The sequence below is a fragment of the uncultured Thiohalocapsa sp. genome, from assembly GCF_913062725.1.
Classification (GTDB): Bacteria; Pseudomonadota; Gammaproteobacteria; order Chromatiales; family Chromatiaceae; genus Thiohalocapsa.
The window spans coordinates 1-57,671 of the sequence record NZ_CAJXWY010000005.1 but is presented as its reverse complement, the minus strand read 5'-3'; the positions used below and the strand labels follow the sequence as shown (position 1 = coordinate 57,671).

48 protein-coding genes and 1 pseudogene (1 of these 49 running past the window's edge) are annotated in these 57,671 nt (G+C 68.1%); 25 read left to right on the top strand and 24 right to left on the bottom strand.

Annotation, left to right across the window (positions count from 1 at the left end; all coding sequences use genetic code 11):
- From QZ588_RS02305 to QZ588_RS02275, 7 genes are all read left to right on the top strand, one after another.
- Positions 1-1,098, top strand: partial view of a Na(+)-translocating NADH-quinone reductase subunit A gene (locus QZ588_RS02305; RefSeq protein ID WP_295539387.1) — the 3' portion only. The gene continues 345 nt to the left of window position 1, outside the view; 1,098 of the gene's 1,443 nt are visible here — the last part of the coding sequence; its start codon lies off the left edge, out of view; it ends in the stop codon at positions 1,096-1,098.
- Between the two features lie 34 nt (positions 1,099-1,132).
- A complete protein-coding gene (locus QZ588_RS02300; RefSeq protein WP_295539383.1) occupies positions 1,133-2,353 on the top strand; it encodes an NADH:ubiquinone reductase (Na(+)-transporting) subunit B in 1,221 nt (406 codons plus the stop codon).
- A complete protein-coding gene (locus QZ588_RS02295) occupies positions 2,350-3,156 on the top strand; it encodes a Na(+)-translocating NADH-quinone reductase subunit C (RefSeq protein WP_295539381.1) in 807 nt (268 codons plus the stop codon). The genes QZ588_RS02300 and QZ588_RS02295 overlap by 4 nt, the downstream gene beginning before the upstream one ends.
- A 46-nt stretch (positions 3,157-3,202) precedes the next feature.
- Entirely contained in the window at positions 3,203-3,865 is a 663-nt protein-coding gene (locus tag QZ588_RS02290) for an NADH:ubiquinone reductase (Na(+)-transporting) subunit D (RefSeq protein ID WP_295539379.1), read from the top strand.
- 70 nt (positions 3,866-3,935) lie between these two features.
- The gene (gene nqrE, locus QZ588_RS02285) at positions 3,936-4,544 is read left to right on the top strand and encodes an NADH:ubiquinone reductase (Na(+)-transporting) subunit E (RefSeq protein ID WP_295539376.1); all 609 of its coding nucleotides are present in this window, start codon (positions 3,936-3,938) and stop codon (positions 4,542-4,544) included.
- Between the two features lie 24 nt (positions 4,545-4,568).
- Positions 4,569-5,789 carry an NADH:ubiquinone reductase (Na(+)-transporting) subunit F gene (gene nqrF / locus QZ588_RS02280; protein ID WP_295539374.1) on the top strand — a complete coding sequence of 407 codons (1,221 nt, stop codon included), beginning with the start codon at positions 4,569-4,571 and terminating at the stop codon, positions 5,787-5,789.
- Positions 5,790-5,891: 102 nt separating this feature from the next.
- Positions 5,892-6,116: a hypothetical protein gene (locus QZ588_RS02275; RefSeq protein ID WP_295539370.1), complete on the top strand. Its 225-nt coding sequence runs from the start codon at positions 5,892-5,894 to the stop codon at positions 6,114-6,116.
- On the opposite strand, the gene putP is transcribed toward QZ588_RS02275, so the two are convergent.
- A complete protein-coding gene (gene putP / locus QZ588_RS02270) occupies positions 6,113-7,645 on the bottom strand; it encodes a sodium/proline symporter PutP (protein WP_295539368.1) in 1,533 nt (510 codons plus the stop codon). The two genes, QZ588_RS02275 and putP, sit on opposite strands and share 4 nt — an antisense overlap.
- A gap of 332 nt (positions 7,646-7,977) precedes the next feature.
- Between putP and QZ588_RS02265 the strand changes: the two genes are divergently transcribed.
- Positions 7,978-11,613 carry a sulfite exporter TauE/SafE family protein gene (locus tag QZ588_RS02265; RefSeq protein WP_295539365.1) on the top strand — a complete coding sequence of 1,212 codons (3,636 nt, stop codon included), beginning with the start codon at positions 7,978-7,980 and terminating at the stop codon, positions 11,611-11,613.
- A gap of 59 nt (positions 11,614-11,672) precedes the next feature.
- Here the strand turns inward: QZ588_RS02265 and thiD are convergent, their stop codons facing one another.
- Both thiD and thiM read right to left on the bottom strand, forming a co-directional pair.
- A complete protein-coding gene (gene thiD / locus QZ588_RS02260; RefSeq protein WP_295539363.1) occupies positions 11,673-13,160 on the bottom strand; it encodes a bifunctional hydroxymethylpyrimidine kinase/phosphomethylpyrimidine kinase in 1,488 nt (495 codons plus the stop codon).
- Positions 13,157-14,086: a hydroxyethylthiazole kinase gene (gene thiM, locus QZ588_RS02255; protein ID WP_295539360.1), complete on the bottom strand. Its 930-nt coding sequence runs from the start codon at positions 14,084-14,086 to the stop codon at positions 13,157-13,159. Before thiM ends, thiD begins: the two co-directional genes overlap by 4 nt.
- 388 nt (positions 14,087-14,474) lie before the next feature.
- Between thiM and rsxA the strand changes: the two genes are divergently transcribed.
- From rsxA to QZ588_RS02215, 8 genes are all read left to right on the top strand, one after another.
- Entirely contained in the window at positions 14,475-15,056 is a 582-nt protein-coding gene (rsxA, locus tag QZ588_RS02250) for an electron transport complex subunit RsxA (protein WP_295539357.1), read from the top strand.
- Positions 15,057-15,167: 111 nt separating this feature from the next.
- Positions 15,168-15,764 carry an electron transport complex subunit RsxB gene (gene rsxB, locus QZ588_RS02245; RefSeq protein ID WP_295539355.1) on the top strand — a complete coding sequence of 199 codons (597 nt, stop codon included), beginning with the start codon at positions 15,168-15,170 and terminating at the stop codon, positions 15,762-15,764.
- A gap of 176 nt (positions 15,765-15,940) precedes the next feature.
- A complete protein-coding gene (rsxC, locus tag QZ588_RS02240) occupies positions 15,941-17,722 on the top strand; it encodes an electron transport complex subunit RsxC (protein WP_295539353.1) in 1,782 nt (593 codons plus the stop codon).
- Complete coding sequence (gene rsxD, locus QZ588_RS02235) at positions 17,722-18,786, top strand: electron transport complex subunit RsxD (RefSeq protein ID WP_295539351.1); 1,065 nt, start codon at positions 17,722-17,724, stop codon at positions 18,784-18,786. The genes rsxC and rsxD overlap by 1 nt, the downstream gene beginning before the upstream one ends.
- A gap of 89 nt (positions 18,787-18,875) precedes the next feature.
- The gene (rsxG, locus tag QZ588_RS02230) at positions 18,876-19,607 is read left to right on the top strand and encodes an electron transport complex subunit RsxG (RefSeq protein ID WP_295539348.1); all 732 of its coding nucleotides are present in this window, start codon (positions 18,876-18,878) and stop codon (positions 19,605-19,607) included.
- Positions 19,607-20,317, top strand: a complete 711-nt coding sequence (locus QZ588_RS02225) for an electron transport complex subunit E (RefSeq protein ID WP_295539345.1) — start codon at positions 19,607-19,609, stop codon at positions 20,315-20,317. Before rsxG ends, QZ588_RS02225 begins: the two co-directional genes overlap by 1 nt.
- 246 nt (positions 20,318-20,563) lie before the next feature.
- Positions 20,564-21,454 carry a phosphoribulokinase gene (locus QZ588_RS02220; RefSeq protein ID WP_295539344.1) on the top strand — a complete coding sequence of 297 codons (891 nt, stop codon included), beginning with the start codon at positions 20,564-20,566 and terminating at the stop codon, positions 21,452-21,454.
- Between the two features lie 94 nt (positions 21,455-21,548).
- Entirely contained in the window at positions 21,549-22,016 is a 468-nt protein-coding gene (locus tag QZ588_RS02215; protein ID WP_295539341.1) for a YqhA family protein, read from the top strand.
- A 50-nt stretch (positions 22,017-22,066) separates the two neighbouring features.
- Here the strand turns inward: QZ588_RS02215 and QZ588_RS02210 are convergent, their stop codons facing one another.
- Positions 22,067-22,825: a hypothetical protein gene (locus tag QZ588_RS02210; protein WP_295539338.1), complete on the bottom strand. Its 759-nt coding sequence runs from the start codon at positions 22,823-22,825 to the stop codon at positions 22,067-22,069.
- Positions 22,826-23,301: 476 nt separating this feature from the next.
- Between QZ588_RS02210 and QZ588_RS02205 the strand changes: the two genes are divergently transcribed.
- Together QZ588_RS02205 and QZ588_RS02200 are read left to right on the top strand one after the other, a co-directional pair.
- Positions 23,302-24,030 (top strand): HupE/UreJ family protein, encoded by a 729-nt coding sequence (locus QZ588_RS02205; protein WP_295539335.1) that lies wholly within the window; start codon positions 23,302-23,304, stop codon positions 24,028-24,030.
- An 89-nt stretch (positions 24,031-24,119) separates the two neighbouring features.
- Positions 24,120-24,698, top strand: coding sequence for a HupE/UreJ family protein (locus tag QZ588_RS02200; RefSeq protein WP_295539334.1), 579 nt, complete (start codon positions 24,120-24,122; stop codon positions 24,696-24,698).
- Between the two features lie 92 nt (positions 24,699-24,790).
- Here the strand turns inward: QZ588_RS02200 and QZ588_RS02195 are convergent, their stop codons facing one another.
- From QZ588_RS02195 to QZ588_RS02130, 14 genes are all read right to left on the bottom strand, one after another.
- Entirely contained in the window at positions 24,791-26,221 is a 1,431-nt protein-coding gene (locus QZ588_RS02195; RefSeq protein WP_295539331.1) for a dynamin family protein, read from the bottom strand.
- Between the two features lie 126 nt (positions 26,222-26,347).
- Entirely contained in the window at positions 26,348-27,241 is an 894-nt protein-coding gene (locus QZ588_RS02190; RefSeq protein WP_295539328.1) for a transporter associated domain-containing protein, read from the bottom strand.
- Entirely contained in the window at positions 27,219-27,827 is a 609-nt protein-coding gene (gene ybeY, locus QZ588_RS02185) for an rRNA maturation RNase YbeY (protein ID WP_366929525.1), read from the bottom strand. The genes QZ588_RS02190 and ybeY overlap by 23 nt, the downstream gene beginning before the upstream one ends.
- Positions 27,824-28,879 carry a PhoH family protein gene (locus tag QZ588_RS02180; RefSeq protein ID WP_366929527.1) on the bottom strand — a complete coding sequence of 352 codons (1,056 nt, stop codon included), beginning with the start codon at positions 28,877-28,879 and terminating at the stop codon, positions 27,824-27,826. The genes ybeY and QZ588_RS02180 overlap by 4 nt, the downstream gene beginning before the upstream one ends.
- A gap of 8 nt (positions 28,880-28,887) precedes the next feature.
- Positions 28,888-30,279: a tRNA (N6-isopentenyl adenosine(37)-C2)-methylthiotransferase MiaB gene (gene miaB, locus QZ588_RS02175; RefSeq protein WP_295539471.1), complete on the bottom strand. Its 1,392-nt coding sequence runs from the start codon at positions 30,277-30,279 to the stop codon at positions 28,888-28,890.
- A 169-nt stretch (positions 30,280-30,448) separates the two neighbouring features.
- A complete protein-coding gene (locus QZ588_RS02170) occupies positions 30,449-31,495 on the bottom strand; it encodes an MlaD family protein (RefSeq protein WP_295539325.1) in 1,047 nt (348 codons plus the stop codon).
- A gap of 105 nt (positions 31,496-31,600) precedes the next feature.
- Positions 31,601-32,374: an ATP-binding cassette domain-containing protein gene (locus tag QZ588_RS02165; RefSeq protein ID WP_295539468.1), complete on the bottom strand. Its 774-nt coding sequence runs from the start codon at positions 32,372-32,374 to the stop codon at positions 31,601-31,603.
- A gap of 23 nt (positions 32,375-32,397) precedes the next feature.
- A complete protein-coding gene (locus tag QZ588_RS02160) occupies positions 32,398-33,540 on the bottom strand; it encodes an ABC transporter permease (protein ID WP_295539323.1) in 1,143 nt (380 codons plus the stop codon).
- Between the two features lie 72 nt (positions 33,541-33,612).
- Positions 33,613-33,996 carry a hypothetical protein gene (locus QZ588_RS02155; protein ID WP_295539320.1) on the bottom strand — a complete coding sequence of 128 codons (384 nt, stop codon included), beginning with the start codon at positions 33,994-33,996 and terminating at the stop codon, positions 33,613-33,615.
- The gene (locus tag QZ588_RS02150; protein ID WP_295539318.1) at positions 33,993-34,997 is read right to left on the bottom strand and encodes an alpha/beta hydrolase; all 1,005 of its coding nucleotides are present in this window, start codon (positions 34,995-34,997) and stop codon (positions 33,993-33,995) included. Before QZ588_RS02150 ends, QZ588_RS02155 begins: the two co-directional genes overlap by 4 nt.
- 115 nt (positions 34,998-35,112) lie before the next feature.
- On the bottom strand, positions 35,113-36,066 hold the full coding sequence (gene nhaR / locus QZ588_RS02145) for a transcriptional activator NhaR (protein WP_295539315.1): 954 nt from the start codon (positions 36,064-36,066) through the stop codon (positions 35,113-35,115).
- 149 nt (positions 36,067-36,215) lie between these two features.
- Complete coding sequence (gene purN / locus QZ588_RS02140) at positions 36,216-36,893, bottom strand: phosphoribosylglycinamide formyltransferase (protein WP_295539312.1); 678 nt, start codon at positions 36,891-36,893, stop codon at positions 36,216-36,218.
- Complete coding sequence (gene purM / locus QZ588_RS02135) at positions 36,883-37,938, bottom strand: phosphoribosylformylglycinamidine cyclo-ligase (protein WP_295539309.1); 1,056 nt, start codon at positions 37,936-37,938, stop codon at positions 36,883-36,885. The genes purN and purM overlap by 11 nt, the downstream gene beginning before the upstream one ends.
- A 134-nt stretch (positions 37,939-38,072) precedes the next feature.
- Positions 38,073-39,029, bottom strand: a complete 957-nt coding sequence (locus QZ588_RS02130; RefSeq protein WP_295539305.1) for a hypothetical protein — start codon at positions 39,027-39,029, stop codon at positions 38,073-38,075.
- A gap of 230 nt (positions 39,030-39,259) precedes the next feature.
- On the opposite strand from QZ588_RS02130, the gene purL reads away from it, so the two are divergent.
- Positions 39,260-43,222 (top strand): phosphoribosylformylglycinamidine synthase, encoded by a 3,963-nt coding sequence (gene purL / locus QZ588_RS02125; protein ID WP_295539302.1) that lies wholly within the window; start codon positions 39,260-39,262, stop codon positions 43,220-43,222.
- A 59-nt stretch (positions 43,223-43,281) separates the two neighbouring features.
- On the top strand, positions 43,282-43,788 hold the full coding sequence (locus QZ588_RS02120; RefSeq protein ID WP_295539300.1) for an HIT family protein: 507 nt from the start codon (positions 43,282-43,284) through the stop codon (positions 43,786-43,788).
- 178 nt (positions 43,789-43,966) lie between these two features.
- Here QZ588_RS02120 and nifM read toward each other — a convergent pair whose 3' ends face one another.
- From nifM to nifV, 4 genes are all read right to left on the bottom strand, one after another.
- Positions 43,967-44,887, bottom strand: a complete 921-nt coding sequence (nifM, locus tag QZ588_RS02115; protein WP_295539297.1) for a nitrogen fixation protein NifM — start codon at positions 44,885-44,887, stop codon at positions 43,967-43,969.
- Complete coding sequence (locus tag QZ588_RS02110; protein WP_295539294.1) at positions 44,884-45,366, bottom strand: nitrogen fixation protein NifZ; 483 nt, start codon at positions 45,364-45,366, stop codon at positions 44,884-44,886. Before QZ588_RS02110 ends, nifM begins: the two co-directional genes overlap by 4 nt.
- A complete protein-coding gene (locus QZ588_RS02105) occupies positions 45,356-45,751 on the bottom strand; it encodes a nitrogenase-stabilizing/protective protein NifW (RefSeq protein WP_295539291.1) in 396 nt (131 codons plus the stop codon). Before QZ588_RS02105 ends, QZ588_RS02110 begins: the two co-directional genes overlap by 11 nt.
- A gap of 162 nt (positions 45,752-45,913) precedes the next feature.
- The gene (nifV, locus tag QZ588_RS02100) at positions 45,914-47,140 is read right to left on the bottom strand and encodes a homocitrate synthase (protein WP_295539288.1); all 1,227 of its coding nucleotides are present in this window, start codon (positions 47,138-47,140) and stop codon (positions 45,914-45,916) included.
- A gap of 308 nt (positions 47,141-47,448) precedes the next feature.
- Between nifV and QZ588_RS02095 the strand changes: the two genes are divergently transcribed.
- A complete protein-coding gene (locus tag QZ588_RS02095) occupies positions 47,449-48,390 on the top strand; it encodes a zinc metalloprotease HtpX (protein WP_295539286.1) in 942 nt (313 codons plus the stop codon).
- A gap of 28 nt (positions 48,391-48,418) precedes the next feature.
- Here the strand turns inward: QZ588_RS02095 and QZ588_RS02090 are convergent, their stop codons facing one another.
- Positions 48,419-49,645 (bottom strand): YbfB/YjiJ family MFS transporter, encoded by a 1,227-nt coding sequence (locus tag QZ588_RS02090; protein WP_295539283.1) that lies wholly within the window; start codon positions 49,643-49,645, stop codon positions 48,419-48,421.
- 297 nt (positions 49,646-49,942) lie between these two features.
- Here QZ588_RS02090 and QZ588_RS02085 point away from each other — a divergent pair, with 297 nt between their 5' ends.
- Genes QZ588_RS02085 through brxC form a run of 4 tightly spaced genes read left to right on the top strand, consistent with a single transcriptional unit; the run spans position 49,943 to position 55,452 of the window.
- Complete coding sequence (locus QZ588_RS02085; RefSeq protein ID WP_295539280.1) at positions 49,943-50,464, top strand: BrxE family protein; 522 nt, start codon at positions 49,943-49,945, stop codon at positions 50,462-50,464.
- A complete protein-coding gene (locus QZ588_RS02080) occupies positions 50,461-51,246 on the top strand; it encodes a BrxA family protein (RefSeq protein ID WP_295539277.1) in 786 nt (261 codons plus the stop codon). The genes QZ588_RS02085 and QZ588_RS02080 overlap by 4 nt, the downstream gene beginning before the upstream one ends.
- Entirely contained in the window at positions 51,227-51,808 is a 582-nt protein-coding gene (locus QZ588_RS02075; protein ID WP_295539274.1) for a BREX protein BrxB domain-containing protein, read from the top strand. Before QZ588_RS02080 ends, QZ588_RS02075 begins: the two co-directional genes overlap by 20 nt.
- 8 nt (positions 51,809-51,816) lie before the next feature.
- Positions 51,817-55,452 (top strand): BREX system P-loop protein BrxC, encoded by a 3,636-nt coding sequence (gene brxC, locus QZ588_RS02070; protein WP_295539271.1) that lies wholly within the window; start codon positions 51,817-51,819, stop codon positions 55,450-55,452.
- A gap of 1,944 nt (positions 55,453-57,396) precedes the next feature.
- On the opposite strand, the pseudogene QZ588_RS02065 reads toward brxC, so the two are convergent.
- Positions 57,397-57,671, bottom strand: a pseudogene (locus tag QZ588_RS02065) (ISKra4 family transposase); the annotation flags it as partial.

Here is a 57,671-nt window from a genome sequence, read left to right as displayed (position 1 = left end):
GTCATCCGCCTGGATGACCCGCAGCACGACCCCGACGGCGCCGATCAGGAGACCTTCAACGCCTACGGCGCCGCCGAGCTGGACGGACTGAGCCGGGATCAGGTGGTCGAGAACCTCACCGCCTCCGGCGCCTGGCTGGCGCTGCGCACCCGGCCCTACAGCATGATCGCGGACCCGGGCCGAGCGCCTGATGCGCTGTTCGTCACCGCCATGGACAGCCAGCCCCTGGCGCCTGATCCCGTCCCGTTCCTGGGCGCCGCCGGCGAGGCCTTTGCGGACGGTCTCAGGGTGCTGGGCAAGCTCACCGACGGGCCGATGTACGTCTGCACGCGCCCGCACGCGGCGTTGGCGCTGCCCGCGGTGGACAATTTGCGTCTCGCCGAGTTCGCGGGCTCGCATCCGGCGGGCCTCCCCGGCACCCATATCCATTGTCTGCGCCCGGCGAGCCTGGCGCATCAGGTCTGGCACATCGGCTGGCAGGACGTGATCGCCGTCGGGCGGCTGTTCCGCACCGGGCGCATCGACCCCAGCCGCATCATCTCCCTGGCCGGGCCCATGGTGGCGCGCCCGCGGGTCCTGCGCACCCGCGTCGGCGCCAGCACCAACGCATTGATCCAGGGCGAGCTCAAGGGGCCGCAGGAGGCGCGCGTCATCTCCGGCTCCGCGCTGAGCGGACGCCACGCCGTGGGCACCAGCGCCTATCTCGGGCGCTTCCACAACCAGCTGACCGTGCTGCCGGAAGACCGCGAGCGCACCTTGTTCGGCTGGATTATGCCCGGGCGCGGGCGCTATTCGGCCATGAACCTGTTCTGGTCCCGCCGTGGCGGCGACACGCTGGCGCTGGGGACGTCGCTGCACGGCAGCCCCCGTGCCATGGTGCCCGTGGGTGCCTACGAGCGCGTGATGCCCCTGGATTTACTGCCGACGCAGCTGCTGCGGGCGCTGCTGGTGAACGATGTCGAGACGGCGGAGGCCCTGGGTGCGCTGGAATTGGACGAGGAGGACCTGGCGCTTTTGAGCTTCGTCGACTGCGGCAAGCACGACTATGGCCCGGCCCTGCGGCGGAATCTGGAGCAGATCCGGCACGAGCATGGTTAGCGGTGGTTTCGATGGCTGAGCAGTATCCGATCCCATGAGCCAGCAGCTTCGCAAGTTCCTCGACCGCCAGGAGCGGCATTTCCAGCCCGGCGGGCGCTACGAGCGCTTTGGTGCCGTGTTCGAGCTGGTGGACACATTTCTCTACACGCCCGCCACGGTCACCGCGCGGGCGCCGCATGTACGCGATGGCATCGACCTCAAGCGCGTCATGATCTTCGTCTGGATCGCGGTGCTCCCCGCCGCGCTCTTCGGCATGATCAATGTCGGCTACCAGGCCAATCAGGCCATGGCGGGCATGGGCGTCGAGCAGGTTCCGGGCTGGCGCGGCGCCGCGCTCTGGCTGCTCGGTGCCGGCGGCTACGATCCGGCGAGCCCGTGGGACAATTTCTGGCACGGCGCGGTGTACTTCGTGCCCATCTACGCCGTCACCATGGCCGCGGGCGGCTTCTGGGAGGTGCTCTTCGCCAGTGTGCGCAACCATGAGGTGAACGAGGGCTTTCTGGTCACGTCCATCCTGTTCGCCCTCACCCTGCCGCCGGATATCCCGCTGTGGCAGGTGGCGCTCGGCATGTCCTTCGGCGTGGTCATCGGCAAGGAGGTCTTCGGCGGCACCGGCAAGAATTTCCTCAATCCGGCGCTCACGGGCCGGGCCTTCCTGTTCTTCGCCTATCCGGCGGAGATCTCGGGGGATGGCGTGTGGACGGCGGTGGACGGCTTCAGCGGTGCCACGCCGCTGATGCTGGCGGCGGCGGGCGGCGTCGACGCCATCCAGGCCGCCGGCGTGACCTGGTGGAGCGCCTTCTTCGGCACCATCCAGGGCTCCATCGGCGCCACCTCCACGCTGTTCATTCTGCTGGGCGCCGTGTTCATGCTCCACACCGGCGTCGCCTCCTGGCGGATCATGGCGGGCGTGCTGCTCGGCGTCGTCGCCACGGCGCTGATGTTCAACGCCATCGGCAGCGACACCAACCCGGCCTTCGGCGTGCCCTGGCACTGGCACATCGTCCTCGGTGGGGTGGCGTTCGGCCTGGTGTTCATGGCCACCGACCCGGTGTCCGCGTCCATGACGGAGGCGGGCAAATGGGTCTACGGCTTCCTGATCGGTTTCATGACCGTGCTGATCCGGGTGCTGAATCCGGCCTATCCGGAGGGCGTGATGCTGGCCATCCTGTTCGGTAACCTGTTCGCACCGCTCATCGACTGGTTCGTGGTCCAGGCCAATGTGCGCCGGCGGCGGCGGAGGGACGCGGCATGAGCGACACCGTGCTGGCACCCGTGCGCGCCGTGCTCGCGCTGCCCAACGATGACCCCCGCAAGACCCTCGCCGTGGCGCTGGCGCTGTGTCTCGCCTGCTCGGTGGTGGTGTCGGCGACGGCCGTCGGCCTGCGCCCACTGCAGGCGCGCAACGCCGCGCTGGAACTGAAGCGCGAGGTGGTGAAGGTGGCGGGGCTGGACGACCCGGGGGTGCCGCTCTCCCAGGCCTTCGGGCACATCGAGACGCGGCTGCTGGACCTGGAGACGGGTACCCTCGTCGACGGCGATGCGGCGTCCACCTTCGCCTACCGCGACGCCGCCCGGGACCCGGGTCAGAGCAAGGCGCTGGAGGACGACCCGGCGGGTATTCGCCGGCGCCCCAACCGGATGCCGGTCTACCTGGTGCGCGACGGCGGGGCACTCGAGACCATCGTGCTGCCCGTCTATGGCCAGGGCCTGTGGTCGACCATGCACGGCCTGCTGGCGCTGGCGCCCGACGGGCGCACGGCCAAGGGGCTCACCTTCTACGAGCAGCGCGAGACCGCCGGTCTCGGCAGCGAGGTGGCGAGCCCCCGGTGGCTCAGGCAATGGGCCGGCAAGACCCTCATCGGCCCCGCGGGCGAGCCGGTCATCGAGGTGGTGAAGGGCAGCGTGCAACCGGGCGCCCCCGATGCCGGGCGCAAGGTCGACGGCCTCTCCGGCGCCACGCTCACCAGCAACGGCGTCGAGCGCCTGATGGAGTTCTGGCTCGGCGCGCAAGGCTATGGGCCTTTTTTGGCGCGGTTGGATGGGTTGAGTCGGTAGTTTGGTTATTGGTTATTGGTTATTGCTTATTGGTTACTACTCGATCATGAACGGCAGCGATCGCAAGCTCTTCCTCGAGCCCATCGTCGACAATAACCCGATTACGCTGCAGATCCTCGGCATCTGCTCGGCGCTGGCGGTCACCACCAAGCTGGCGCCGGCCGTGACCATGAGCATTGCGTTGACGGTGGTGCTCGTCGGCGCCAGTGTCATCATCAGTCTGATCCGGCGGCACATGCCGAGCAGCATTCGCATCATCATCCAGATGACCATTATCGCCTCGCTGGTCATCGTGGTGGACCAGGTTCTGCAGGCCTTCGCCTATGAGCTGTCGAAGCAGCTCTCCGTGTTCGTCGGACTCATCATCACCAATTGCATCGTGCTCGGGCGGGCCGAGGCCTTCGCCTCCAAGAACCCGCCCTGGCCCAGTTTTCTGGACGCTCTGGGGCATGGCCTCGGCTACAGCGCCATCCTCATCACGGTGGCGGCCATCCGCGAGCTGCTGGGCGCCGGCACCCTGCTCGGCCTGCAGGTGCTGCCGCTGTTGGAGGACGGCGGCTGGTACGAGCCCAATGGCCTCATGCTCCTGGCCCCGGGGGCCTTCTTCATCATCGGGCTCATGATCTGGGCCATCCGCACCTGGCGGCCGCAGCAAGTGGAGAAGCCCGATTACCGCATCCACATCGTGCATCGCACCGAGCCCGGCTGAGATGGTGCGAGCCGCCCATGTCAGTCACTCCCCGCTGAGCTTGGATTTGCGCGCTTGAGGACGCCGTTCCATGGAGCACTACCTCTCCCTCCTGTTCAAAGCGGTCTTCGTCGAGAACCTGGCGCTCGCATTCTTTCTGGGAATGTGCACCTTCCTGGCGGTGTCCAAGCGCATCAGCACCGCGCTGGGGCTCGGGCTTGCGGTGATCGTGGTGCAGACCATCACGGTGCCGGTGAACGCGGTCATCCATCAGTATCTGCTCGCCGATGGGGCGCTGGCCTGGCTGGGCCTGGCCGATCTGGATCTGTCCTTTCTGGGGCTGATCACCTACATCGGCGTCATCGCCGCCATGGTGCAGATTCTGGAGATGACCCTGGACCGATACTTCCCGGCGCTGTATCAGGCCCTCGGCATCTTTCTGCCGCTGATCACGGTCAATTGCGCCATCCTCGGCGGCTCGTTGTTCATGGTGGAGCGGGGCTACGACCTTCCCGAAAGCACGGTCTATGGCTTCGGCACCGGCTTGGGCTGGGCGCTCGCGCTGGTGCTGCTGGCCGGTATCAGGGAAAAGCTCAAATACAGTGACGTCCCGGACGGACTGCAGGGCCTCGGCATCACCTTTATCACCACCGGGCTGATGGCCATGGCGTTCATGTCCTTTTCGGGGATCAGCCTCTGACGCCACGACCCACGAGAGCCCGTTATGCTCACGCTTACCTTCGGCATCCTGATCTTCACCGCCGTCGTGCTCATGCTGGTGACCGTCATCCTGGGCGCCCGTAATCTGCTGGTGCCCTCCGGCGTGGTGCACATCGACATCAATGGTGAGCGGGACATCGCCAGCCGCGCCGGGCAGAAGCTGTTGTATGCCCTCGCCGACGCCGGGCTCTTCGTGCCCTCCGCCTGCGGCGGCGGTGGCACCTGCGGCCAGTGCCGCGTGAAGGTGCTGCGGGGTGGGGGCAAGCTGTTACCCACGGAGTCGAGCCTCATCAACCGTCGCGAGGCGGCGGAAGGCTACCGGCTCTCCTGCCAGGTGGGCCTCAAGGATGACCTCGACGTCGAGCTGCCGCGGGAATTATTCGGCATCAGGCAATGGCAGTGCCGGGTGCGCTCCAACCGCAGCGTGTCCACCTTCATCAAGGAGCTCGTGCTGGAACTGCCACAGGGCGAGGACGTCGCTTTCCGCGCCGGCGGCTACATCCAGATCGAATGCCCGCCGTTTCATGTCAGGTTCAGCGACTTCGAGATTCCCGAGCACCTGCGCGCGGACTGGGACAAGTACGATCTCTGGAAGCTCGAAGCGGGCACCAGGCACCGCGTGACCCGCGCCTATTCCATGGCCAACTACCCGGGCGAGGCGGGCATCATCATGCTGAACGTGCGCATCGCCACGCCGCCGCCCGACCACCCGGAGGCGCCACCGGGCATCATGTCCAGCTACATTTTCGGCCTCGGGGCCGGCGACACCGTGACCATCGCCGGCCCGTTCGGCGAGTTCTTCGCCAAGGAGACCGATGCCGAGATGATCTTCGTCGGTGGCGGGGCAGGCATGGCGCCCATGCGCAGCCATATCTTCGATCAGCTGAAGCGCCTCGACAGCAAGCGGCCCATCAGCTTTTGGTACGGCGCCCGCAGTAAGCGTGAGATCTTCTACCGGCAGGATTTCGACGCGCTGGCGCGGGAGCATGATCATTTCACCTGGCATATCGCACTCTCCCACCCGCTGCCCGAAGACGATTGGGACGGTGAGACCGGCTTCATCCACAAGGTGCTGTTCGAGCGCTACCTCAAGGACCATCCGACCCCTGAGGACTGTGAATATTATCTGTGCGGTCCGCCCATGATGACCGCCGCTGTCATCGGTCTGCTGCACAGCCTGGGCGTGGAAGACGACAACATCCTGCTGGACAACTTTGGCGGTTGACCGCAGCCTGATGGCACGGGGCGGACCACCGCGCTTGCCGACCCGACCAGCCTACCGATAGCACCGCCACCTGACATAGCAACATCCGACATAGCAATCTCCATGGCCGAGTTCCTCTTCAGCCTCGTCATCTTTCCGCTCGCCGTCGCCGGCCTGGCGCTCAAGGTGCTCGCGGGTCGTCCTGGTATCACCGGCAGCTGTGGCGGCCTGAATCAGATGCCGGGCGTCGAGTCCGACTGCGGCGGCGCCTGCCGCATCCCGGGTCGGACCTGCAGAATGTCCGACGGCGTCAGCGCCGCTGTGACAGCCGGCGCCGATGCCCCCTAGGAGACCGTCGACGCGCGCTCCCCGGTCGGTGTCGTCGTGAGCTCCGCCCGGAAGCGGTCGAAGCCGCTGCGCACCGCCGGTGTCGGGGCCGCCGTCAGCAGACTGGCGACGACGATGGCGCAGGTGGCGAAGATCACGCCGGGGACGATCTCGTAGAGCTCGAACAGCCCGCCGGAGAGCTGTTTCCACACCACGATGGTGACGCCGCCGACGATGACGCCGGCGAGCGTGCCGGCCCAGTTCATGCGCCGCCAATACAGGCTCAGCACCAGCACCGGGCCAAAAGCGGCGCCGAAGCCGGCCCAGGCATAGCTCACCAGGCCCAGCACCGTGCTGTCCGGGTCGAAGGCCAGCAGCAGCGCAATCACCGCCAGCAGCACCACGGCGAGGCGGCCGACGGCCACGATCTCCCACTGGCTCGCCCCGGGGCGCAGCAGCTTGCGGTAGAAGTCCTCCGCCAGCGCCGACGACGACACCAACAGCTGCGAGTCCGCCGTGGACATGATGGCGGCGAGGATGGCGGCCAGCAGCACGCCGGCGATCACCGGATGAAAGAGGGCGTTCACCAGCACCATGAAGATGGTCTCGGCATCGGCGAGCTCGCCGCCGGCGTTGGTCTGGATCCAGGCCGCCCCCGCCAGGCCCACCAGCACCGCGCCGCCCATGCTGAGCGCCGTCCAGCTGACGGCGATGCGCCGGGCCGCCGGCACATCGGCGCCGGAGCGGATGCCGGCGAAGCGCGCCAGGATGTGGGGCTGGCCGAAATAGCCGAGCCCCCAGGCCGCCAGCGAGACGATGGCAATGAGGCTCAGGGTTTCACCGGTATTGTCGCGCCATAGGGTCAGGAGCTCGGGATTGCGCTCGTGCAGTGTGCTCACCAGTGGGCCGAAGCCGCCGTCGGCGTTGATGGCGATCACCGGCACCAGCAGCAATGCGGCGGCCATCAGCAGGCCCTGCACCAGGTCGGTCCAGGAGACCGCCAAAAAGCCGCCGAACAGGGTGTAGGACACCACAAAGAGCGTGCCGATGATGACGGCGAGCGCGTAGTCGAGGCCGAACACCGTCTCGAACAGCTTGCCTGCGGCCACCAGTCCGGAGCTGGTGTAGAACAGGAAGAACAGCAGGACGAAGAAGGCGGCCACGGCCTGCAGGATGTGTCTGGGGTCGCCGAAACGGTTGGCGAAGAACTCCGGGATGGTCAGGGCGTCGTCGGCGGCGTAGGTGTAGGCCCGCAGCCGTCGGGCCACCAACAGCCAGTTGAGCCAGGTGCCCAGCAGCAGCCCGCCGGCGAGCCAGAGCGACTCCAGCCCGGAGGTGAAGGCGAGCCCGGGCAGACCGAGCAGCAGCCAGCCGCTCATGTCCGAGGCGCCCGCCGAGAGCGCCGCCGGCCAGGGCCCAAGCGTACGCCCGCCCAGGAAGTAACCGGACGAGCTCTTGGTACTGCGGTAGGCCCAGACGCCGATACCGAGCATCAGGGCAAGATAGAGCAGAAAAGTGGCGATAACGGCGTTATTGTCGAGTGCTGGCATGGGTGGGTCCTGCTGTGCGTGCTCTGTGCGCTGTGGTCAGCCGCGAGGGTGCTGCCCGCTCGCCGGCGGCGTGTGCATCGCAAGCGGCGGCGGCCGGGTGTGGCGCCAGGCACTTTTTCTGAACGGCACCGGTAACCTAGCATGCCCGCAGCCGCGCCGTATGACGACCCGTTGGTATCTCGCCACCGGCCCGGCACCCGGCGTCCCCGGCGCATGCTGTGATACCCGCCAGCTGGCCGCTGGCGTTACCATGCGGGCCATCGCTTGCTCGCCGCGCGAGCGGTCACCCCGCCCGGTTGATCCCGGCGCCCCCGGCGCACATTCATGCAGTTATGCCCACACCCACCGCCAAGACCTTCCGGCAGCAGATTCTAAAGCCCGCCGAAGGCGTCTTTCTGTTCCACGCCCGTGCCATCGAACGCCTCATCGAGGAGGAACTGGGCGCTGAGGCACGCGGTGTGGCAATCCCGGATCTGCCCTTTTACCTGATGCCACGGGAGGCCTTTCTCTACGGCCTCGAGAGTGAGAACACCGAGGCGCTGTCCGTCATCGAGGGCCTGCGCCTGCCGCGCTATGTGGTGCTGCTGCCAAGCCCGAGCTCGCAGGTCGCCGGGGAGGGCGCTTTCAAGCGGCTGCGCCACGACTACTGGGCGCGCAGCTTCGAGGCGGAGGTAGCCCGGTCTTGGCAGAACGCCCGGGACGACAATGACGATGCCGAGCGCTTCGGCGCCGCGGCGCTGCGCGGACTCATCGGCGCGCATGCCTTCGCCGAGGTTCGCGATGTCCTGGACCGCGACGGCCTGACGCTGCCCATTTGGAGCGACGATCTCATTACGCGCACCTTCGCCGCCATGGTGGTGCGGCTGCGTTACTTCGCCCCCGGTGCCCGGGGCTTCCATTTCCCCGCCATCGACGCCTGGCCCGAGGTGGACGCCTGGCTCGCCGCCAGCGGGCTCGATCTGCCGGCACCGAGCCGTGACGGGCGCACGCCACTGCTGTTGCTGAAAAGCCGCCCCGGCGGCAGTGAGCTGCCGGCGGCGGCGCCGCTGCTGCCCACCGGTCTACCCTTCGGAGCATCGGACCCGGATCTCGCCATCGCCGTTGCCGACGCCGCCGGGGTGTGGCCGGCGGCGGCGCCGGTGAGCACCGATGTCTCTGAGGGCGAGGCTGCGGCAGGCGCTGACCGCCGCGGCCAGGACGCCGAGCTGCCGCCCTCACTGGACGAACACTATCTCGACGCCCTGCATCGCGGCACCCGGGTCAGGCGGCGCAAGGGCTGGTTGGTACGGCTGCTGGACGACCTGGGCAACGGTCTGCGGCGGCTTGTGGCCCGGCTGTTGTTTCTGCCGGGGCTCGATGACATCGGCTTCGCGCCGGCGCCGGGCACCGCCATGCGCTGGCATAGTCTGGGGCTGGCGTTGTTCGAGCATGCACTGCGCTGTGCGCAGCGCGCAGAGTTCGAGGGGCGCTTCGCCGCGGAGCTGCGCTTCCTCGCGCAGGCGCGCCGGCTCGCTCAGCGCATGAGCCGGCCCGCACGCCGTGCGCCCGCAGTCGTGGATGTGGCCATCGCCGAGCGCGAGCAAAGCGCCGAGGAGCATCTGGCGGACCTGCTCGCGGCCAAATGGAAGCTCGCGCCGGCCACGGCGGCGGAACTGCGCCATCTCATCGAGCGGCTCGCCGCCGAGGACCGCCGCCGCTTCGGCTCGGCGCCGGCGCGCACGCTGCTCGCCTGCCTGGAGCAGGTGCTCTCGGAGAGCCGCAGTGACTACTACCGTCTGCGCGTCTCCCGCTGGTTGCTCAGCCTGGGCCGACGGCGGCTGGTGGAGCCCCTGCCTTTTCAGGCGCTGCTCAAGGGGATGCGCGCCATGGAGACGGCGCGTGCCCGGCTGGAGGAAATGCCGTGGCCCATTACGGACCTCGAGCGTTTCGGGCGGGTGTTGGACGCCCTGACGCATCAGGTCAACGCCCGCCTGGACGAGCAGATCATGCCGCGTGTGCAGCAGGCCATGTTCAAGGCCGACTTCGTGCCGCGGGATCATCGCGAAAACGTCGCGGCGCAGAAAATGCAGCTGGAACTGCTGGACGTGATCAAGCGCCGCCGGCACCTCAAGTTCACCGATGTACGCGACATCGTCGCCCGCAACATCCTGCGCCTGCCGGACCCGACGCTGTCGGAGTTCTTCCGCGGTGATCGCCTGGCGCGCTTCGATCGCACCGCGGCCGATGCCTTGCCCGGCGTCTATCGTCCTGGGGAGATCTACATCAAAGGCCTGCAGCAGCTCAGCGCGCCGCTGTTCGGCACCGGGCCCGGACGGACCATCTCGCGCTACCTGCTGGTGCCCTTCGGCGCTGCCTACCTGGCCCTGAAGAGCATCGACCTGCTGCTGGAACTGCTACCGGACCACGACAGGACCTTCCATCTCGCCACCTTCACCGATGTGATGCTGCTCGGCGGGCTCGTGAATCTCGTCATGCACACGGGTATCGGTCGCCATATCGCCGTGTCCCTGTGGCATGGTCTGGCGGCGACACTTCGTTTCGTGTTTTTCGATGGCCTGACCCGTCTCAAGCGCTGGCGGCCGCTGGCGGACTTCCTCAGCACCGGCCTCGTGCGCGGTGTCGGCCGAAACCTGGTGCAACCGCTGCTGATCGGCACCCTGCCGCTGGCCCCCATCATCGTGCTCGCGGTCTTCGTGGAAGAGGTTCCCATCGAGCCCGGACTCTGGCTCGCCGGACTCGCCTTCGCCCTCGGCACGCTGGCGCGCAACACGCCGGCGGGCCGGCGCTTTCTGGACAACCTGAGCACCCGCGTCGGGCTCTACCTGAGGCGGCTCAATCAGGCGCTCTTCATCGGCTTGATCCAGTCGCTGTTGTTTTTCTTCAAAGAGGTGACGCGGCGCTTTTCGCAGCTATTGCACCGCGTCGACGAGGCCCTGATCCACCACCTGGGCGAGCGCATGGAAAGCCGCCTGCTCAAGGCCCTGTTGGCGCCGCTCTGGCGCCTGGCCGAGGCCCTGATCCAGTTCTATGTGACGGTGCTGGTGGAGCCGCAGGTGAACCCGGTGAAGCACTTCCCCATCGTCAGCATCGGCCACAAGCTCCTGTTGCCCTTCCTGCCCGCCATCACCGCCGCATTCCTGGAGATGAGCGATGCCGTGCTGCCCAAGGTCATCGCCTACCCATTGGTGACCCTGACCATCGTGCTGCTGCCGGGTCTGTTCGGCTTTTTCGTGTGGGAGCTGAAGGAGAACTGGAAGCTCTACCAGGCCAACCACCGCGAGGGGCTCGCCGACGCCAGCCGCAGCCACGAGCAGATGCCCCTCGCCGTCGATGACAGCGAGCCGCTGCCGGTGGAGCCGGCCGCCGTCGGCGCCCACGGCGAGAGCGTGCGCGCGCTCATGTCGCGGGGCTTTCACTCCGGCGCCCTGCCCAAGGCCTTCGATCGGCTGCGTAAGGTGATTCGGGAGGAAATGCGCGACCAGCAGCCCTACCCGCAGCGCTTGCGCCGGGTTCAGCGTCAGCTCGAAGAAGTGCAGCACGCCTTTTGCGTGTTCTTCGAGCGCGAGTTCACCTTTGCCCTGCGCGAGCGCTGCCGCGACCCCAATTGCACCCTGCAGCGCGTGCAGACGGGCACACCACGCATTGCCACCAACCTGGTGGAGCTGGCCGTGGATATCTATCCGGGCGCCCGGCGCGACGGCGGTGGCCCGGACCTGTCCGAGCAGTTACCGCAGACGCAGCGGGGTCAGCCCCTCACCCTGGGCATCAGGCTCTTCTACCGCGCCCCGCGCATCCGTGTGGAGACGGAGATCCGCGGACATGCCGAGCGCATCGGTCCCTATTGCTGGTCACTGATCGCCGCCGATCTGCGCCTCTTCGCCGGCCGCGCCGGTGCGGATCTGAGCACCCTTGACCTTGGCCTGCCCGCGGCACCGGCCGAGCCCCGCCGACTGCGCGCCGTCGCCTGATCGCCGTCGCCTGATCAAAGGCGCCGCTGCTCCCGGCGGGGTTGCCGTAGTAAGCGGGCTCAGCGCCAGAGGGCGTGGAAGTGATGCGTGGGTCCGTGGCCGTGGCCGACGCTCAGGGTGTCGGCCGCGGCGATGGCGCCGGCGATGTAGCGCTTGGCCTGTGCGGTGGCGCGGCGCAGGTCGCCGGTGATCGCCAGCTGGGCGGCGAGGGCCGAGGACAGGGTGCAGCCGGTGCCGTGGGTGTTCTTGGTGGGCGTGCGCGGGGTCTCGAGCCAGTGCGCGCCGTCGGCGGTGGCGAGCAGGTCCGGGCTCTCCGCCGCCGGCAGATGGCCGCCCTTCAGCAGTACCGCACCGCCGCCGTCGGCCGGGCCGAGGGCGCGCAGGGCCGTTGCCATGCGGCGCATGGCGTCGCGGGTCTCGGGCTCCGGTTGGCCCAGCAGCGCGGCGGCCTCCGGCAGATTGGGGGTCAGCACCGTCGCCAGGGGCAGCAGCCGCGCCTTGAGCATCGCCACGGCGGCGTCGGCCAACAACCGATCACCGCCCTTGGCGACCATGACCGGGTCCAGCACCAGATGCGGCGGCCGATGGCGGGCGAGGGCGTCGGCGACGGCGGCGACGATTTCGGCACTGCCGAGCATGCCGATCTTCACCGCATCCACACGGATGTCGGCGAAGATCGCATCGATCTGGGCGGCGACGAAGTCCGGCTCCACGAGCCTGACACCTGTGACGCCCTGGGTGTTCTGGGCCGTCAGCGCGGTGACGGCGGCCATGGCATAGCAACCCTGGGCGGAGATGGCCTTCAGGTCGGCCTGAATGCCGGCGCCGCCGCTTGGATCGGAGCCGGCGATGCTCAGCACGTTTTTGATGCGGCTGGTGCTCATGCCGGGGCCCGATCCTGATCCCGATGGCGGCGGATGGCGGCGGATGGCGGCGGTGAGTGCCGCCGTGGCGGCCTCGGGGTCGGGCTGGCCGCAGACTGCGGACACCACCGCCAGGCCGTCGCAGCCCGCGTTCAGCACGCACGCCGCATGGTTGGGTTGCAGTCCGCCGATGGCGACGGCCGGCAGGTCGGTGGCGGCCCGCACCGCGGCGAGTCCGTCACAGCCGAGGGGCGCGGCATGGTCGGTCTTGGTGGCGGTGGCGAAGACGGGGCCGATGCCGACGTAGTCGATGGGCAGGTGGGCGAGGGCCCGCGCCTGCGCGATGGTCTGGATGGACAGGCCGACGATGGCCGTCGGCCCGAGCAGCGCCCGGACGGCATCGATGCTGGCGTCCGCCTGACCCACATGCACGCCGTCGGCGCCGATGGCGGCGGCCACGCGCAGGCGATCATTGACGATGAGCGGCACGCCGGTGCCGGCCAGGGCGGCCTTGAGGGCACGGCCCTGTTCGATGAGATCCTCGTCCGGGGCCTCCTTGTCCCGCAGCTGGACGACGCTGGCACCGCCGGCCACCGCGGCGCGTACGGTGTCCACCAGGCCGTACTGTACGCACAGTCCGGGGTCGGTCACCAGATACACCGACAGGTCCAGGGTGCGCCTCATCGGACAGGCCCCCGGAGGACGAGCTCCGCGCCGACGCCCGCCTGGGGCGTGTCGGATGGCGCCACGGGCAGGGGGGCGGGGGCGATGCGCGCGTCCGCGTTGACCGTGTCGGCGCTGAGGGCGGCGAGGGCGTCGATGAAGCAAAGCAGAAAGCTGCCCGGTCCATCGGCGCCGCGGGCGGCGTGCTCGCCCGCGAGTCCGTAGTAGGCGAGGGCGGCGACGGTGACCTCAAAGGGGTCCTCGCCGCCGGCGAGGAAGGCACCGCAAACGCCGGTGAGGGCGCAGCCGAGGGCGGTGACCTGGGGCATCAGCACATGGCCGTTGGCGACGTGCGCCGCACGCCGGCCGTCGGTGACGAAGTCGATCTCGCCGGTGACGGCGACGACACAGCCCTGGCGGCACGCCAAGGCCACCGCGGCCTGCTCCGCGACGACGACGGCATCCGTCGCATCGACGCCGCGCCCGCCGTCGTGCTCGCCGTGGCCGTCGGCCGCATCGGCTGTCAACGCGCTCAGGGCCATGATCTCCGATGCGTTGCCGCGTATCAGTGTCGGCGCCAGCGCGAGCAACTGTCTCGCCGCGCCGCGGCGCAGCGTGGTGGCGCCGACAGCCACCGGGTCCAGCACCCAGGGCGTGTGGTGGCTGCGAGCGGCCGTGGCCGCCGCCAGCATGCCCTCCAGCCAAAGCGGTGAGAGGGTGCCGATGTTGACCGTCAGGGCATCCGCCAGCGCCGCGAATTCGCCTGACTCTTCGGCAGCGTGCACCATCGCCGGTGATGCTCCCACCGCCAGCAGGATATTGGCCGCGGGATTCATGGCAACGTAATTCGTGATGTTTTGCACCAGCGGAACCGCGCTGCGCAGCCGGCGCAGCGCATCGCCGGGCGGCGCCAACGGGACGGTTGGGGGCTTGGCTTCTGTCTGCATGGGGTCGTCCGCTCAGGGGCTGGCACCTGCCGGTGCAGGGCAGCGCATCGTCTCGCTGCAAAGAGTGACGCCCGGCGACCGCCGGCGCAAGCGCCACGGCGTATGGTGCAGCCGCTGCTTTGTCCGAGTAAAATACTAAGGATAAGCGACCCTGAGTGATGACGGTCAACGCCTCATCCATGGGTCACTGCTAAAGTCATGCATGGTTGGCGTCAAGCACCGCCGCGGACAGTGCGGCATCTGCCACCACCGGGTTGTTGCACCGCACAAATGCCATTATGATGCAGAGATCGGGTATTAACCCTGATAAGATCAAGGATAAAGGCCGGGGTCCATCAACGCTCGCCCCGGGTCCGTCGCCCCTGTCGTACGAAGGTCACGATCACCCATGACCGAATACGCGCTGATCCTCGTCGGCACCGTGTTGGTGAACAACTTCGTGCTCGTGAAGTTTCTGGGCCTGTGCCCGTTCATGGGCGTCTCCAAGAAGCTGGAAACGGCCATCGGCATGGGGCTCGCCACCACCTTCGTGCTGACTTTGTCGGCGGTGACCTCCTGGCTCGTGAACGAATTCCTGCTGGTGCCCCTCGGCATCGAGTATCTGCGCATCATCGCGTTCATCCTGGTGATCGCGGTGGTGGTGCAGTTCACCGAGACCGTCATGCACAAGACCAGCCCGGTGCTGTATCAGGTGCTCGGCATTTTTCTGCCGCTCATCACCACCAACTGTGCCGTGCTCGGCGTGGCGCTGTTGAACCTGCAGGAGCAGCGGGGCTTTCTGGAGTCGGCGCTCTACGGCTTCGGGGCGGCGATCGGCTTCTCGCTCGTGCTGGTGCTGTTCGCGGCCATGCGCGAGCGCGTCGCCGTCGCCGATGTGCCGGAGGCCTTTCAGGGCAGCGCCATCGCGATGGTGACGGCCGGCCTCATGTCGTTGGCGTTCATGGGCTTCGCCGGACTGGTGTCGGTGTGAGCGTCGGCACTCGAGACAGGTAGCGCCCGCTGGCATCCAACGCAACGCACGCAACATTCGCGTCCGCCGCCCGGGCATCGGCGGCGCATTGCTAACATCGGAGATTCGGTCATGCTGACTGCCGTCGCCGCCATTGCGCTGCTCGCCGCGGCTTTCGGGCTGCTGCTGGGCTACTCGGCGATCCGTTTCCATATCGAGGGCGATCCCATCGCAGACCAAGTGGACGCGCTGCTGCCGCAAAGTCAGTGCGGCCAATGCGGCTACCCCGGCTGCCGGCCCTACGCCGAGGCCGTCGCCGCGGGCGAGGCTGAAATCAACCAATGCGCCCCCGGCGGTGAGAGCACCATGCTCGCCATCGCCGACCTGCTCGGCCGTGAGCCGGTGGAGGTGGGCGAAGCGGTGGAAAAGCCCAAGGCCGTCGCCGTCATCGACGAGCAGGAATGCATCGGTTGTACCAAATGCCTGCAAGTGTGTCCGGTGGACGCCATCGTCGGCGCCGCCAAGCAACTACACGGCGTGCTGGCCGCCGAGTGCACCGGTTGCGAACTGTGCTTGGAGCCCTGCCCGGTGGACTGTATCCACATGCAGCCCATCCCACAGACCATCGCCAACTGGAAGTGGCCGTATCCGATGGTGCCGCGCGTTGCCTCCCGCCGACCCGCCAGCGCGGCGAATGCCGACACCGTCGAGCGCCGCGAAGCGGCCTGAATGTGGCACGAACCGGACCCCAGGCGGGAGACCCGGGCATCGCCCCGATGCAGTCTGGATGCGCACGGCGCCGCAGACCGCACCGGCCGGCACCGCCGGGGATGCCGCCAGCCCGTGCCCTGCAGTGATTATCGCCGCACGCCGCACCATCACGCGCCGTGACGAGAGCCTGAGCCATGCTGTTTTCCGTACTCAACCCCCACCGCGAGCGCCTTTGGCATTTCCATGGTGGCATTCATCTGCCGGACGAGAAGGCCTTGTCCAACGCCGGCGCCAGCGTCGCCGCACCGCTGCCCACCCAGCTCGTGGTGGCGCTGCAGCAGCACATCGGCGCTCCCTCGGCGCCCTGCGTGAGCGTCGGCGACCGCGTCAAGAAGGGGCAGGTGCTGGCCAATCCCCGGGGCTATGTCAGCGCGCCGGTGCACGCGCCGAGCTCCGGCACCGTGGTGGCGCTGGAGCCGCGGCAAGTCCCCCATCCGTCCGGGCTCGCCGCCCCCTGTGTGGTCATCGCCACCGACGGCGCGGATGCCTGGGGCGAGCTGCCGGCGCCGCTGCCGGATTTCGAGCAGCACGATCCCGCCGAGCTGCGCGAGCGCATTCGCCAAAGCGGCATCGTCGGCATGGGTGGTGCCTCGTTTCCCTCCAGCGTCAAGCTCAATCCGGGCCCGGACCAGCCCATCCATACGCTGGTCATCAACGGCGCCGAGTGCGAGCCCTACATCACCTGCGATGACCTGCTGATGCGCGAGCGCGCGGCGGACATCGTCGATGGCATTCGGGTGATGCTGCACATCCTGGGCACTCAGCGCTGCCTGGTGGGTATCGAGGACAACAAGCCCGAGGCGCTCGCCGCCATGCGGCGAGCGGCCCAGCGGGCGAACGCGCAGGACGCGGTCGCCGGGCGTATCAAGGTCAGGGAGATCCCCACCCTCTATCCGAGCGGCGGCGAGAAGCAGCTCATCAAGATCCTCACCGGCAAAGAGGTGCCGAGCCACGGCATTCCGGCGCAGATCGGCATCGTCTGCCAGAACGTGGGCACCGCCTGTGCCGTGGCCGATGCGGTATTGCGCGGGCGCCCGCTCATCGAGCGCTATGTGACGGTCACCGGACGCGCCGTCGGCAAGCCGCAGAACTATCGCGTGCGCATCGGCACGCCCGCCGCAGACCTGGTGGCCGCCAGCGGCGGCTACACGGTCGAGCCCGAAAAGCTGGTGATCGGCGGGCCCATGATGGGCTTTCGCATCGATTCCGACGCCGTGCCCATCACCAAGGCCGCCAATTGCATCCTGGCGCTGACGAAGGCCGAGAGTCCGGACCCGGGCGCGCCCCAGCCCTGCATCCGCTGCGGGCGCTGTGCGGAGGTGTGTCCGGCGAATCTGCTGCCGCAGCAGCTCTACTGGCACGCGCGCGCCAAGGATCTGGACAAGGTGCAGGATTACAACCTGTTCGACTGTATCGAGTGCGGCTGCTGCGCCGTCGTCTGCCCTTCGCACATCCCCTTGGTGCAGTACTACCGCTACGCCAAGACGGAAAGCTGGGCGCGCGAGCGCGAGAAACGCGCCGCCGAGCATGCCCGCGAGCGCCATGCGGCCAAAGAGGCCCGGCTGGAGCGCCAGGAGCGCGAGCGCAAGGCCAGGATGCGCAAGAAGCAGGAGGCGGTGGCGCCCAAGGGCGGCCGGGACGACGCCAAGCAAGCCGCCATCGAGGCGGCGCGGGAGCGGGCCGCCGCGAAGAAACGCGTCGCTCAAGCGGGTGCTGCGCCGGGTGCCGCTGCGCAGGACACGCCCCAACAGGCGGTGCCCGAGCGCCCGGCAGCCCAGCGGCGCGTCGCCACCGCGAACGCCGGTGCACCCAAGGTGTCGGCAACCGACGGCAAACCGCCGGCTGCGACGCCGCAGCACACCCCCGAGCCACCAGTCGAGCGGGAGCGGCCGGGCACAGCGGCCGGACACGGCTGATGCAGGCGCGCGCGGGCTTCGTCTCATCCCCCCACGCGGCGCGGGTCAACAGCGTCGACTGGGTGATGCGCCAGGTCTGCCTGGCGCTGGTGCCGGGCACACTGGCTCTGGTGTGGTTCTTCGGCTGGGGGGTGCTCATCAACATGGCCCTCGCCGTGGTCTTTGCGGTGGTCGCCGAGGCCCTGGTGTTGAAGCTCCGCGGGCGCCCGGCGCTGCCCGCCATCGCCGATTACAGCGCCGTGGTGACGGCGCTGCTGTTCGCACTCACCATTCCGCCGACCCTGCCCTGGTGGCTCACCCTGCTCGGCATCCTGTTTGCCATCGTCATCGTCAAGCAGCTCTACGGCGGCATCGGCTACAACCCCTTCAACCCGGCCATGGCGGGCTATGTGTTCCTGCTGATCTCGTACCCGGTGGCCACCACCACCTGGCTGCCGCCGGATGTGCCGGCGCTGTTGGCGGCGCAGGATCTCACGACCCTGTCCTTGCTGGACTCGGCCCGCCTCATCTTCACCGGCGCCTTGCCGGCGGAGCACACCTGGGATGCCGTCAGCGCCGCCACGCCCCTGGACGAAATGCGCGCCAAGCTCGATCAGGGCATGGCCATCGACGAAATCCGCGCGTCCAGCCCGCTCTGGGGCTTGTTCGGCGGCCGCGGCTGGGAATGGGTGGCCTTCTGGTTCCTGCTCGGGGGGCTCTACATGCTCTGGCGCAAGGTCATCACCTGGCAGATCCCCGCGGCTTTCCTGGCCGGCCTGGTGGTGGCGGCGGGGGCGTTCTGGCTGCTCGACCCCCAGAGCTATCCCACACCCATGTTCCATCTGCTCTCGGGCGCCGCCATCCTCGGCGCCTTCTTCATCGCCACGGATCCGGTGAGCGCTTGCACCACCAAGCGCGGACAGTTGGTCTACGGTTTCCTCATCGGCGTGCTGGTCTTCGTGATCCGCACCTGGGGCGGCTACCCCGACGCGGTGGCCTTCTCGGTCTTGCTGCTGAACATCGCTGCCCCGATGATCGATCACTACACCCAGCCGCGGGTCTTCGGGCAGAAGCACGGCGCATAGGCGCTCGGGCGCCGGGCAAGCCGGCTGGTTGGCTCGGTTCCGGCGCCGGCTCGACGCGCAATCTCGAATGCAGACAGTCGTTCCGTACCATGAACAAAGCACCCATTCTCATCGCCGCTGCCATCCTCGGCAGCTTCGCCGTCGGCGGCGTCGGCCTGGTGGCCATGACCCACGAGCTGACCGCCGAGCGCATCGCCGCCAACGAGCGCGAGGCCATGCTCGCCAAGCTCAAAGCCATCGTCCCCGCGGGGCGCGTCGCCAATGATCCGCTGCAGGACCGCATCCAGGTGAGCGAGCCAGACCTGCTCGGCGCGCCGCAGACCGAGGTCTACCGGGTGCGCGACGAGGACGAGCCGGTGGCCGTGATCCTGCAGCCCGTGGTGCCGGACGGCTATGCCGGGCCCATCCGTCTGTTGGTGTCGGTGCTCCGCGACGGCAGCCTCGGCGGCGTACGTGTGCTCGAGCACCACGAGACCCCCGGCCTCGGCGACAAGATCGACGAGAAGAAAAGCGATTGGATCGTCGAGCAGTTCAACGGCAAGTCCCTCTCCAACCCGCCCCTGGAGGCCTGGCAGGTCAAGCGCGACGGTGGCGAGTTCGACCAGTTCACCGGCGCCACCATTACGCCGCGCTCCATCGTCAATGCGGTGAAGAACACCCTGCTGTTCGTCGAGCGCGAGGGCGATGCCCTGTACGGTCCGGCGAGCGCTCCGGCAATGGGCCCCGCCAATGAGGCGGAGCCGCGGGCACCGGTGATGGAGGAGCCGGCCACGGCGGACCCTTCGTCGCCGCTCGGTGCCACCGTGGCGGAGGCGGGCTGATGGCGGAGAAGGGCTACGGCGCCATCGTCGGCGAGGGTCTGTGGAGCAACAATCAGGCCCTGGTGGCCATGCTCGGGCTCTGCCCGCTCCTCGCCACCACCACCACGGCCACCAATGGTCTCGGCATGGGGCTCGCCACCACCACGGTGCTGGTGCTCTCCAACGCCACCATCTCCCTGATCCGCAACCTGGTACGCCCGGAAGTGCGCCTGCCCGTGTTCGTGCTGGTGATCGCGTCTTTCGTGACCGCCGTCGAACTCACCATGCAGGCGGCCTTCTACGAGCTCTATCTGGTGCTCGGCCTCTTCATTCCGCTCATCGTCACCAACTGCGCCATCATCGGCCGCGCCGAGGCCTATGCCTCCAAGGCCCGGCTGGACAAGGCCATCGTCGACGGCCTGGCCATGGGTATGGGCTTCTCGCTGGTGCTGATGGTGCTCGGCGGCATGCGCGAGCTCCTGGGCCAGGGGACGTTGTTCCACCAGGCAGAGCTGCTCCTGGGGGAGGGCGCGCGCGGCTTCGGCCTGGACCTCGGTCCGGACTTCCAGGGGGCGCTGTTGGCCATCCTGCCCCCCGGAGCCTTTATCGGTCTGGGGTTCCTGATTGCGCTCAAGAACGTCATCGACAAGCGCGTTGCCCGGCTCAAACAGGCGGCGGTCGGCCGGCGTGAGCGCGTGGGGAAAGCGGCCGCGCAGCCAGTGGCAAGTTGAGCGCCGATGGTGTCATGGAGACGGCGCCGGCGGGCGCCGTTTTCCAGCGTTCGTCCTGTGGACTTAACTGGCGTGCTATATTAGCGATTCTGCTTTTTACCGGCGTTCCGACAGCCGCCGGCGGGTGGCGGAGAGCGGCGTCGCCACGACCTGCAACGGTCGCGGTCGACCGTTGCCCCGGCGCCCGCCCGCAGGCCGACCGCCGGGTGTGGTCATCGCAGCAGTCCATAAGACGGGGAGTTCATCATGTCAAAGAAGCATCCAGTCGTCGCCGTGACCGGCTCTTCCGGTGCCGGCACGACCACGGTCAAGCGCGCCTTCGAGCATATCTTCTACCGCGACGGCATCAACGCCGCCGTCATCGAGGGTGACAGCTTCCATCGCTACGACCGCAAGGCGATGAAGGCGGAGATGACCCGAGCCGCCGAGGAGCACCGCAACCTGAGCCACTTTGGTCCGGAGGCAAACCGCTTCGACCTGCTCGAGGAACTGTTCGCCAACTACGGCGAATCCGGCGGTGGTAAGAAGCGCTACTACATCCACAGCAAAGCCGAGGCCGACGAGCACAACGCCCGGCTCGACACCCGGCTCGAGCCCGGCCAGTTCACGCCTTGGGAGGACGTCCCCGCGGGCACCGATCTGCTCTTCTACGAAGGCCTGCACGGGCTCGTGGTGACCGAAGACGTGGACGTCGCCAAGCATGTGGATCTTGGTGTCGGCGTGGTGCCCATCGTCAACCTGGAGTGGATCCAGAAAATCCATCGTGACAACGCCGAGCGCGGCTACTCCGCCGAGGCCATCGTCGACACCATCATGCGCCGGATGCCGGACTACATCCGTCACATCACGCCCCAGTTCTCGCTGACGGATATCAACTTCCAGCGTGTGCCGACGGTGGATACCTCCAACCCCTTCATCGCCCGGGACATCCCCACGCCGGACGAGAGCTTCGTCATCATTCGCTTCAAGGAGCCTGAAAAGCTGGAGGTGGACTTCCCCTACCTGCTCGCGATGATCCCGGACTCCTTCATGTCGCGGCGCAACACCATGGTGGTCCCGGGCAGCAAGATGGGCTTCGCCATGGAGATCATCCTGCAGCCCATCATCGAGCGCATGATGGACGCCCGCCAGGTCTGACCAGTGTGCGCGGCCAGGGGCCGTCGCCCCTGGCCAAACGACGGGTGGCTCGATTCGGGGAAGCGGGGTGAATTTCTCGAAGATTGAACGGTTCGTGGCCCGCTTCCGATTCATCAGCATCATCGCCGTGCTCGCGTCCGGCTTCGGTGCGCTGCTGATGTTCATCATCGGCGCGGTCAAGGTCGTGCGGGCCTACAAGATCTATTTCGCCGAGCATCTGCTCAGCGGGCCCGCAGCACTCGCCGGGGCCAGCGCAGCGATCACCTATCTCGTGCAGGCCATCGACGCCTTCCTGATCGCCATTGGGCTGATGATCTTCGGCGGTGGGATCTACAACCTGTTCATTCATCCCGTGCCGGAAGGCCAGCGCAGCTTATTCGGTATCGAGACCATCACCCAGCTGAAGAGTCTGCTCGCGGAGCTCGTCGTCGTCATCCTGATGGTCAAGTTCCTCGAAGAGGCGCTGCACAGCCGCGGCGGCTACCAGTGGGACATCGTGATCCTGCCGGTGGGCGTGCTGCTGATCGCCATTGCGGTACGTGTGCTTCGTTTCAGGGATTAGAGCCCTTGTGCGTCGCTGGGTTGCCCCGGATGCCCGCCTGCAGAGACCTCTCAAAAGGCAAATATGACGCCAGTGGCGATGCCTTGCTGGCGTACGTCGTATAAGAAGTCGTCCTTGTCGTAGTCGACCTTGACCCAGCGGTAGCCCATGGTCGCGGATATCGAGTCGGTGAAGCGATAGTCGAGTCCGGCGAATAGATCTGCGGTCAGGTTCGAGGCGACGCCGAATCCCCCGATGTAGGCCCAGCCGCGCGCGGAGACTTTGGGGCTCAGCGCGAAGACGCCACCGCCGCCGATGATGGGATCGACCCAGGTCTCATCGCTTGAGCGCCTGCGTGCCGGGAGTAGGCCGCCGGACAGCTTCACGTCCGTAGCCACGGACCACAAGCGTGCGCCGCCACCCAGACGCATGCTCAGGCGGCCGTCGTCGAGCACCAGATAGTTCACCAGCGCGGACGCGACGACACTGGTCGAGCGCAGTCTCTCTTGGCCGAACAGCGGCGCAAGCGCATGGCTCTTTGCCTCTGTCTCGACGTACTGGAGGTCTGCTGCAAACCCCAGGCGACCCTTGCTGGCGGTGAAGAAGACCATGCCGGAAGGCTGTAGGTCGTCGAAGATGTCCGCAAAGCGCATGTCCACCTTCGCCGGCGGCAGTCCGGGCAGTGTGCCGGTCGTCCCCTCGATGCCGGCGGCCCAGAAGTAGGGCGCAACAGAGAAGCTCCAATCATCGGCGGTCGAGCCCCCTTCGTCGCGCTCCGCCGCCGCCGGCGTAGCCGCGATACAGCCACAGAGTGCCACGACTGCGCGCATGGTCTGCATCGGGCCAGCGCCGGTTCGCCGCCGCTGTCTCGCCGCGTGCTCGGAGGGATCGGGTTGCTGATTCATGGGATCGAAGGCCCTTGTGCTCATGATGGCCTGATGGCCGGCTCGCTCAAGGGCACCCCGAACAATTCGGGGCGCCCATGCGGGGCGCAGTGCCCGCCATGGAGCGAAGCGGAAACCGCGTTTTCGCTTCGCATCTCGAAAACTCTCAGTTTGGTCTGCGATACGGTTTTCTCGCCGCCGCTCATGCGCTCGCTTCTGGCCGCATGTCGGATATTGCACCCGTCATCTCGTGCCGGCGAGTGCAGTCAGGTTAGCGTTGATGTCAACGCCTGTTGCGGGAGCGTCGTGCGATCAACAAAAGCCATGCGATGGCGGGCATACACACGAGATCGGCCCGCAAGTCAAGCAAGGGGTCCGAAACGGGCTCATCGTACCCCTACTCCAACGAGCGGAGGATACTCATGACCAAGCCGAGAGGAATGCTGACCATGGCTGACGTGGTCGTCTTGCTTACCCCGGCAAGGTTGTTCGCCGAAGCGTCCTACCCCGGTTCCGGCTGCGAGCCAACCGCGGCTGATCACATCGGTGCGAAGGAATGCTCGGGCAGGGTGGCGCCGGCGCTCCTGAGCGCCGCGATGCTGCTCGCGCCGCTGCCCGCGTTGGCCCACCTCGAGGCCGGCGCCAGCGGCGGCTTCCTGAGCGGCCTGAATCATCCAGTGTCGGGCCTGGATCATGTGCTCGCCATGGTGGCGGTAGGTATCTGGGGCGCACAGCTGGGCCGACCGGCCATTTGGCTGCTGCCGGTGGTGTTCCCGCTGCTGATGGCCTTCGGCGGCTTCGCGGGGCTTGCGGGCTGGCAACTGCCGGCGATCGAGGTTGGCATCGCACTGTCGGCGACGGTGCTGGGCGCGCTGATCCTGGGTCAGGTCCGGCTGCCGCTGGCCGTGGCCATCCCGATCGTCGCCTGCTTCGCCGTGTTCCACGGCCACGCCCACGGCACCGAGATGGCCGATGGCGACAGCGCTTTGCGATACAGCATCGGTTTCGTGATCGCCACCGGCCTGCTGCACGCCGCCGGCATCGCGCTCGGGCTGATCCACCACCGGGAGACCGGCCGCGTGCTGCTGCGCGCCGCCGGGTCCATGGTGCTGGCCGGCGGGCTCTACTTTCTCTGGGGGGCACTGGCTTGAGCCCCGGGCCATCGGGGAGGGCGTTATCCGTCACCGGCGCACCGTGCCTGCGGGCATTTTGGTGCACATCACGTGCAGTAGCGCTCGTCTTGTTTCTGTTGCCGGGCGCCGCGCAGGCTCACCTCGTCAGCTCGGGACTTGGTCCGTTCTACGACGGTGCGCTGCACCTGCTGCTGTCACCGCTGGATCTGCTCGCGCTGCTCGCGGTGGTCGTGCTGGCGGGGCACAGCGGCAGGGCGCCGGCCCGCTGGGCGGTCATTGCCTTACCCATCGCGTGGGCTGTCGCCTGGCTCGGCGCGATGTGGATCGGTGCTGCGGCCCCCGAGGCCGCCCCCGCCCTGGACGCGCTCAAGATCGGCCTGCTGACCCTGGCGGGTGTCGCCGTGGCAGCCGGCTTACGTGCCCCTGCGCTGGTCGTGGCAGCCATCGCCGCGGCTGCGGGCATCGTCTGCGGGCTCGGCGGCGGGCTCGTTGCGGCCGACACCGGAGCCGGTGCCGTCGCCTTCGCCGGCCTCTGGACGGCGGTGCTAATACTTGGCCTGTTGGCCGCGGCGGTGACGGTCTCACTCGAGCGCCCCGCGCTGCGCATCGCCCTGCGGGTCGTCGGCAGCTGGATAGCCGCCGTCGGCGTGTTGGCGGCGGGCTGGGTCTTACAGGGCTTCGCTTGAGGCCAAGGCCGGCATGGACGCTGCGGCCGCGTTGGGGTACCCGCGCTCAGGCACCTGCACGGGAACCCGGAGCTGACTTCAGGCGGCTCACCTTAGAAGAACGTTTTACGCTTGGGCGCCTCGGACCTGCCGCCTTCAACCAGTTGCGGGCGACGCGGTTTCGAAGCGGGGAGCGGCGCCGGGCGATCCTGGCCTGAGGCGGGTGCCGCCGCCCGGCCATCACGCATGGCGTCGTAGAGCTTGCTCCGAAGCTGCGGGATCAGCTCGCCTGTCAGTTCCTCCAGGTGCTCGCGGTCTTGCCAGCTCATCTTCGCGAATGACTGGAGACCGCTCTTTTCGGCAATCTCGCGGGCGCGTGGGCTGACCTCTTCCCACATCATGCGCAAGTCCTCGGCCCGGTCACGCAACAGCAGCTCTCGGTCGTGCAGCCCTTCGAAGATCTGGTCGAAGCGGGCAATCAGACGTCGTTTGGTCCGCGGGAGCAGAATGTACTGGATGAAAGCGAACACCAGGACTGCCGCCAATGCGATCGCTGGCAGCGCCACGACCATGCCCATGCCAAAGGCGGCGGCGCCCAGTGCGCCGAAGAGCAGCAACCAGAGACCCCGCCAGCGTGCGCGGATGGATTTGAACCGGTCGGCCGCCTTGTCGATCACCATCGCGTGCATCCGCAGCCGCTCGGCATAGGCCTGGATCTGTGTGATCTGGTTGTCCATACGCCGGGTCGGTGCGCGGCGTAGCTCAGCGATCAGATCGCTGCGCGCCTTCTCGAAGTCCTCCATCGGCAGGCGCGACTGCGGTTTATCGGCCAGCGGGACGAAGGTGTTGTAGATCATCGGCAGGTCTTTGCGCGGGATCACCTTGCCGAGGTTCCAGCAGAGGGCCCCATAGGCCCGCGCAAAGTCGTGCAAGCTCTGGAACTGATCTACTTTGTTCAGGATGATCAACATCTTGTGATCGATGCCTGCCAGGGACTCGCGGAAGACCTGGAGTGTTTCGCCCGTCGTGCCAGGCTTGTCAGGATCGAAGAAGACCATCACGAGGTCGGATCGTTCGGCGAACCAGCGCACCACACCCGGAAAGTCGAAACCACGCCCGTTCTCGGCTTTGGCTTCATCGATCATGCCCGGGCTGTCGATCAGCGTCACCGTTTGCAACAGTTCAGCGGGGCGCAGCTTCAGCCGCACATGCGAGACCAGCTGGTCACCGAAGTGCCGCAGCCCCTCGTAGGGCAGGTCCGGATTACTCACAACCGCAGGTCCGTCTCGCTCGGTGGCGCTCGCGCCATAAGTGATGATGGTGAACCCGTCATCCGTGGGGGCCACGCCAGTCTTCTGAACGTCTTCGCCCAGGAGATGGTTCACAAAGGTGGACTTGCCCGATGAGTGATTGCCCAAGAGCAAGACCTGCGGCGGCCGACGCAACTCACCCACCGTGGGCGGACGTCGGAACAGGAACTGTTCTGCCAGCGGGTCGAGAAAGTCCTCGTAGTAGTCGCGGATCCGGTTCGCGAATGCTTCCATCACGTGTTGCAAAGGACGTCCTCTTTTCGTTTGCCCGATGAGGGATAGGAAATCTCAGTGACCCTGTGCGCGCAAGTCGAGCGACGTTTGGAGTCTAACGAGGTCGGGAATGTCGCTCAAGATGCATCATTCGGCTGCGATGGCCGGCGGGCGCACCGTCAGCAGATGCACCCGCCGGCTGTCGGCACGCATGACGGTGAAGCGGAAGCCTGCGATCTCCGTGCGCTCGCCGCGGGTGGGCAGGCGGCCGAAGGCGTTGATCACCAGCCCGCCGATGGTATCGAACGCCTCGGCGTCGAGGCTGCTTTGGAAGTAGTCGTTGAAGTCTTCGATGCTGGTGCGGGCCTTGACGGTGTACTCGCCCTTGCCGCGCTTGAAAATGAAGGCACCCTCGTCGTGATCATGCTCGTCCTCGATGTCGCCGACGATTTGCTCCAGTACGTCCTCGATGGTGACGAGTCCGGCGGCACTGCCGTACTCGTCGACGACGATGGCCATGTGATTGCGGCTGGAGCGAAACTCCTTCAGCAGCACATTGAGCCGCTTGCTCTCGGGCACGAAGACGGCCCCGCGCAGGTGATCGCGGATGTTGAACGCGCCCTGGCGGCGGCTTTCGGTGCAGTAGGCGAGGAGATCCTTGGCGAGCAGGATGCCCACGACCTCGCCCTTGTCCTCGCCGGTGACCGGGAAGCGGGAATGGGCGGAGTCGACGGCGATCTCCAGGATGCGCTCCAGCGGATCATCGCGGCGGACGCTGACCATTTCGGCCCGCGGGATCATGATGTCACCGACGCGCAGGTCCGCGACCTGCATGACACCTTCGATCATGCCCAGGCCGTCGCGGTCCAGCAGGCCACTGCGCTCGGCGTCCTGGAGGATGTTGATGAGTCCGGCCCGGTCCTTGGGCTCCTGGCCCAGCAGGCGGCAGATCCGCTTGCGCCAAGGGATGGCTTGGGGGATGACTTGGGGGATGGATGGGGACGTGGGTTGCGCGTCGTTACGCGCTCGATCGCTGGTCATCAGGGTCCTCGGGGACCTCGTAGGGTGTGGGAAATCCGAGCTCGCGCAGAATGGCGCTTTCCAGCGCCTCCATGCGGGCCGCCTGCGCCGGCTCGATGTGATCGTATCCGAGCAGGTGCAGGGTGCCGTGGATGAGCAGATGTGCGGTGTGGGCGGCGAGGGTCTTGCCCTGGTCGGCCGCTTCCCGGCGCAGCACCGGTGCGCAGATCACCAGGTCACCCAGCTCTGCCTCCAGGTCCGTGCCCAGTTCCTCCTCCAGCGCCGCCAGTGCCTCCGGGGGCAGGCCGGTCGGTGGCTCGAAGGGGAACGACAGCACATTGGTGGGGCCGGGCTTGCCGCGATAGGTTTCGTTGAGCCGCGCGCCTTCGTCGGCGTCGACGATGCGCAATGCCAGCGCGCTGGCGGGACGCGGCCGGGATGCGCCGGCGAGCAGGGCGGCACGCACCCAGGCGGCGAGCTGCGCGTCGTCCGGCAGGTCCGGCGCATGGCAGGCGCGCTGCACACTCAGCCGCAGCTCGGGTGCGGCGGCCGGGGATGGCGGCGGCTCACCGTCCCGGGCGGCGGCGGGCGGGGTGCTGTTGCTCACGAGTGGTCGCTGGTGTCTTCGGGCTGGCCGCCGGCGGCTCCATGACCGTGCCGCGAGCGCCTGTCGCCCTCGGGTCGATGATCCTGGCGGCGATCATGTGCATCGTAAGCGTTGACGATGCGCTGCACCAGCGCATGACGCACCACATCGCGGGCGTGGAAGAGGGTGAAGCCGATGCCCGGCACATCCTTGAGCACCGCCATGGCCTGTTTGAGCCCGGACGGCTGTCCACGGGGCAGGTCGATTTGGGTCACATCGCCGGTGATCACGGCGGTGGAGCCGAAGCCGATGCGGGTCAGGAACATCTTCATCTGCTCGGGCGTGGTGTTCTGGGCCTCGTCCAGGATGATGAAGGCGTCGTTCAGCGTACGCCCGCGCATGTAGGCCAGCGGCGCGACTTCGATGACATTGCGCTCGATGAGCTTGTTGACCTTTTCGAAGCCCAGCATTTCGAACAGGGCATCGTAGAGGGGGCGCAGGTAGGGGTCGATCTTCTGTGCCAGGTCGCCGGGCAGGAAGCCGAGCCGCTCGCCGGCCTCCACCGCCGGGCGCACCAGCAGCAGCCGGCGCACGCGCTCGCTCTCCAGCGCCTCGACGGCGCAGGCGACGGCGAGATAGGTCTTGCCGGTGCCGGCGGGGCCGATGCCAAAGCTGATGTCATGGGTGACGATGGCGTGCAGATAGGCCTGCTGGGTGGCGCCGCGCGCCTTCACCAGGCCGCGCTTGGTCTTGATGATGACATCCGGCAGGCGCTCGGCGGCGGCCTCCGCCGCGGCCTCGGCGTTCGCCTGCTGGAGCTGCAGGTGCACCGACTCCGGGGAGACGGTCTCGGTTTCGGTGGCCGCGTAGAGCTCGCGCAGCACCTGCTCGCCGGCGGCGGCGGCGGCCGGCTCACCGACGATGCGGAAGCTCACGCCACGGTTGCTGATCTCGATGCCGAGCCGACGCTCGATGAGTCGCAGGTGCTGGTCGAAGGGCCCGCACATGCTGGAGAGGCGCGCGTTGTCGGCGGGCGCCAGCTCAAGGTCGATGCTGTAGGGCTCGGCGCTCAAGTGGGGGTTCAAGAGGCGGCGGCTCGTGTCGTCGTTGTTGCGGCATGCGCTGGCGCCCGGCGGGAATCGGCGAGGACGCCGCGCAGGGAATTGGGCAGGGCCTCGGTGATGCGCAGGTCGACGAAGGTGCCGATCAGGGATGCGGGGCCGGTAAAGTTCACCACCCGGTTATTTTCGGTGCGGCCGGCGAGTTGGTGCGGGTCCTTGCGCGATGGGCCCTCCACCAGCACCCGATGGACCCCGTCCACCATCTGCCGGCTGATGACCTGGGCCTGGTGATTGATCTGCTGCTGCAGGCGCGCGAGGCGCGCCTGCTTCACGGTGTGGGGCACGTCGTCCGCCAGCGCCGCCGCCGGGGTGCCCGGGCGCTGGCTGTAAATGAAGCTGAAGGACTGATCGAAGCCGATGTCCGTCACCAGGCGCAGGGTGGCGTCGAAGTCGGCGTCGGTCTCGCCGGGGAAGCCGATGATGAAATCCGACGAGACGCTGATGCCCGGGCGGGCGTGCCGCAGCTTGCGGATTTTTTCTTTGTACTCCAGCGCCGTGTGGCCGCGCTTCATCTGCGCCAGGATGCGGTCGGAGCCACTTTGCACGGGCAGGTGCAGGAAGCTCACCAGCGCCGGCACATCCCGGTAACACTCGATGAGGCTGTCGGAGAATTCCACCGGATGGGATGTGGTGAAGCGGATGCGCTCGATGCCGTCGACGGCGGCGACATAGCGGATCAGCAGGGCCAGGTCGGCGATTTCGCCGTCGTGCATCGGCCCGCGGTAAGCATTGACGTTCTGCCCGAGCAGGTTGACCTCGCGCACACCCTGCTCGGCGAGACTCGCAACCTCCGCGATGACGTCATCGAAGGGCCGGCTGATCTCCTCACCGCGGGTGTAGGGCACCACGCAGAAGGTGCAGTACTTGGAGCAGCCCTCCATCACCGAGACGAACGCCTTGGGGCCGTCGGCGCGGGGCTCGGGCAGGCGGTCGAATTTCTCGATCTCCGGGAACGAGACGTCGATCTGCGGCGCCCGTTCGCCCATCCGTTCGCCCATTAGGGCGTCCAGCATCGCCGGCAGCCGGTGCAGGGTCTGCGGCCCGAACACCAGATCGACGTAGGGCGCGCGCTCGCGGATGGCCTCGCCCTCCTGGCTGGCCACACAGCCGCCGACGCCGATGATCAGATGCGGGCGCCGCGTCTTCCAGGGGCGCCAGCGCCCGAGCTGTGAGAACACCTTCTCCTGCGCCTTCTCGCGGATGGAGCAGGTGTTGAGCAGCAGGATGTCCGCCGCCTCCGGGCGGTCCGTGAGCTCCGCGCCGTGGGATGCGCGCAGTACGTCCGCGATGCGTGCGGAGTCGTACTCGTTCATCTGGCAGCCGTAGGTTTGGATGTAGAGCTTACGTGTCATGCCCTGGCGACGGTCGTTGCACATCGATGCAGCCTCACACGCGCACGCTGGATCGCACACGGGTCAGCCGGGCGCGCACGACGAGCTTCAGTGTGGAAATTCTGTCCTGTCATGTCAAGCACTTGAGCGCGTATCCCCGGGGTCGATGCGGTCGTGTCCGCCGCCGCCTTCAGCGCTTGCCCTGCAACAAAGATTCCGGGTGGCGCTCGAGGTAGTCCGCCAGGCTCTGCAGCGAGCGTGCGGCGCGCGTCGCCTCCCGCAACAGCTCGGAGAGCTCGTAGCGGGTTGCCGAGCCCTCGCCGGCGAAGTCGGCGATGGCGCGCATGGCCGCCTCGGCCTCGCCGAGGGCGTCGGTGGCGGCGTCTGTGATGGGTTCTATTCGTGTATCAAGATTGCGGGTCAAGCGGGAAATGTCGGTGCTGACGTCGTCCAGGTGCTGCTCGATCCGAGTGGCGAGTGGGTCCACGCGCGCCTCGAGCGTGGCGGCCAGCTCGCCGTAGGCCGTCATGGTCTGATCGGCGCGCTGCAGCAGGGGGCGTAATTCTGTGTTCAGCGCCGTCAGGGCGGTGCGGGTGCCGGCCAGGGTGTGGTCCAGATTCTGCAGTGACGATTGCAGGTCCGGTGAGCGCAGCAGCGCCTCCAGGGCTTGCAGTGTGCCAGTGGCGGCGCCGACGAGCTCGCCGATGTCGATGGTCTGCAGCATCTCCTCCACCTGGTCACGGGTGGCGGGTGTCGGTGGCACCTGCACCGGGCCCCGGCTCTCCTGGGGCACGCTCGTGGACGCCGCGCTCGGGTCCAGTCCCAGGGTGATCACATACTGCCCCGTCACAAAGCTCACGGACTCGAGCTTGGCGCGCAGGCCACGCTCGGCCACCAGCTCCCGCAGCAGGGACTTCAGCGCTCCCTGTGCCTCGCCGGACGCCTCCAGCACATGCATCTGCCGGGGCCAGATCTCGTAGCGCACCGGGATGCGAAAGCGCTCGCGCCCCGACTCGTAGTCGACGCCGATGCTGGTCACCTGGCCGACGGGCACGCCCTGGAAGAGCACCTGACTGCCGACGTTCAGCCCCTGCACGGTGGTGGTGAAATAGGTCACCATCGGGATGCGCTCGCGCATCCAGGCGCCGCTGCTGAACACCAGGATGGCCACCACCACCAGCGCCAGTGCGCCGAGCACGAAGCTACCGATGACGGTGGGGTTGGCCTGCTTGCTCATGGCGTACCAACCGCGGCGCCAGCGCTCGGCGCCGCAGACTCCACACAGGCACCCCGTCGGTCAGCCCGGAGCGCGGGCTCGCGGCGTGCGGGCCTCTGGCTGGTGCTATGCAACGGCATCGATATCGGCCTCGCCGCGGGTCAAGAAGGCGCGTACCTGCGCCACCGGGCTGTGATCGCGCAGCGCATGGGGGTTGCCGGTGGCGAGCATGGTCTTGCTGTCAGCGTCCAGAAAAACCGCATCGTCGGCGATGGTGAAAATACTGTCCAGCTCATGGGTGATGACCACCATGGTGGTGCCGAGGCTGTCGCGCAGCTCCAGGATCAGCTCGTCCAGCCGGCGGGCCGAGAGGGGGTCCAGCCCCGCCGACGGCTCGTCGAAGAAGAGGATCTCGGGGTCGAGGGCCATGGCGCGGGCCACGCCCACGCGCTTGCGCATGCCGCCGCTGATCTCCGCGGGATAATGGTCGCCGTAACCGGCCAGGCCCACCAGGGCGAGCTTGTATTCGGCGATGGCGCGCATCTGCTCCGGCGCCAGCCGGGTGTACTGCTCCAGCGGCAGGCAGATGTTCTCCTCCAGGGTCATGGAGCTCCAGAGTGCGCCGCTTTGATACATGACACCATTGCGGCGCATCAGCGTATTGCGTCGCGCCGCCGACAGCTGCCACAGGCTCTCGCCGCCGAGCAGCACCCGCCCGGACCAGGGCGCGAGCAGGCCCGTGACACAGCGCATCACCGTGCTCTTGCCGCAGCCGCTGCCCCCCATGATGACGAAGACGTCGCCGCGGTGAATGTCGAATGTCAGATCCCGCTGCACCAGGGTCTCGCCATAGCCGAGCGAGATGCCCTCCAGGCGGATATGCACCGGCGCCGACGCCACGCCGGCTTCGTGTTCGGCATCGCTCACGACAGCCCCACCGCGTCGAAGATGATGGTGAGCACCGCCGCGGCGATGACGATGAAGACGATGGCCGTCACCACCGCCGACGTGGTCGCCTCGCCCACGGCGGCGGCGCTGCGCCCGCATTGCATGCCCCTGAGACAACCCGAGGCGGCGACGATGGCGCCATAGACCGTCGCGGCGATGAGGCCCTGGATGATGTGATTCCAGCCGATGGCGAGCTGGGTCTGGGTCAGGTAGGCGGACAGGGTGATACCGCCGACGACGGTGCCGACGAAGGCCCCGCCCAGGATGCCGAGCAAGTCCGCGTAGATGGCCAGCAGCGGCGTCATGGCGATGAGCGCCAGCATGCGCGGCAGCACCAGGAACTCCATGGGCGAGATGCCGAGGGTACGCAGTGCGTCGATTTCTTCGTTGACCTGCATGGTACCGATGCGCGCGGCGAAGGCGGCACCCGTGCGGCCCGCCAACACGATGGCGGTCACCAGTGCGCCCATCTGGATGACGGTGGCGAGCCCGACCAGATCCGCCACATAGATCTGCGCACCGAACTCCGCCAGTTGCTGATCACCGATGTAGCCGAGGATCATGCCCACCAGAAAGCTCACCAGCCCGACGATGGGCAGGGCGTCGGCGCCGGCCTCCTGCATGATCAGCCACAGGTCCGAGTGCTTGAAGCGCGCCCGCCCGAGCAGGAAGCGGCGAAAGGCGAGGGTGCCTTCGCCGAAGAATTCCATGATCTCGCCGGTGGACTGGATCAGATCCAGCGCATCGCCGCCGAGGCGGGTCAGGAAGGACGGCGCCGGCTGCATGGCATGGCCGCCGCGTCCGGTCTGCGGCAGGGAGCGGGCCAGCTCCAGGAGCTTGCGCAGGCCGGCGGGCAGGCCGTCCACGTCGCAGGCGATGCCACGCGTGCGGCAGAGCTGCTCCAGGCCGGCGACGAAGGTGACCAGCCCGGAGTCCCAGCCCGTCAGCGCCGCGGTGTCGAAACGCAGCCGCGTCGCCGCCGGCACCTGCGCCAACAGGCGCTCGGCGCGCAGCAGGCGCGGCAGACGCTGATCCAGCCGCCAGCTGCCCCCGAGCACCAGCGTCACTTGCTCGCCGTCGCTGTGCAGGTGGACTGTGGGTGGGGGGGTATCGGTCATGCGGGGGCAGGTGAGGCGGGTTTCGTGGCACACGCATCATCCTACGCGATGCCAAACGGGGTCTCTCGCCGCTCAGTCCCTCACCAGCGCGATTTCGCCCGTGCCGCCGGGCAGGTCCAGTCGCAGCGTCAGCTCGGCATAGAAGCCGGCGCTGTAGGGGGCATCGCCACAGCTGCAGCCGCCGACGATCTCCTCAGCAAGCACGCCCAGGCGCAGCCGGTCTCCAAGCCCATCGCGCTGCAGCAAGGTGATGCGCACGCTGGCCGGATCGACGCGGCCGCCCTGCTCGGTTGCCACCGTGAGCAGCGGATGAGCGGCGATGATCGGCGTCAGTGCTGCCAAGAGCGCCACGTCCCCGTGCCCGTCCCCGTCCCCGTCCCGGCAGCCGCGCATCGCCGCCGGCAGCGCGATCTTCGCCGTCGCGCCGGTCTCGGGCGGTGGCCGATGCCCGCTCATGGTTCGGCTCGCCCCGATGCCATGGGCTCGGAGGCGGTGCGCCGGGCAAAGTCGTCGATGAGCGCAGCCACCCGCGCCGTCGCCACATGGTGCAGCCCATGACCGATGTCCGGCAGGCGCACCACCTCCGCCAGGGGTGCCTGCCGCACCAGGCGATCGGTATGGTTCCAGGCCGGCACGACATCGTCCGCGTCACCGGTGATGAGCAGCAGGGGTCGGCGGATGTAGGCATAGTGGGCGCTCTGGCGCTCCAGAAAGTGGCTCAAGTAGCGTACGTCCTCGGCATTGGCGAGAAAGGTGTCCGGGCGCAGCGTCAGCTCGACGCCGGTGCGCGCCAGATAATCCGGCGGCGGCGCATTGGGTGCAAAAGTGCCGTTGAGGGCGTCGCCCAGCAGCAACCTGCCAAGCGTGAGCGGCATGGTGTGGGCGAAGAGGCTGCCCACCACGGGCACGCCGGCGAGATCATTGTACCAGGAGACGCCGCCTTTCCACGGGTGGCTGCCGCCCGCCAGCAGCACGCCGCCGGCGGCGTCGTCGGGATAGGCGAGCAGGTAGGCCAGCACCACGGCCCCGGCCAGCGAATGTCCCACCAGCACCGGGCGCTCGATGCCGAGGGAGAGCAGCAGCTCGTGCAGCAGGTGTGCCTGCTCGGCGGGATCGGGCCACTGGCTCGCACCGCCCGCGCCGTGGCCATCGGCGCGCGCCCGGCGCTCGCTGTAGCCATGGCCGGGGCGATCGATGGCGACGACGCGATGCTGTTGCGCCAGCGGTGGCAACAGGCTCGCACGGAAGTCGAGCAGGCTGGTGGATGCGCCGTGCAACAGGACGATGGGCACGGTGTCGGCGTCTTCGGGGCCGGCGATCAGGTAGTGCAGGCGCAGACCATCGATCTTCGCGAACTGACCCACGGGCGGAAAGCGCGCCTCGAGGCGGTGTGTTTCCAGGTGCGTCAGGCTGGCGAGGGCAGCCAGCAGCAGCAGTGGGGCGACGAGCCAGGGCATTGGTGGTTAGAGGTGTTCGTGCATAGGGAGTCCGGATTGGCGCCGGCACAAGCGCGCGGCGTCCGCCGGGTGCGCCGACGGCGGCGGACGACGCGCCGAATACCCGCCGGTGTGTTCAGCGGTCGCTTTCCGCCGCCTGCGCTCGCACCGATGCGGGCAGCGGTTGGCGGTGCGAGAAGAGTCCGCTGCGCGCCGTCTCGGTAATGGCCGACACCGCCGGATGCTTGATGCGACGCTCGGCCGAGATGATGTAGAACCGTTCGGTGACTTCGTCGCTGCGGCCGACGATTTCCACGTCGTATTTCCGCAGCACGTCGTCTTCCACGGCCTGAGGTACGCTGAACACGCCTGCGCCGGCCTCGCCGAAGGTCTTCATCAGGGCGCGATCCTCGATCTCTGCCACCACTTGCGGCTTGATGTCCAGGCGGTCGAGCCATTGATCCAGCGCCCGGCGCAGGGCGCTGTGGTTGCTTGGCATGAGCATGGGCGCGCCGTCCAGCGATCGCGGAAAGTCGGCGCGCAGCCGGGCGGCGAGTGGGCGGGCGGCGCAGAACACGCTCGGCGTCTCGCCGAGGGCATGATTGTAGGCGCGGATGCTGAGCGCCGGATTCAGCGGGCTGTCGGTCAGCACCAGGTCCAGCTTGTGCACCGACAGGTCCGCCAGGAGCTCGGTCAACGGGCGCTCGACGCACTGCAGTCGAACCGGCTCGTCCATGCTCAGAGCCGGTGCCAGCACCCGGTGGGTGAGCAGCTTGGGCACCACCATGGCCACGCCGACGTTGAGCGTGAGTCCGCCGCCGGGGGTGCGTCCGGCGAGCACGTCCTCGAGCTCGTCGCCGATGCGAAACATCTCGTCCGCGTATGAGAACACGAGCCGTCCGGTCTCTGTCAGCGCAAGCCCGCGTCCGGATTTGGTGAACAGCTTGGCGCCGACTTGCTCCTCCAACTCGCGCAGCTGACCACTGATGGTCTGTGGGGTGAGATGCAGGATGTCTGCGGCGCGGGCGATGGAGCCGTGGCTGGCGACGGACCAGAAATAGCGCAGATGTTTGAGGTTGAGATGGGCCATGGCTGCGGAATGCCGAGTCGGGCTGCCGGTTCGGGCTCAATGCCTGCGCCGAAACAGTTCGGTTACGTCGATGCTTGTGGGGTCAAGATTCTGGAATTTCGAGTTACGCATTGGCTCGGTCCAACATGCGCTGCGTCGACGGGCGCGGCTCAGTCGCCGGCTGTCCGGGTGAGGTCTACCGGCGCATCGAGCGCCCGGCCGTCGAGCAGCGCACGGCCGGTGCCGTCGAGGCGCAATCGACCCGCGGCGAACCAGCGCACCGCCAGCGGGTAGAGTCGGTGCTCCTGCGCCAGCACCCGCGCGGCGAGGCGCCCGGCGTCGTCGCCGGGCAGCACCGGTACCCGCGCCTGGAGCACCGGCGGGCCGCCGTCGAGTGCCTCGGTGACGAAGTGTACGGTGGCGCCGTGCTCGCTGTCGCCGGCCGCCAGGGCGCGCTGATGGGTGTGCAGACCCGGATACTTGGGGAGCAGCGAGGGATGAATGTTGAGCATGCGCCCACGGAAGCGAGCCACGAAGGCGGGTGTGAGTATGCGCATGAAGCCCGCGAGGATCACCAGCCCAGGGGCGAATCCACCGAGCAGTGTGGCCAGTGCCTGATCGTACTCGACGCGGCTGCCGAAGTCCTTGTGGCTCAGCACCCGGGTTGTGATGCCAGCGCTGGCAGCGCGTGTCAGCCCATAGGCGTCGGCGCGGTTGCTCACCACCAGGCGTATGTCGATGGCGAGCTCGCCGGCCTGGCAGCCGTCGATGAGGGCCTGCAGATTGCTGCCGCCACCCGAGATGAGCACCACCACGGGCAAGCGGGGTCGCGGCGCATCAACGGCCACCGGCGTACTCGACGACAGGCTTGCCCCGGTGCGCCTCCACCCGGCCGATGATCCAGGCCTGCTCCCCGGCGGTGCGCAGCAAGCCGCAGGCGCCCGCTGCACGCTCGGCGGGCACGCATGCAATCATGCCGACGCCGCAGTTGAAGGTGCGCAGCAACTCCGCCTGGGTGATGTTGCCGGTGTCCCGGAGCCAGCGGAAGACGGGCGGCGGTGACCAGGTGCGCAGGTCCACCACGGCCTTGGTGCCCGCCGGCAGCACCCGCGGCAGGTTCTCGGTGATGCCGCCGCCGGTGATGTGGGCCAGCGCACGCGCGCCGCCGTGGCGGATCAGCGCGAGTGCCGGCTTGACGTAGATACGCGTGGGGGCGAGCAGGGCATCGCCGAGGGTGGTGAGCGCCTCAGCGGTGGCATCGAGCGGCTGCTCCAGGCTGGTGCCGCTCGTCTCCAGCAGTCGCCGGATCAGCGAGAAGCCATTGGCGTGGGGGCCGCTGGAGGCGAGCGCGATCAGCGCATCCCCCGGCTTGACGCGGCTCGGCTCGAGGATGGCGTCCTTCTCGACGATGCCCACGCAGAACCCGGCGAGGTCATAGTCGCCGGCATCGTACATGCCGGGCATCTCGGCGGTCTCGCCGCCGATGAGCGCACAGCCGGCGCGCTTGCAGCCCTCGGCGATGCCTTCGACCACCGCCGCGGCGGTGTCGACAGCGAGCTTGCCGGTGGCGTAGTAGTCCAGAAAAAACAGCGGCTCGGCGCCGCAGACGACGATGTCGTTGGCGCACATGGCCACCAGATCGATACCGACGCCCCTGTGGCGCCCGGCGGCGACCGCCAGCTTGAGCTTGGTGCCGACGCCGTCGGTGCCCGACACCAGCACCGGGTTGCGATAGCCCTGGGGCAGCTCGAACAGCCCGCCGAAGCCGCCGAGCCCGGAGAGCACACCGGGCCTGCGCGTGGTGGCCACCGCAGGCTTGATGCGCTCGACGAGCGCCTCGCCGGCGTCGATGTCGACGCCGGCATCGCGGTAGGTCATGGATTCGCTGGTCATCGCTGGCGGCCTCGGCTGGGCTGGATCGTTGCATGAACGGCGCGGCGCGCGCCGCCGCCGTATTCTCGCATGCTCCCCCGCGGCGGCAATGCCCTGACGACGCGCCGGTATCTTCGGCGCGGCGGCCACGGGTGTCATTCGAGGATGCGCATGTCCTTGCTCAGCGGCGCCGGCGCCTGCTGCTTCGGCGCGCCGGGCTCGGTGCGCTCCGGCGAGCCCCGGCGCAGGCGCGCTTCCACGCGGATGGCCGCCATGCGCTTCTCGTCGTTGATCTGCGGATACAGCGGATAGTGCCGATCGACCTCCACGGCGTGGCGCTTGGCCGCCACCTCAAGGCGCTCGCGGTCCTCCCGGCGCAGGCCCTGCAGCAGCAGCAGGATGGGCGCCGTGCGCAGCAGGTAGCGCTGGCAGAGATCGTGCTCCCGGTCCGAGCGCCAGTCCTCGCGCACCAGCAGGGGCGGAAAGTCGCCGCCGTCGCCGGGCGCCCGCTCGAACCAGGCGCAGCGCGGCGCCGCACCGGCGCGTTGGGTCACCATGTCCTGAAAGCGGTGATTCACGGGCGGCTCCTGACGTGCCTGCTCCTCGGGGGTCGAGTCGATGCGCAGCTTCGAGTGGGGCAGCGCCGTCCAGCCGCTTTTGGTCGGATAGGTGGACATCTGCGACGCCTCACAGCAGGAAAACAGCAACGCCAGCGGGGCGTCGTCCCGGCCGTCCAGCAGCCAGTACTCGAACACGTCCGCGGCGGGGAAGGGCACCGTCGCCGAGCGCAGAAATGTCGCCAGCTCGTCGATGCATGCGCTCACCTGGGCGGCGTCGAGCACCGCCGGCAGCACATAGGGCGTGAGTTGGTCGCCCTGAAAGTGGGCGACGCGGTAGTAGCCGCGATCGAGCGCGTAGCCCAGCGGCATCTGCGCCTGGCCCGATGTCTGGCCCGATGTCTGGCCCGGCGTCTGGCCGCGCCGCGGCACGTAATGCACCTCCCAGCTGACGCCGTCGAAGCTCTGCGCCCGCGCGCGCTCCGATTGGACGATCTGCACGACGCCGGAAAAGGGTGGCAGCAGACGCTGGGAGTAGGCTCGGATGTTCGACATGATGGGCTTGGGGCTCGAATCTCATGATAAAGCTGGCGGTCCTGCACAGCGGCGCGGTACCGCCGACAGCCGACACGGTGCCCGAGTCTACCGCGATGGGAACGCCCGGCGATCACCCGGCGCCGGGCGATCCCATCGCCGCCGGCGCGCCGGGGTGACCGGCATCGGCGCGGCGGCGGGGGCTCACGTATCATGCCGGCATCGATTCGCAGTCTCCGGAGTCTATCGCGATGCTTTGTCTGCGCGGCGCACCCGCCCTCTCCGCCTTTCGTTTGGCCAAGCTGACGCAGCGCCTGCGGGCGGCCGGCCTGCCGGAGACGCGCCTGACGGCCGAGCTGGTGCACTTTGCGGATCTCTCCCGCAACCTGAGCGCGGACGAGCGTCTGCTGCTGGAGGCGCTGCTGCGCTATGGGCCGCAAGCCGATGTCGATGCCCATGCCAAGGAGACGGGCGGCCGGCTGCTGCTGGTGGTGCCCCGGCCCGGAACCATCTCCCCCTGGTCGTCCAAGGCAACGGAGATCGCGCAGCGCTGTGGCCTGGAGCCGATCAGGCGCCTGGAGCGGGGCGTCGCCTACTGGCTGCAGGCAACCACCGACCTGGATGATGCGGCCCTGCGGGCGGCCGCCGCCGAGCTCCACGACCGCATGACCGAGGTGGTGCTGTTCGACCTCGCCGATGCCGAGGCGCTGTTCGTCCAGGCCGAGCCGGAGGCCCTCGGACGGGTGGACCTGTTGGCGGGCGGACGCGAGGCACTGGTGGCGGCCAACGGCACACTGGGCCTGGCACTGTCCGACGATGAGATCGACTATCTGGTGGCGAGCTTCGGCGCCCTCGGCCGCAACCCCACCGACGTCGAGCTCATGATGTTCGCGCAGGCCAACTCCGAGCACTGCCGGCACAAGATCTTCAACGCCGACTGGGTCATCGACGGCGCGCCGCAGCCGAGCTCGCTGTTCCAGATGATCCGCCACAGCACGCGCTGCTCGCCCGCGGGCGTGCTCTCGGCCTATGAGGACAACGCCGCCGTCATCGTCGGCTGGCCCGGCCGGCGCTTCCTGCCGGAGCCCGCGACCGGCCAGTACCGCCCGAGCGCGGAGCCGGTGCATATCCTGATGAAGGTGGAAACCCACAACCACCCCACCGCCATCGCGCCCGACCCCGGGGCGGCCACCGGCGCCGGCGGCGAGATCCGCGACGAGGGCGCCACCGGCCGCGGCGCCAAGCCCAAGGCGGGCTTGAGTGGCTTTTCGGTGTCCAATCTGCGTATCCCGGACTTTGGCCAGCCCTGGGAGGCGGGGCAGGACTGGGGCAAGCCCGGGCGCATGGTCGCGGCGCTGGACATCATGCTGGAGGGGCCCATCGGTGCCGCCGCCTTCAACAACGAGTTCGGCCGGCCGAACCTCGCCGGCTGGTTCCGCACCTTCGAGCAACGGCTGCCCGCCGCCGACGGCGGCATGGCGCTGCGCGGCTACCATAAGCCCATCATGCTCGCCGGGGGCTTGGGCAACATCCGGGCGGAGCATGTGCAGAAGGCGGATTTCCCGGCGGGCACGCCCCTGATCGTGCTGGGCGGTCCGGCGATGCTCATCGGCCTCGGTGGCGGGGCCGCCTCCAGCATGGCCAGCGGCGCCTCGGCGGCGGATCTGGATTTCGCCTCGGTGCAGCGCGCCAACCCGGAGATGCAGCGCCGCTGCCAGGAGGTGATCGATCGCTGCTGGGCGCGCGGCGACGAGAATCCGATTCTGTTCATCCACGATGTCGGCGCCGGCGGCCTGTCCAACGCCCTGCCGGAGCTGGTGCACGACGGCGCCGATGGCGGCACCGGCGGCGCCACCTTCGAGCTGCGCCGGGTACCCAACGCCGACCCCGGCATGGCGCCCATGGCGATCTGGTGCAACGAGGCGCAGGAGCGCTATGTGCTGGCGGTGGCGCGGGCGCGCCTGGACGATTTCGCGGCCATTTGTGAGCGCGAGCGTTGCCCCTACGCCGTCGTCGGCACGGCCGCGTCCGAGGCGCAGCTCAGGCTCACCGACCAGCACCTGGGCGAGACGCCCATCGACATGCCCATGCAATTGCTGTTCGGCAAGCCGCCCAAGATGACCCGCGACGTGGCTCGGCGGCCGGCGCCCGTAGCGGCCTTCGACGTCGTCGACATCGACCTCGCCGAGGCCGTGTGCCGCGTGCTGCGGCTGCCGGCGGTGGCCGCCAAGACCTTCCTCATCACCATCGGCGATCGCACGGTCACCGGCCTGGTGGCGCGGGACCAGATGGTGGGCCCCTGGCAGGTGCCGGTGGCGGATTGTGCCGTGACCCTGACCGACTACGACGGGCTCACCGGCGAGGCCATGGCCATCGGCGAGCGCACGCCGCTGGCCCTGCTGGACGCCCCGGCCGCCGGTCGTATGGCGGTCGCCGAGGCCATCACCAACATCGCCGCCGCGCCCATCGGGCAGCTCGGTGACATCAAGCTCTCCGCCAACTGGATGGCCGCCGCCGGCTATCCCGGCGAGGACGCGCGCCTCTACGACACGGTCCGCGCCGTGGGCGAGGCGCTGTGCCCGGCGCTGGGCATCGCCATCCCCGTGGGCAAGGACTCCATGAGCATGCAGACCCTGTGGCGGGGCGATGACGGTCGCGAGCACCGCATGGCGGCGCCCTTGTCGCTGATCGTGTCGGCCTTTGCGCCGGTGACGGACGCCTCACGCGGTCTCACCCCGCAGCTGCGGGCCGAGCCCGAGGCCGCGCTGGCGCTGGAGGATACGGATCTGCTGTTGGTGGACCTCGGGGCGGGACAGGACCGGCTCGGCGGCTCCTGTCTCGCGCAGGTGTTCCAGCGCCTCGGCAGCACGCCGCCGGACCTCGACGACCCGGCGCTGCTGCGGGGCTTCTTCGCCGCCGTCCAGCAGCTGAACGACGAAGGCCGCCTGCTCGCCTACCACGATCGCGCCGATGGCGGGCTGCTGGTCACACTCGCCGAGATGGCCTTCGCCGGGCGCTGCGGCATCGATGTGGACCTGGCGCTGCTGCCGGCGGGCGGCCACGCGGCGCCGGCGCGTCGGCCCGTGGCGGCCCTGTTCAGCGAAGAGCTGGGCGCGGTGCTGCAGATCCGCCGCTCCGAGCGCGGGGCGGTGCTGGCCCGCCTGAGCGAGCACGGCCTGGCGGACTGCACGGCCGTCATCGGCCGCCCGACGGCGTTGCAGCGCATCGTCATCCGCCAGGGTCTGCACACCCCGCTGGATGCGAGCCGCGCCGAGCTGCAGCGGCTGTGGTCCGAGACCAGCTGGCGCATGCAACGCCTGCGCGACAACCCCGACTGCGCCGACGAGGCGCACGCCCGCATCGACGCCGAGGACCCGGGGCTGCATGCGGTGTTGAGCTTTGCGCCGGCGGACGACGTCGCCGCGCCTTACCTCAAGACCGGCGTGCGGCCGCGGCTGGCGGTGCTGCGCGAGCAGGGCGTCAATGGCCAGCTGGAGATGGCGGCGGCCTTCCACCGCGCCGGCTTCGACTGTATCGACGTGCACATGACCGACATCATCGCCGGCCGCTGCGATCTCGCGGATTTCAAGGGCCTTGTCGCCTGCGGTGGCTTCAGCTACGGAGACGTGCTCGGCGCCGGCGAGGGCTGGGCCAAGACCATCCTCTTCAACCCCCGCGCCCGCGAGCAATTCCAGGCCTTTTTCGCGCGCGCCGATACCTTCGCCCTGGGTGTTTGCAACGGCTGCCAGATGCTGGCGAACCTGCGCGCGCTGATTCCGGGCGCCGAGCACTGGCCGCACTTCGTGCGCAACCGCTGCGAGCAGTTCGAAGCCAGGCTCAGCCTGGTGGAGGTGCTGGACTCGCCCTCGGTGCTGCTCGCCGGCATGGCCGGCTCGCGCCTGCCCATCGCCATCGCCCACGGCGAGGGCCGCGCCGAGTTCCGCGACGCGGGGCACCTCGCCGCCGCGGCGCCCTGCACCGCGGTACGCTATGTCGAGACCAGCGGCGAGCCGGCGAGCCGGTATCCCGCCAACCCCAACGGCTCCCCCGGCGGCATCACCGGCCTCACCAATGCGGATGGGCGCGTCACCATCCTGATGCCGCATCCGGAACGGGTGTTCCGCAGTGTCCAGCATTCCTGGTGCCCAACGGACTGGGGCGAGGATGGGCCCTGGCTGCGCTTGTTTCGCAATGCGCGGGTCTGGGTTGCTTGAGCAGACATCGACCCACGCCGGGTATCGAGCCATCCATTTGACTGCACCGAGGCGCTGCCATGAACCACTCCGAGCCGGCACCAGACTGTTACTTCTGCCGTGTGAGTCGCGGTGAGGCCGATCCGTTCATATTCGAGAATCGTTCTTTCGTGGGCGTGTTCGACGCCCATCCCGTGAATCCCGGGCACGCCTTGCTCATCCCGAAAAGGCATGTCGTCTCCATCTTCGATCTTGACGCCCTGGAAGAGGCGGACTATTTCAGTGCGCTGCGGGGCGTGAAGGCTGCCATTGAGGCCACCGATCTGGGAGCCCTCTACCGGGAGATGCGCAACCGGGATTATCTGCGCGACAGGCCCAAGGACCAGATCGAGGCGGTGTTGCAGCTGGCGTTTCTACACCAGCGCCCCGACGCCTATACCGTTGGCAACAACAATGGCAGAGCCGCGGGAAGAAGCATCGATCATTTGCATGTCATCGTGCTGCCCCGCTACCACGGCGATGTGCCGGACCCGCGCGGCGGCATCCGCAACGTCATCCCGCAGCGCGCGCACTATGCCAGGCGCTGAGGCGCGGCCCTCCGGGCCAACATCGCCACGGCGTCTGAGACCGCCGCTTCCCCACGCCCGCATGCGCAGCCGCGCGAGCCACCAACACCGGCGGACCGACCCGACTCGCACAGGCGACGTCAAACAATGGGCGTGTCCCTGAAGAGCACCGCCGGACGGTCGCGCCGGCGGTGTCGGGTCAGCCCGATGCCGCAGGGGCCGCGATGCTGTCGAGCCAGGCCTTCTGCGCCGCGCGACGGCGGCGGCGCTCGAGCGCCGCGCGGATGCGCGCGCGCACTTGCGTCAAGGGGAGGGCGCGTGCGGGCTCGATGCCCTCGCAGAGGAGAATATGGAAGCCCATCTGCGATTCCACCGGGGCGCTGATGGACCCTGCGGGCAGTGCGAACAGCGCGGCGTCCACCTCGGGGAAGAGCTGACCGCGAACGATGTCGCCGAGCGCGCCGCCCTCCATGGCCGTGGGGCACTCGGAGTGACGGTGCGCGAGGCGGGCGAAGCGTTGCGCCGGCGTGCCGTCGCCCGCCGCCTGCAGCTCGGCGGCGAGGGTGGTGGCGCGGGCGTGGGCGGCGTCGCGTGTGTTCTCCGCATAATCGGCATTGACGGTGATGAGGATGTGCCGGGCGCGTCGGCGCTCGGGGGTCCGGAAGCGCTCCGCGTGCAGTTCGTAGAAGCGCTGGACGTCGGTGTCGGTGACGGCGCTGTGACGACTGCCGACGCGCTGCATGACGGCGTCGAAGGCGAGCTCCCGGCGCAGGGCATGCCGCAGCCCGGCCGCATCCAGGCCATTGCGGGCGAGGTCTGCGTGAAACGCCTCAGGGGTCTCGAAGCGCGCGGCGATGGCGGCGAGGCTTTGCTCGACGCCGCCGGCCGCAATCACCACCTCGGCGGCCTCGTCCGAGCCCAGCACCAGACGCTCCAGCGCGAAGGTCCGTTGCGCCTGGGCCTCGGCGGCGGCACGCTGGGCCTCGTTCAAGGCCGGAATATTGCACTGGCACTGCTCGGTGGCGGCGCGCAGCAGATGGTAGCGATATGCGGCCCCGGCGTCGGGGCCGGACGCTGCGGCGGCACTGGTAGCGGCGGTCGCGGTGGCGGCTGGGCTCATGCGGCATTCTCCGGAGCGATGTTCGGCGGCGGCTCGAGGGCGGCCTCCGGCACTTGCAGGGTGTTGCAGCCGGGAAAGTCGACGTAGTACGCGACATCGCCCGGGCTGCCGTCGGCGCGCGGGCTGCCCCGCAGCACCCGGGCGATCTCGCCGACGGTGCCGGGCGCCACCAACACGCGCCCGCCGGCGCCGAGCGCCATCCGGGCGGCGACCTTCTCTCGGGACTCGAACAGGCTGGGTGTCCAGGGCTCGGCGGCGCCCTGAAGCTCTTCTTCACGGCAACCGACGATGCGGCCCTGTGTCAGAAAGTGCACCGTGTAGATGATCTGATCCTGCAGGAAGGTGCCGACGTCCCGCACGAAGCCGGTGCTGCCCCGGCGCACCAGCAGCGCACCGGTGGGCTCGCCGGGGAAAGTGCCGTCGTTGCGCACGTTGCGCAGCACGCGCACCTCGGCGCCGAAGTCGAACTTAGGACGCATGATCGGCGGTGCCTGCCCGGAGGGCCTCGGGCGCGGCCTCGGCGCGCCCGGCCAGCAGCTCGTCCAGCCCCACGCTGACGGACCGCGGCGCCTGCATGCGAAAGACATGGAAGACCTTTTCGGTGCGGGCATCGGAGCCCACGAAGTCTTGATAGGCGGCGCCGAGCAGCGCGGCGTAGCGCTCGAAGCGGGCCGTCGGGTCGGAGGGGGTGTCGTCCTCCGCCGCCAGGTAGTCGTGGAAGCGCTGCAGGATATGCAGCCGGTTCACGTGCACGATGGCCGCATCGAAGGGCACCGCAAAGAAGGTGAGAAAGTCCTCTGCGCTCTCCAGCTCATCGAGGGCATCGTCGAAGGCGTCCAGGGTCGCGGGTGTGACGTCGGTCATGGCGGGTCTCCAGGCGGTTGTGGGTGCGAAAGGCCGGGTGCGGGCTCGTTGCTCGTTGGAGCGCTCGTTGGGAGGCTCGCGTCAGCATGGCGCGGGTCGTGGCTGCGTGGGCCTGTGGGCTCGATGCCAGCGTCGCTGATGCGCGGCTGCGGGCCAGCGCGCTCACGCGCGCTCGGCGGTGGCGTCCAGCGCCGTGTCGGCGGCGGCGGATACGCCCCCCCGCGCCGGCGCGCTCGCCGCGAGCTGATCCAGAAAGCGGCGCAGGTCATCGCCCTGCGGCGCGTGCTTGGTGGTCGTGACGAAGCGGCGCACCAGCGGCAGCAGCCGCTCGGCCTGGCTGTCGTCGATGGCGGTGGCCAGCAGCGAAGCGTAGGCCATCTGCACGGCATGACGACCGGAGTGCTTGCCGAGCACCAGACGGTGGCAGCGGCCGACCTCGGCGGGGTCGATGCCCTGGTAGTTGCGGGGGTCCTTCAACAGGCCGTCCACGTGGATGCCGGCCTCGTGGGTGAAGGCGCCGTCGCCCACCAGGCTCTTGTGCCAGGCCACCGGATGGCCGGAGGCGGTGGCCACCAGCCTGGACAGGGCCTCGAACCGGGTCAGGTCCACGCCGGTATCCAATTGATGCACGTGGCGCAGGCCCACCACCACTTCTTCCAGCGCCGCATTGCCCGCGCGCTCGCCCATGCCGTGGACTGTGGTGTTCACATGCGTGGCGCCGCCGCGCACCGCCGCCAGGGTGTTGGCGGTGGCGAGCCCCAGATCGTCGTGGGCGTGCATCTCGATGTCGCAGCTGCAGGCGCTGGCCAGGTCGAAGAGACGCTCGCGGGTGCCGAAGGGGTCCAGCAGGCCGACGGTGTCGGCGAAGCGCACCCGCCGCGCGCCGGCCCGCTGCGCGGCCTCCGCCACCTGCTTGAGAAAATCGGGGTCGGCGCGCGAGGCATCCTCCATGCCGACGCCGACGCCGAGCCCCAGATCCAGCGCCGTCGGCACCAGTCGCGCGATCTGCGCCAGCACCCAGTTGCGGTCGCGGCCGAGCTTGCGCGCGATCTGCTGATCCGACACCGGCATGGACAGGTCCACCAGGCCCACGCCCAGGCCGCGGCAGGCGGCGATGTCCGCCGGCAGCATACGTGCCCAGACCATGAGACGGGCATGCAACCCTAAGTCTGCGGTGGCACGGATGGCCTCGCGCTCGTCCTCGCCCATGGACGGGATACCCACTTCCAGCTCCGGCACGCCGAGGGCATCGAGCCCGCGGGCGATGGCGAGCTTCTCCTCCAGCGAAAAGGCCACGCCCGCCGACTGCTCACCGTCGCGCAGCGTGGTGTCGTTGATGGTGATCAGCGAGCGGGGCTCACGGCGGGTGGCGGCGGCGTCGGTCTGCATCGGCCTGCTCCACAAGGGTGTTACAGCGAGGCGAAGCAAATGACGGGCCAGCCTGCAGGCGGCTTGCGAATCAAGCGCTTGTCAGCACAGGCCCGGCGGGCGCTGGGGGCTTTGCGACAGCGCCGACGGCCGCTTGTCGGGGATGCGACGCGCGGCGGGCTGGGGCCGTGCGCGGGGTCAGTCCGGCAGCCAGTCCGGGCGCAGGATCTGCTCGGCGTCCGTCGATTGACGCCAGGGCATCGGCGCCCGCGGCGCGCCGGTCGGCATCGGCTTTTGTCCGGGCGGTGGTTGTCCCCAACTTTTGGTGCATGGACGCACGACGGTTACCGGCCCACAGTTGGGCAAACGGGCTGCAATCGGCGCTGCTGGTGGCAACCCTGGCGGCGCTGCTGGGCCTGTTGGCATGGATCGTCGGCGGCGTCACGCTGGTGGTGCTGGCGCTGGCGTTGGCGGCCTGGCTCTATCTCGCCAACCCGGCGGCCTCGCCGCGGCTCGTCATGCTGCTTTACCCCGGGCGGCTGCTGCACCCGCGCGAAGCGCCGCAGCACTATGCGCTGCTGCGGGAGCTTGCCCGCCGCGCCGGCCTGCCCGAGGTGCCCAGACTCTATTACATCCCGTCGCGGGTCATGAACGCCTTCGCCACCGGCAGCCGCGACGACGCCCTGGTGGCCGTGTCCGACGGCCTGCTGCGGCGACTGGACCTGCGCGAGCAGGCCGGCGTGCTGGCCCATGAGATCAGCCATGTGGCCAATGGTGACCTCGCCGTCATGGCCTTTGCGGACTTGGTCAGCCGGGTGGCTGGCGCGTTCGGTTTGCTCGGGCAGATCCTGTTCCTGCTGAGCCTGCCGACGGCCTTGCTCACCGGGGCGGACATGCCCTGGCTGGCGCTGGCGATCCTGCTGGCGGCGCCCACGCTGAGCGCCCTGGTGCAGCTCGCCCTGTCGCGCAACCGCGAGTACGAGGCGGACCTCGCCGCCGCCGAGCTCACCGGCGACCCGGCGGGCCTCGCCTCCGCGCTGGACAAGCTGGAGCGCTATCAGGGGCGCTACTGGGAGCAGATCTTCATGCCCGGCCGCGGCGTGCCGGAGCCCTCACTGCTGCGCACCCACCCGGACACGGCGGACCGCGTGCGCCGGCTCATGGCTCTGGTGCCGCGCCGCCCCCGGCTGCCCGTGGACCATGCCAGCCCGGTGTTGCGGCGGCCGCCGCCGCTGTCGCCGCGCTGGCGGCCGCCGGGGCTGTGGTACTGAATTTGCCCCAGGTCACCGTCATCGCCCATCAACCACCAGCACTCGCGCGCCGGCTGCCCAGCCTGCCGTCAGCCCGGCTGCTGTCGCCCCCGTCGCCGCGGGCCGCCACGCGTCCCATCGCCAGCAGGCACAGCAGCCCAATCACCATGATGGCGCCGACCATGATCAGCGAGCCGTTGAAAGTGCCGCTCAGCTCGGCCAGTTCGCCGGCAACCACCGGGGCGACGATCTGCGCGACGCCGTAGCCCACCGTCAGCCGCGCCATGATCCGCGCCGGATACGCCGGGTAGCGCACCCCGACCATCGTCAGCACCAGGGAGACGATGCCGATGAACGTGAGGCCGAACAGCAACGAGCTCGCCACCGCCGCCGTCAGGGAACCGCTGAAGACCGGCAGCAGGATGCCGATGATCTGCAGCAGATAGGCCAGTTGCAGCGCGCGCAGATAGCCCCAATGGCGCGCCAGCCGGTCCCAGAGAATCGGCGCCGGTGCGGCGGCGAGCCCCACCAGCAGCCACATCAGGCCGCCCTGTCCGCTCAGCGTCGGCTGCTGCTCGGTGATCAGCACCGTGAAGGTGGCATTGATCGCATAGCCGAAGCCGGCGCAGAGATACGCCGCCTGCAGCAGCCACAACCAGAGCGGCCCGGGCTCGCCCGCGGCTGCGCCGGCACCCGGTTGGCGCTGCGGGCCCTGATCGGGCCGCGGCAGCCAACGCCAGGCGGGGATCAGCAGCACTAACCCGGCGGCGCTCAGCAGCCACCACTGATCGCGCCAGTCGCCGTGGGGCGCAGCCAGCTCCACCAGGAGCCCACCCAGCACGATCCCGAGCCCGAGCCCGCTGAAATGCAGCCCGAGCTCGTTGCGGTGTCCGTGGCGGATCAGCCAGCCCAGGATCAGCCCCGAGCCCAGCATCAGGCCACCGGCGGTGCTGAGTCCCGCCAGGTAGCGGCTCAGGCCCCAGATGAGCGCAGAGTCGGCGAGCGGCATCATCGCCGTGGTCAGCACCGCCAGGAGCAAGCTGAGGCGATACAGGCGGTCCTTCAGCATCAGATCCTTCAGCCGGGTCACCAGCAGCACGCCGGACAGGTAGCCGAGGTAGTTCCAGCCCGCAAGCCAGCCGGCGAGCGCATCACCCATGCCGGTCTGCGGCTGCATATAGGCCAGCATCGGCGTGTACGCAAAGCGCGCCACCCCCATGGTCAGTATCAGTGCACAGATACCGGAGGCGAGCACGATGATTGGACGAGGCGACATTGCCGGGGGCTGCGAGACCATTCAGGCGACACTCAAGTGTCGTTGCGCGCCCAAGGCGGTGTCCCGCGGGACGGCGTCCCCAGACGGCGTTCCAGGCGGGCATCAGTGGGCATCAGGGCCAGAGGCTAGCGGGGGCCGGGGGGGTGGTCAAGACGCAGCCGAGTGCGTCCGGGACGGGCACGGATACACTGCAGGTGCGGGAATAGGTCGCTGCTCCAGCGCCAACCCTACGGTTCCCATCGTGATGGGGCCTAGAGTATCCTGCCACCGTCGAACACGGAGAGCGTCAAAACTGTGGTGACGAACAACCAACTGCCTGCGGACGTCGCAGAACTGCGACTGCTGCTGGGCTATCTCGGCGAAAAAGACCAGTACAACTGGTGGCCATGCAGCTTTTTGGCGCCGGCCAGTGAGGCCTTTCTGCGGCCGGTATTTGCACGCACCAGTCTGCTGGCGCAGTACCAGGGTGTCTGCGAGGCGGCCTTGCGAGTCCACGACTGGCACATCGGTCTCGGCCGCCACTACCACCTCTACCGCCTGCCGGATGCCCTCGAGCGCGCGGCGGGGCAGGTGTTGCTCGAAGCCGACTTCGCGGATGGGATCAAACCCTGGATCGCGAACAGCGACGCGGCATTACAGCGCCTCTCGGCACTCTCCGAGCCACCCACCGAGTTCGCCTCAGGTCCGGTCCGCGTCGGATCCTACGCCGCCGATGACCTGCAGACACTGCTCCGCCGATGCGCGGGCTACTACCAACAGGCCATACGAGCCGGCGAGCAGAGTCTGCCCTACCTCCAAGCCACCGGGATCCATGGATGACCCCGTCCAGCGCCTCCTACAACACCCGGCTGCAGGCCGGTCTCGGTATGCTCGAGGAGACCCGTCGGCTGCTCGATCTCTATCAGCCGGGCATGACGACCTCGGCGCTGTACGATCTGGCCCTGACCTCGGGACAGTTTCCGCTGGTGTCCGCGCGTCGACTGCGCAATATCGTCGCCGAGTGTTTCGCGCCGCGTTACATCCGATCCGGCGTGGCGATCCACCTGAAGGCGCTGGCGCAGCCGCTTTCCGCCGCGGCATTCCAGCAGCTGCTGCTGGTGCACACGGCGCTTGCCAATCCCATCCTGGCTGACTTTATCCGCGAGGCCTACTGGGCGCGCTACACGGCCGGACACCCGACCATCGGCAAGGCGGATGCGCTCGCATTCGTACGCGAGGCGATTCGGGCCGGCAAGACCCGCACGGCCTGGTCAGACAGTACCCGTGACAAGGTCGCAGGCTACCTGATCGGCGCCTGCGCGGATTTTGGCCTGCTGGCGACCGTGCGCGCCGCGCAACGCCAGATTCAGCCGCCCCGTTTGCAGTCCACTACCCTAATCTTCTGCGCTTACTGGTTGCACCTGAATAATTTGGGCGATCAGGGGGTGCTGAATCATCCGCTCTGGTCCCTGTTCGCGCTGCAATCCCATGAGGTCGCCGAGGCCATGAAGCCCCTGGCACGTGACGGCTGGTGGATCATCCAGTCGGCGGCGGGGGCGGTACGCATCACCTGGTTGCACGCGAATCTCGAGGAGGTGACCCATGTCCTCGCTCAAGGCTGATTTCGACGAGCTCCTGGTGCGGATCGAGGCGGGGCGGGACTTTGCCCATGCCAGCTTCGAGCCGGTCTTCTATCTGGTGTTCCACCCCAGCGCCATGCTTGAGGCCAAGCGCCGACTGCCGGCTTGGGAGGCGCGCCTGATCAACGACGACTGGGAGGTGCATCGGTTCTCCATCGCCGAGGCTGTTGCTGACATCCTCGATAAACAGCCTGCCTTCATTCGCGCCGTCTGGCAGACGCAGGATGCCAAGGCGCCGCTGGCCTGGGACAAGACCAACAAGGCCCTGGCCGGGGCCCTAACCAAACAGGATGCCCTACAGCAGCGCCTGGAGGCACAGCTTCTGGCGCTCGAGGGACATGACAACGCCATCCTGCTGGTCACCGATCTGGAAGCGCTGCATCCCTACCTGCGCATCGGCTATCTGGAGGGGCAACTCCAGGGACGCTTTTCGGTGCCCACCATCATCTTTTATCCCGGTGTACGCACCGGCAAGACCCGTCTCAAGTTCCTCGGCTTCTATCCGGAAGATGGCAATTACCGCTCCGTTCATGTAGGAGGATGACCAACGCCATGGAGATCAAAGCACTCTTCGATGCCAACAAGGACATCTACCGCACCATCGAGAAAGTCATCACCTATGGCGCCTCGCAGGAGGCACGCCTCAAGGCCGAGATCTCTGAATACGTCGTCACCGACAGCATTGAGGAGCAGTTCGAAAAACTCCTCGACAAGATGGACGCAGCCATGGAGGCGGGCGGCGAAAACGAGGTTGGCGTCTGGGTTTCGGGCTTCTATGGCTCAGGTAAGAGCTCCTTCACCAAGTATCTGGGCTTCGCCTTCGACGATCGGGTGACCATCGACGGCAAGCCGTTTCTGGAGCACCTGCAACACCGGCTGAAAAAGGCCACCACCCGGGCCCGTCTGGCGACGGTCGCCAAGAAATACCCGGCGGCGGTGCTGATGCTGGATCTGGCGAGCGAGCAGGTGGCCGGCGCGACCATGGAAGAGGTCTCTACGGTCCTTTACTACAAAGTGCTGCAGTGGGGCGGCTACTCGCGCAACCTCAAGGTCGCGGCCTTCGAGCGTCGCACCAAGCAGGAAGGCCGGCATGATGAATTCCTGCAGCGCTTTCGCGACACCACCCAGGGGCAGGAATGGGTCGACTACCGCAACGATGAACTCGTGGTGGACAGCGTCATCCCCGAGCTGGCGCACCAGATGTATCCCAGCTTGTTCAAGACGCCCACGGCCTTCAGCACCGAGACCACCGAGATCATCCGCTTCGAGAACGACCGCGTCGCCGAGATGATCGAGATCGCCCGTGAGGCCACCGGCCGGGACTACATCCTTTTCATCGTCGATGAGGTCGGCCAATATGTCGGCTCGCGTCAGAACCTCATTCTCAACCTCGACGGCCTGGCCAAGAACCTCAAGACCATCGGCGACGGCAAGGTCTGGTTCATCGGCACTGCCCAGCAACGCCTGACCGAGGACAACGCCAGCGCCGCCCTCAACTCGCAGCAGCTTTCCAAGCTGAAGGACCGCTTCCCCATCCAGATCGACCTGGAGGCCAGCGACATCAAGGAGATCTGCTACAACCGCCTACTCGGCAAATCCTCCAGTGGTGAGGCCGAGCTGGGCGCGCACTTCGATCAGCATGGCCAGGCGCTGCGCCATCACACCAAGCTGACCGACGCCCGCGCCTATGGCGCCGATTTCGATCGCCAGACCTTCATCGACCTCTACCCCTTCCTGCCCGCGCATTTCGACCTGCTGCTGCACCTGCTTGGCGCTTTGGCCAGATCCACAGGCAGCATTGGTCTACGCTCGGCAATCAAGGTGGTGCAGGACATCCTGATCGAGGGCCCGGACGGCAAGACCCCCATCGCCGAGCAACCGGTTGGCTGGCTCGCCACCACCGTGACCCTCTTCGATGCGCTGGAGAAGGATATTCGTCGAGCCTTCGTGTCCTGGCACCAGGCCGTGGGCAAAGTCAAGCTCCGCTTCCCGGATTCCATGCTGCATCAGAGCGTCGGCAAGAGCATCTGTGTGCTGCAGATCCTGGGTAATCTGCCCATCAAGCGCCAGAACGTCGCTGGCCTGATGCACCCAGGCATCAGCGCCGCATCCATCGCCGAGCAGGTCGATGCGGCCATCGATGATCTGCTGAAGGACGAGATCGTTCCGCTGGGCGAGAAGGACGGCCTGCTGGCCTTCCACAGCGAAAAGCTCAATAGCATCGAGCAGGAACGCGCCCTGCTGCCGCTGCGCGCGGTCGAACTGCGGCGCATCCAGAACGAGGCCCTGAAGGAGACCTACAGCCCGCTGCCCGCGACTCAGCTGAACAACACCCTGACGGTGCAGACCGGGCTCAAGACCCAGGGCAGCAGTGCCCTGCCTGCCAGCCTGGCAGGCGAGCGCAATCCCATCCAGACCCTCATAGAACTCGTCGACCCCAGCGATTATGACAACGCCCGCACCCGGCTCAACGATGAGAGTCGCGAAAAATCGGCACGCCAGCAGATCTTCCTGCTTGGGCGCACCTCGCCGGAGCTCGACCTCCTGCAGAGCGAGATCCTTCGCAGCCGGGAGATCGCCAATCAGTACCGCAACGACCCCGACCAGGAGATCAAGGATTACTGTGCCGCACAGGGTGACCGCGTCAACCGGCTGACGCAGGAACTTGTTGCCAAGCTACAGCAGAGCCTGCGCAACGGCTCCTTCATCTTCCGTGGCGAGGTCAGCGCCGTCAGCAGCCTGCACGAGGATCTGATCGAGGCAGCGCGCAAGCAACTGGCCAAGGTCGTGGTACAGGTCTTCGATCGCCATGGCGAGGCGCCCGTGCGTGTTGGGACTGATCTCGCCGAGAAGTTCCTGCGCCAAGGCAAGCTCGAAGGCATGAGCAGCCAGCTCGATCCCCTTGGGTTGGTCAGGTTGCAGGCCGGGCAGGCGAGCATCGACACCCAGCACAAGGCCCTGGTCAGTATCCGCGACCTGATCGAGCGCCAGGGCAACATCGACGGCAAGCGCTTGAGCGATCTCTTCTCCAGTCCCCCCTTCGGCTGGTCGCCCGACACCCTGCGCTACCTGATTGCCGCCCTGCTGCTGGCCGGTGAGGTCAAGCTGAAGCTGGCCGGTCGCGAGATCACGGTCAACGGCCAGCAGGCCATCGACGCGCTCAAGAACAACAATAGCTTCAAACCTGTGGGGGTCAGTCTGCGCGACAACCGCCCCTCCATGGAGATGCTGGCCCGTGCCGCGCAGCGCCTGACCAGCCTGATTGGCGACACCGTGGTCCCTCTGGAAGACCACATCAGCAAGGCCGCGGCCAAAAGCTTCCCGGAATATCAGCATCAGTTCGCGCCGCTCGCGACCAAACTGCAGGGCCTTGGCCTACCCGGAAGCGACCGACTGGATCAGCTGAGCGATGACTTGATGGCCGTGCTCGCCACCGACGCATCGGACGCCGCCCAGCGCCTGGGTGCTGAGACCTCGACGCTCTACGACAGCCTGGAGTGGGCACGGGCGCTGCGCCAAGCCCTGGGCCAAGGGCTGGAGCAGACCCTGCGGGACCTGCGCCAGCACCTGGATGCGATCGCCGAGCTGCCGCCCACGGGCACTCCGGGCAAACTCCGCGACAGCCTGGAACAGCAATTGACCGACCTGGACAGCCGCCTGCAGCAGGAAGGCTTCTACAAACACGCCGCCGCCTTCGCGACCGGACTGAGCGATCTGCAGGCCGCCGTGCGCGACACCGTCCAACAGATGTGTGAGGACCAAGCCCGGCGCCTGCAGGATGCCAAGGAGGATCTGACGCGCCTACCGGAATGGTCGCTGCTGTTGCCCCCGGATCGGAGTAATGCGCTGGCCCGGTTGGATGCCCTGAGCAGTACCGTCAGCGAGGATCTGGCGGGCCTGCGTGAGCTGATCAACCAGGAATACGTTATCCAGACCGAGGCGCAGGATCAGAAGCGCCAGGTGCAGCAGATGGGGCAGGCCATCCTCAGGGATCGCTTGCGGGAGGAAGAGGCATCGACCGCCATGCGCGACGGAGACCGCACCATCAGTCGCCAGCAAGGCATCAAGGCGCAGATCACCGATCTGAAGGACCTGGACCAGCTCATCCAGTCCCTGCAGCAACTGCGCAGCGAGCTGAGCTATGCGCAGGCCTTTGAGCTGCGTCTGCAACTCGACGACCAGGACTGAGGGACGCGCCCCATGGCCTTTGACACTGCCACCCGCAACCAGCTGCAACGGCTGGTCACCGGCGCCCGTCGGCTGCTCGGCGAGGAATTCACCCGCCAGCTGCAATCCGATTACGGCATGGACCCCAAGGCCGGAACGGTCGCGGACATGGGCGCCCTTTCGCACCTGGACAATCGAGCTCGGCAGACCGCCGAGTTGCTGCGTGAGATCCTGGCGCATTATCGGGCGGTGACGCCTGGCGCCGCCGTCAAGCACCGCACCCAGCAGGCGCTGGAGCGCATCGTCCGCGAGCAGGCCTTCACGGTACTCAACCGCCTGGCCGCCCTGCGCATGGCAGAAGCGCGCGGAGTGCTGCACGAATCCCTGGCCAAGGGCCAAGCCTCCAGCGGCTTCCAGCTCTATCGCATGGTTGCCGGTAGCGCCCTGGGCGAGGCGGGCGATGCTTACCGGCAGTACCTGTTCAGCCTGTTCGATGAGTTCAGTCAGGACCTGGGCGTGCTCTTCGACCGCCACAGCCCTCAGGGCCTGCTGTTTCCGCGTGAATCCGTCCTGCTGGAACTCCTTGAGGCCTTCAACCGACCCGGGATCGAGGCCCTCTGGGCCGAGGACGAGACCATCGGCTGGATCTACCAGTATTACAACGACCCCGACGAGCGCAAGCGCATGCGCAAGGCCGCCGCCGCGCCACGCAACGCACGCGAGCTGGCGGTGCGCAACCAGTTTTTCACGCCGCGCTATGTGGTGGAGTTTCTGGTCGACAACAGCCTGGGCCGGCTCTGGTTGAACCAAACGGCGGGCCAGACGGTGCTACGCGAGCGCTGCCGCTATCTGCTCATCAAACCGGCGGATGACGCCCCCCTCGACCAATCCGCGGTCGGGTCCAGGCCCGCGCCGCAGGATCCGCGCACGCTCAAGCTGCTCGATCCGGCCTGCGGCTCCATGCACTTCGGCCTCTATGCCTTCGATCTCCTGCTCGAGATCTACCGCGAAGCCTGGGATTGGGAGCAGTCCCTCGGGCCGGGCGCGCTCCGCGTCCCCGAAGCCGACGGCGAGGAGGGCGACGCCTCAAGCATCGCGCTGGATTCGCTGAGCCAGCAGTATCCCGACCGCGAGGCCTTTCTGCGCGATGTGCCGCGGCTGATCATCGCGCACAACATCCATGGCGTCGACATCGATCCACGCGCTGCCCAGATCGCCTCCCTGGCGCTCTGGTTGCGCGCCCAACGGGCCTGGCACGAGGCAGGCGTCAAGGCGACCGAGCGACCGGCGGTCGGGCGCGGCCAGGTGATCGCAGCCGTGGCGCCACCGGCGGACCCGGCCCTGCGCGCGCAATTTGCCGATCAACTGGACCTGCTGGATGCCGAGCTGTTCGCGCAAAGCCTGGACCTGCTCGCGGGACTGGCTGAGCTTGGTGTGACCCTGCCGATCGAGCGCGACCTGCCGCAGCTCATCCGTCAGGTCTTCGGTGAGCATGGCCCCATGTTTCAGGAGGCCGACATGCGTCAATGGCAGAAGGCTGAAACCCGGCTACGCGACGCACTGGAGGCGCTGGCCGAGGCGGCGCAGAGCACCTTTCAGGCCCGTCTCTTTGCCCAGGACGCCCTGCAGGGCCTGCGCCTGATCGACCTGTGCCGCGAGACCTTCGACGTGGTGGTGATGAATCCGCCCTTCGGCGCTCTGGCCAGCGCCACCAAGAGCCAACTCGCGAAGGCCTACCCCAATAGCAAGAACGACCTGCTGGCCATCTTCGTGGAGCGCGGCCTGCAACTGCTGCGCCCCGGCGGGCGGCTCGGCGCCATCACCTCGCGCACCTGCTTCTTTCTCAGCAGCTTCCAGAAGTGGCGCGAGCAGGTGGTGCTCGGCAGCGCCACGCCCGAGGTCATGGCCGATCTGGGTCATGGCGTGATGGACGAGGCTATGGGGTGCGACCTCTCAATAATGTCCTCAACCGAAGCACTCGGCCCCGAACTGATCGATCTTCTGCCAGAACTGCGCCCAGCGCCCGACGGTGTTGGTCAGTGCCCTCAGGCTGAGCACGATCTTGGCGCCTTGGGTTTTCCAGCGCATGCCGGAGGCGCACAGGCGTTGCTTGACCAGACTCTTGCAGGCGGCCTCGGTGACCCCGGAGCCGATCGGGAGGTGCTCGGCGAGGAAGCCCGGATAGTCCATCTGATGGCGATGGTTGTTGAAGTAGGTCCAAGCGCTGTAGGCGTCGTCGC

Excerpts from the sequence above, each read along its gene's own strand:
- QZ588_RS02300 (WP_295539383.1), top strand. The coding sequence starts at position 1,133 with ATGAGCCAGCAGCTTCGCAAGTTCCTCGACCGCCAGGAGCGGCATTTC.
- QZ588_RS02295 (WP_295539381.1), top strand. The coding sequence starts at position 2,350 with ATGAGCGACACCGTGCTGGCACCCGTGCGCGCCGTGCTCGCGCTGCCC.
- QZ588_RS02290 (WP_295539379.1), top strand. The coding sequence starts at position 3,203 with ATGAACGGCAGCGATCGCAAGCTCTTCCTCGAGCCCATCGTCGACAAT.
- nqrE (WP_295539376.1), top strand. The coding sequence starts at position 3,936 with ATGGAGCACTACCTCTCCCTCCTGTTCAAAGCGGTCTTCGTCGAGAAC.
- nqrF (WP_295539374.1), top strand. The coding sequence starts at position 4,569 with ATGCTCACGCTTACCTTCGGCATCCTGATCTTCACCGCCGTCGTGCTC.
- QZ588_RS02275 (WP_295539370.1), top strand. The coding sequence starts at position 5,892 with ATGGCCGAGTTCCTCTTCAGCCTCGTCATCTTTCCGCTCGCCGTCGCC.
- putP (WP_295539368.1), bottom strand. The coding sequence starts at position 7,645 with ATGCCAGCACTCGACAATAACGCCGTTATCGCCACTTTTCTGCTCTAT.
- QZ588_RS02265 (WP_295539365.1), top strand. The coding sequence starts at position 7,978 with ATGCCCACACCCACCGCCAAGACCTTCCGGCAGCAGATTCTAAAGCCC.
- thiD (WP_295539363.1), bottom strand. The coding sequence starts at position 13,160 with ATGAGGCGCACCCTGGACCTGTCGGTGTATCTGGTGACCGACCCCGGA.
- thiM (WP_295539360.1), bottom strand. The coding sequence starts at position 14,086 with ATGCAGACAGAAGCCAAGCCCCCAACCGTCCCGTTGGCGCCGCCCGGC.
- rsxA (WP_295539357.1), top strand. The coding sequence starts at position 14,475 with ATGACCGAATACGCGCTGATCCTCGTCGGCACCGTGTTGGTGAACAAC.
- rsxB (WP_295539355.1), top strand. The coding sequence starts at position 15,168 with ATGCTGACTGCCGTCGCCGCCATTGCGCTGCTCGCCGCGGCTTTCGGG.
- rsxC (WP_295539353.1), top strand. The coding sequence starts at position 15,941 with ATGCTGTTTTCCGTACTCAACCCCCACCGCGAGCGCCTTTGGCATTTC.
- rsxD (WP_295539351.1), top strand. The coding sequence starts at position 17,722 with ATGCAGGCGCGCGCGGGCTTCGTCTCATCCCCCCACGCGGCGCGGGTC.
- rsxG (WP_295539348.1), top strand. The coding sequence starts at position 18,876 with ATGAACAAAGCACCCATTCTCATCGCCGCTGCCATCCTCGGCAGCTTC.
- QZ588_RS02225 (WP_295539345.1), top strand. The coding sequence starts at position 19,607 with ATGGCGGAGAAGGGCTACGGCGCCATCGTCGGCGAGGGTCTGTGGAGC.
- QZ588_RS02220 (WP_295539344.1), top strand. The coding sequence starts at position 20,564 with ATGTCAAAGAAGCATCCAGTCGTCGCCGTGACCGGCTCTTCCGGTGCC.
- QZ588_RS02210 (WP_295539338.1), bottom strand. The coding sequence starts at position 22,825 with ATGCGCGCAGTCGTGGCACTCTGTGGCTGTATCGCGGCTACGCCGGCG.
- QZ588_RS02205 (WP_295539335.1), top strand. The coding sequence starts at position 23,302 with ATGACCAAGCCGAGAGGAATGCTGACCATGGCTGACGTGGTCGTCTTG.
- QZ588_RS02195 (WP_295539331.1), bottom strand. The coding sequence starts at position 26,221 with ATGGAAGCATTCGCGAACCGGATCCGCGACTACTACGAGGACTTTCTC.
- QZ588_RS02190 (WP_295539328.1), bottom strand. The coding sequence starts at position 27,241 with ATGACCAGCGATCGAGCGCGTAACGACGCGCAACCCACGTCCCCATCC.
- miaB (WP_295539471.1), bottom strand. The coding sequence starts at position 30,279 with ATGACACGTAAGCTCTACATCCAAACCTACGGCTGCCAGATGAACGAG.
- QZ588_RS02170 (WP_295539325.1), bottom strand. The coding sequence starts at position 31,495 with ATGAGCAAGCAGGCCAACCCCACCGTCATCGGTAGCTTCGTGCTCGGC.
- QZ588_RS02160 (WP_295539323.1), bottom strand. The coding sequence starts at position 33,540 with ATGACCGATACCCCCCCACCCACAGTCCACCTGCACAGCGACGGCGAG.
- QZ588_RS02155 (WP_295539320.1), bottom strand. The coding sequence starts at position 33,996 with ATGAGCGGGCATCGGCCACCGCCCGAGACCGGCGCGACGGCGAAGATC.
- QZ588_RS02150 (WP_295539318.1), bottom strand. The coding sequence starts at position 34,997 with ATGCCCTGGCTCGTCGCCCCACTGCTGCTGCTGGCTGCCCTCGCCAGC.
- nhaR (WP_295539315.1), bottom strand. The coding sequence starts at position 36,066 with ATGGCCCATCTCAACCTCAAACATCTGCGCTATTTCTGGTCCGTCGCC.
- purM (WP_295539309.1), bottom strand. The coding sequence starts at position 37,938 with ATGACCAGCGAATCCATGACCTACCGCGATGCCGGCGTCGACATCGAC.
- QZ588_RS02130 (WP_295539305.1), bottom strand. The coding sequence starts at position 39,029 with ATGTCGAACATCCGAGCCTACTCCCAGCGTCTGCTGCCACCCTTTTCC.
- purL (WP_295539302.1), top strand. The coding sequence starts at position 39,260 with ATGCTTTGTCTGCGCGGCGCACCCGCCCTCTCCGCCTTTCGTTTGGCC.
- QZ588_RS02120 (WP_295539300.1), top strand. The coding sequence starts at position 43,282 with ATGAACCACTCCGAGCCGGCACCAGACTGTTACTTCTGCCGTGTGAGT.
- nifM (WP_295539297.1), bottom strand. The coding sequence starts at position 44,887 with ATGAGCCCAGCCGCCACCGCGACCGCCGCTACCAGTGCCGCCGCAGCG.
- QZ588_RS02110 (WP_295539294.1), bottom strand. The coding sequence starts at position 45,366 with ATGCGTCCTAAGTTCGACTTCGGCGCCGAGGTGCGCGTGCTGCGCAAC.
- QZ588_RS02105 (WP_295539291.1), bottom strand. The coding sequence starts at position 45,751 with ATGACCGACGTCACACCCGCGACCCTGGACGCCTTCGACGATGCCCTC.
- nifV (WP_295539288.1), bottom strand. The coding sequence starts at position 47,140 with ATGCAGACCGACGCCGCCGCCACCCGCCGTGAGCCCCGCTCGCTGATC.
- QZ588_RS02095 (WP_295539286.1), top strand. The coding sequence starts at position 47,449 with ATGGACGCACGACGGTTACCGGCCCACAGTTGGGCAAACGGGCTGCAA.
- QZ588_RS02090 (WP_295539283.1), bottom strand. The coding sequence starts at position 49,645 with ATGTCGCCTCGTCCAATCATCGTGCTCGCCTCCGGTATCTGTGCACTG.
- QZ588_RS02080 (WP_295539277.1), top strand. The coding sequence starts at position 50,461 with ATGACCCCGTCCAGCGCCTCCTACAACACCCGGCTGCAGGCCGGTCTC.
- QZ588_RS02075 (WP_295539274.1), top strand. The coding sequence starts at position 51,227 with ATGTCCTCGCTCAAGGCTGATTTCGACGAGCTCCTGGTGCGGATCGAG.
- brxC (WP_295539271.1), top strand. The coding sequence starts at position 51,817 with ATGGAGATCAAAGCACTCTTCGATGCCAACAAGGACATCTACCGCACC.